General features: G+C 29.5%; 51 protein-coding genes and 1 CRISPR repeat array (1 of these 52 running past the window's edge). Of the genes, 37 read left to right on the top strand and 14 right to left on the bottom strand.

Going from position 1 to position 57,671, the window contains the following annotated elements; genetic code table 11:
* Window positions 1–68, bottom strand: partial view of a hypothetical protein gene (locus QZV12_RS08155; RefSeq protein WP_295620039.1) — the 5' portion only. Its footprint begins 271 nt before the window's first position; only the first 68 of its 339 coding nucleotides appear in the window; its start codon is at window positions 66–68; its stop codon lies beyond the left edge, outside the window.
* A gap of 354 nt (window positions 69–422) precedes the next feature.
* Between QZV12_RS08155 and QZV12_RS08150 the strand changes: the two genes are divergently transcribed.
* Window positions 423–1,712: a TIGR02710 family CRISPR-associated CARF protein gene (locus QZV12_RS08150; RefSeq protein WP_295620036.1), complete on the top strand. Its 1,290-nt coding sequence runs from the start codon at window positions 423–425 to the stop codon at window positions 1,710–1,712.
* Window positions 1,713–1,977: 265 nt separating this feature from the next.
* Here the strand turns inward: QZV12_RS08150 and QZV12_RS08145 are convergent, their stop codons facing one another.
* Window positions 1,978–2,556 (bottom strand): hypothetical protein, encoded by a 579-nt coding sequence (locus QZV12_RS08145; protein ID WP_295620033.1) that lies wholly within the window; start codon window positions 2,554–2,556, stop codon window positions 1,978–1,980.
* A 398-nt stretch (window positions 2,557–2,954) separates the two neighbouring features.
* On the opposite strand from QZV12_RS08145, the gene QZV12_RS08140 reads away from it, so the two are divergent.
* From QZV12_RS08140 to QZV12_RS08120, 5 genes are all read left to right on the top strand, one after another.
* Entirely contained in the window at window positions 2,955–3,584 is a 630-nt protein-coding gene (locus QZV12_RS08140; protein WP_295620030.1) for a hypothetical protein, read from the top strand.
* Window positions 3,585–4,132: 548 nt separating this feature from the next.
* Window positions 4,133–4,888 (top strand): hypothetical protein, encoded by a 756-nt coding sequence (locus QZV12_RS08135; protein ID WP_295620027.1) that lies wholly within the window; start codon window positions 4,133–4,135, stop codon window positions 4,886–4,888.
* A gap of 244 nt (window positions 4,889–5,132) precedes the next feature.
* Window positions 5,133–5,867 carry a hypothetical protein gene (locus QZV12_RS08130; protein ID WP_295620025.1) on the top strand — a complete coding sequence of 245 codons (735 nt, stop codon included), beginning with the start codon at window positions 5,133–5,135 and terminating at the stop codon, window positions 5,865–5,867.
* 456 nt (window positions 5,868–6,323) lie between these two features.
* Window positions 6,324–7,286: an AAA family ATPase gene (locus QZV12_RS08125; protein ID WP_295620022.1), complete on the top strand. Its 963-nt coding sequence runs from the start codon at window positions 6,324–6,326 to the stop codon at window positions 7,284–7,286.
* Entirely contained in the window at window positions 7,287–8,024 is a 738-nt protein-coding gene (locus QZV12_RS08120; protein ID WP_295620019.1) for a hypothetical protein, read from the top strand.
* A 423-nt stretch (window positions 8,025–8,447) separates the two neighbouring features.
* Here QZV12_RS08120 and QZV12_RS08115 read toward each other — a convergent pair whose 3' ends face one another.
* The 3 genes from QZV12_RS08115 to QZV12_RS08105 form a co-directional block, all read right to left on the bottom strand.
* Window positions 8,448–10,712, bottom strand: coding sequence for an Ig-like domain repeat protein (locus tag QZV12_RS08115; RefSeq protein WP_295620016.1), 2,265 nt, complete (start codon window positions 10,710–10,712; stop codon window positions 8,448–8,450).
* Window positions 10,713–10,825: 113 nt separating this feature from the next.
* On the bottom strand, window positions 10,826–11,173 hold the full coding sequence (locus QZV12_RS08110; RefSeq protein ID WP_295620098.1) for a GIY-YIG nuclease family protein: 348 nt from the start codon (window positions 11,171–11,173) through the stop codon (window positions 10,826–10,828).
* A 12-nt stretch (window positions 11,174–11,185) separates the two neighbouring features.
* Window positions 11,186–12,280 carry a DUF5362 family protein gene (locus QZV12_RS08105; RefSeq protein WP_295620013.1) on the bottom strand — a complete coding sequence of 365 codons (1,095 nt, stop codon included), beginning with the start codon at window positions 12,278–12,280 and terminating at the stop codon, window positions 11,186–11,188.
* A 501-nt stretch (window positions 12,281–12,781) separates the two neighbouring features.
* Here QZV12_RS08105 and QZV12_RS08100 point away from each other — a divergent pair.
* From QZV12_RS08100 to QZV12_RS08080, 5 genes are all read left to right on the top strand, one after another.
* Window positions 12,782–13,555 carry a GIY-YIG nuclease family protein gene (locus tag QZV12_RS08100; protein ID WP_295620095.1) on the top strand — a complete coding sequence of 258 codons (774 nt, stop codon included), beginning with the start codon at window positions 12,782–12,784 and terminating at the stop codon, window positions 13,553–13,555.
* The gene (locus QZV12_RS08095; RefSeq protein WP_295620010.1) at window positions 13,503–14,390 is read left to right on the top strand and encodes a DNA/RNA helicase domain-containing protein; all 888 of its coding nucleotides are present in this window, start codon (window positions 13,503–13,505) and stop codon (window positions 14,388–14,390) included. The genes QZV12_RS08100 and QZV12_RS08095 overlap by 53 nt, the downstream gene beginning before the upstream one ends.
* Window positions 14,391–14,638: 248 nt before the next feature.
* On the top strand, window positions 14,639–14,953 hold the full coding sequence (locus QZV12_RS08090; protein ID WP_295620008.1) for a nucleotide pyrophosphohydrolase: 315 nt from the start codon (window positions 14,639–14,641) through the stop codon (window positions 14,951–14,953).
* An 844-nt stretch (window positions 14,954–15,797) separates the two neighbouring features.
* Window positions 15,798–16,679: a CRISPR direct-repeat array (repeat unit 33 nt; unit sequence TATTGCAAAGGGTTATCCACTAAAATAAGGATT).
* A gap of 124 nt (window positions 16,680–16,803) precedes the next feature.
* The gene (locus tag QZV12_RS08085; protein ID WP_295620004.1) at window positions 16,804–17,109 is read left to right on the top strand and encodes a nucleotide pyrophosphohydrolase; all 306 of its coding nucleotides are present in this window, start codon (window positions 16,804–16,806) and stop codon (window positions 17,107–17,109) included.
* A 4-nt stretch (window positions 17,110–17,113) separates the two neighbouring features.
* On the top strand, window positions 17,114–19,030 hold the full coding sequence (locus QZV12_RS08080; RefSeq protein ID WP_295620001.1) for a DUF2075 domain-containing protein: 1,917 nt from the start codon (window positions 17,114–17,116) through the stop codon (window positions 19,028–19,030).
* A 39-nt stretch (window positions 19,031–19,069) separates the two neighbouring features.
* Here the strand turns inward: QZV12_RS08080 and QZV12_RS08075 are convergent, their stop codons facing one another.
* The gene (locus tag QZV12_RS08075) at window positions 19,070–19,333 is read right to left on the bottom strand and encodes a hypothetical protein (RefSeq protein WP_295619998.1); all 264 of its coding nucleotides are present in this window, start codon (window positions 19,331–19,333) and stop codon (window positions 19,070–19,072) included.
* Window positions 19,334–20,274: 941 nt separating this feature from the next.
* On the opposite strand from QZV12_RS08075, the gene QZV12_RS08070 reads away from it, so the two are divergent.
* The 10 genes from QZV12_RS08070 (at window position 20,275) to QZV12_RS08025 (ending at window position 28,313) form a co-directional block, all read left to right on the top strand.
* Window positions 20,275–21,255, top strand: coding sequence for a zinc ribbon domain-containing protein (locus QZV12_RS08070; RefSeq protein ID WP_295619996.1), 981 nt, complete (start codon window positions 20,275–20,277; stop codon window positions 21,253–21,255).
* A 12-nt stretch (window positions 21,256–21,267) separates the two neighbouring features.
* On the top strand, window positions 21,268–22,116 hold the full coding sequence (locus QZV12_RS08065) for an ion transporter (protein WP_295619993.1): 849 nt from the start codon (window positions 21,268–21,270) through the stop codon (window positions 22,114–22,116).
* Between the two features lie 8 nt (window positions 22,117–22,124).
* Window positions 22,125–22,514, top strand: a complete 390-nt coding sequence (locus QZV12_RS08060; RefSeq protein WP_295619990.1) for a hypothetical protein — start codon at window positions 22,125–22,127, stop codon at window positions 22,512–22,514.
* 355 nt (window positions 22,515–22,869) lie between these two features.
* A complete protein-coding gene (locus tag QZV12_RS08055; RefSeq protein WP_366925553.1) occupies window positions 22,870–24,054 on the top strand; it encodes a UvrD-helicase domain-containing protein in 1,185 nt (394 codons plus the stop codon).
* Between the two features lie 23 nt (window positions 24,055–24,077).
* Window positions 24,078–25,772: a 3'-5' exonuclease gene (locus tag QZV12_RS08050; RefSeq protein WP_295619986.1), complete on the top strand. Its 1,695-nt coding sequence runs from the start codon at window positions 24,078–24,080 to the stop codon at window positions 25,770–25,772.
* A 93-nt stretch (window positions 25,773–25,865) separates the two neighbouring features.
* Entirely contained in the window at window positions 25,866–26,216 is a 351-nt protein-coding gene (locus QZV12_RS08045; RefSeq protein WP_295619983.1) for a hypothetical protein, read from the top strand.
* A gap of 194 nt (window positions 26,217–26,410) precedes the next feature.
* Window positions 26,411–26,701, top strand: coding sequence for a hypothetical protein (locus tag QZV12_RS08040; protein WP_295619980.1), 291 nt, complete (start codon window positions 26,411–26,413; stop codon window positions 26,699–26,701).
* Window positions 26,702–26,908: 207 nt separating this feature from the next.
* Window positions 26,909–27,166, top strand: a complete 258-nt coding sequence (locus QZV12_RS08035; RefSeq protein ID WP_295619977.1) for a hypothetical protein — start codon at window positions 26,909–26,911, stop codon at window positions 27,164–27,166.
* 27 nt (window positions 27,167–27,193) lie between these two features.
* Window positions 27,194–27,328, top strand: a complete 135-nt coding sequence (locus QZV12_RS08030; protein ID WP_295619974.1) for a hypothetical protein — start codon at window positions 27,194–27,196, stop codon at window positions 27,326–27,328.
* A 334-nt stretch (window positions 27,329–27,662) separates the two neighbouring features.
* Window positions 27,663–28,313: a hypothetical protein gene (locus tag QZV12_RS08025; RefSeq protein ID WP_295619971.1), complete on the top strand. Its 651-nt coding sequence runs from the start codon at window positions 27,663–27,665 to the stop codon at window positions 28,311–28,313.
* 107 nt (window positions 28,314–28,420) lie between these two features.
* Here the strand turns inward: QZV12_RS08025 and QZV12_RS08020 are convergent, their stop codons facing one another.
* From QZV12_RS08020 to QZV12_RS08010, 3 genes are all read right to left on the bottom strand, one after another.
* On the bottom strand, window positions 28,421–29,704 hold the full coding sequence (locus QZV12_RS08020) for an O-acetylhomoserine aminocarboxypropyltransferase/cysteine synthase family protein (protein WP_295619969.1): 1,284 nt from the start codon (window positions 29,702–29,704) through the stop codon (window positions 28,421–28,423).
* A 365-nt stretch (window positions 29,705–30,069) separates the two neighbouring features.
* The gene (locus QZV12_RS08015; RefSeq protein ID WP_295619967.1) at window positions 30,070–30,300 is read right to left on the bottom strand and encodes a hypothetical protein; all 231 of its coding nucleotides are present in this window, start codon (window positions 30,298–30,300) and stop codon (window positions 30,070–30,072) included.
* 515 nt (window positions 30,301–30,815) lie between these two features.
* A complete protein-coding gene (locus QZV12_RS08010) occupies window positions 30,816–31,067 on the bottom strand; it encodes a hypothetical protein (protein WP_295619964.1) in 252 nt (83 codons plus the stop codon).
* Between the two features lie 374 nt (window positions 31,068–31,441).
* Here QZV12_RS08010 and QZV12_RS08005 point away from each other — a divergent pair, with 374 nt between their 5' ends.
* Window positions 31,442–32,080, top strand: coding sequence for a zinc ribbon domain-containing protein (locus QZV12_RS08005; protein ID WP_295619959.1), 639 nt, complete (start codon window positions 31,442–31,444; stop codon window positions 32,078–32,080).
* 263 nt (window positions 32,081–32,343) lie between these two features.
* Window positions 32,344–33,468 (top strand): toxic anion resistance protein, encoded by a 1,125-nt coding sequence (locus tag QZV12_RS08000; protein WP_295619956.1) that lies wholly within the window; start codon window positions 32,344–32,346, stop codon window positions 33,466–33,468.
* Window positions 33,469–33,966: 498 nt separating this feature from the next.
* Here the strand turns inward: QZV12_RS08000 and QZV12_RS07995 are convergent, their stop codons facing one another.
* Window positions 33,967–34,233, bottom strand: coding sequence for a hypothetical protein (locus QZV12_RS07995; protein WP_295619952.1), 267 nt, complete (start codon window positions 34,231–34,233; stop codon window positions 33,967–33,969).
* 251 nt (window positions 34,234–34,484) lie between these two features.
* Between QZV12_RS07995 and QZV12_RS07990 the strand changes: the two genes are divergently transcribed.
* The 5 genes from QZV12_RS07990 to QZV12_RS07970 all read left to right on the top strand — a co-directional run bounded on the left by QZV12_RS07990 (window position 34,485) and on the right by QZV12_RS07970 (window position 39,724).
* On the top strand, window positions 34,485–36,083 hold the full coding sequence (locus tag QZV12_RS07990) for an asparagine synthetase B (RefSeq protein ID WP_295619949.1): 1,599 nt from the start codon (window positions 34,485–34,487) through the stop codon (window positions 36,081–36,083).
* Between the two features lie 252 nt (window positions 36,084–36,335).
* Complete coding sequence (gene gatC / locus QZV12_RS07985) at window positions 36,336–36,551, top strand: Asp-tRNA(Asn) amidotransferase subunit GatC (RefSeq protein WP_295619946.1); 216 nt, start codon at window positions 36,336–36,338, stop codon at window positions 36,549–36,551.
* A gap of 195 nt (window positions 36,552–36,746) precedes the next feature.
* On the top strand, window positions 36,747–37,232 hold the full coding sequence (locus QZV12_RS07980) for an amino acid-binding protein (protein ID WP_295619944.1): 486 nt from the start codon (window positions 36,747–36,749) through the stop codon (window positions 37,230–37,232).
* A gap of 11 nt (window positions 37,233–37,243) precedes the next feature.
* Complete coding sequence (locus tag QZV12_RS07975) at window positions 37,244–38,260, top strand: homoserine dehydrogenase (RefSeq protein WP_295619941.1); 1,017 nt, start codon at window positions 37,244–37,246, stop codon at window positions 38,258–38,260.
* A gap of 255 nt (window positions 38,261–38,515) precedes the next feature.
* Window positions 38,516–39,724 carry a cofactor-independent phosphoglycerate mutase gene (locus QZV12_RS07970; RefSeq protein ID WP_295619938.1) on the top strand — a complete coding sequence of 403 codons (1,209 nt, stop codon included), beginning with the start codon at window positions 38,516–38,518 and terminating at the stop codon, window positions 39,722–39,724.
* A gap of 183 nt (window positions 39,725–39,907) precedes the next feature.
* Here the strand turns inward: QZV12_RS07970 and QZV12_RS07965 are convergent, their stop codons facing one another.
* From QZV12_RS07965 to QZV12_RS07955, 3 genes are all read right to left on the bottom strand, one after another.
* Window positions 39,908–40,639: a PD-(D/E)XK nuclease family protein gene (locus tag QZV12_RS07965; RefSeq protein ID WP_295619935.1), complete on the bottom strand. Its 732-nt coding sequence runs from the start codon at window positions 40,637–40,639 to the stop codon at window positions 39,908–39,910.
* A complete protein-coding gene (locus QZV12_RS07960; RefSeq protein ID WP_295619932.1) occupies window positions 40,630–42,639 on the bottom strand; it encodes a 3'-5' exonuclease in 2,010 nt (669 codons plus the stop codon). Before QZV12_RS07960 ends, QZV12_RS07965 begins: the two co-directional genes overlap by 10 nt.
* 157 nt (window positions 42,640–42,796) lie before the next feature.
* On the bottom strand, window positions 42,797–43,267 hold the full coding sequence (locus QZV12_RS07955) for a UvrD-helicase domain-containing protein (protein WP_295619930.1): 471 nt from the start codon (window positions 43,265–43,267) through the stop codon (window positions 42,797–42,799).
* A gap of 295 nt (window positions 43,268–43,562) precedes the next feature.
* On the opposite strand from QZV12_RS07955, the gene QZV12_RS07950 reads away from it, so the two are divergent.
* Window positions 43,563–44,756 carry a lipopolysaccharide assembly protein LapB gene (locus tag QZV12_RS07950; RefSeq protein WP_295619927.1) on the top strand — a complete coding sequence of 398 codons (1,194 nt, stop codon included), beginning with the start codon at window positions 43,563–43,565 and terminating at the stop codon, window positions 44,754–44,756.
* A 185-nt stretch (window positions 44,757–44,941) separates the two neighbouring features.
* Here the strand turns inward: QZV12_RS07950 and QZV12_RS07945 are convergent, their stop codons facing one another.
* Window positions 44,942–45,685, bottom strand: a complete 744-nt coding sequence (locus QZV12_RS07945) for a winged helix-turn-helix domain-containing protein (RefSeq protein WP_295619924.1) — start codon at window positions 45,683–45,685, stop codon at window positions 44,942–44,944.
* Between the two features lie 485 nt (window positions 45,686–46,170).
* Between QZV12_RS07945 and QZV12_RS07940 the strand changes: the two genes are divergently transcribed.
* The 8 genes from QZV12_RS07940 (at window position 46,171) to uvrA (ending at window position 57,414) form a co-directional block, all read left to right on the top strand.
* A complete protein-coding gene (locus tag QZV12_RS07940) occupies window positions 46,171–46,500 on the top strand; it encodes a helix-turn-helix domain-containing protein (RefSeq protein ID WP_295619921.1) in 330 nt (109 codons plus the stop codon).
* 163 nt (window positions 46,501–46,663) lie between these two features.
* Window positions 46,664–47,446 (top strand): ImmA/IrrE family metallo-endopeptidase, encoded by a 783-nt coding sequence (locus QZV12_RS07935; protein WP_295619918.1) that lies wholly within the window; start codon window positions 46,664–46,666, stop codon window positions 47,444–47,446.
* 200 nt (window positions 47,447–47,646) lie between these two features.
* The gene (locus QZV12_RS07930; protein WP_295619915.1) at window positions 47,647–48,117 is read left to right on the top strand and encodes a hypothetical protein; all 471 of its coding nucleotides are present in this window, start codon (window positions 47,647–47,649) and stop codon (window positions 48,115–48,117) included.
* Window positions 48,118–48,519: 402 nt separating this feature from the next.
* Window positions 48,520–49,815 (top strand): zinc ribbon domain-containing protein, encoded by a 1,296-nt coding sequence (locus tag QZV12_RS07925; protein WP_295619912.1) that lies wholly within the window; start codon window positions 48,520–48,522, stop codon window positions 49,813–49,815.
* A gap of 459 nt (window positions 49,816–50,274) precedes the next feature.
* Window positions 50,275–51,219 (top strand): replication factor C small subunit, encoded by a 945-nt coding sequence (locus QZV12_RS07920; protein WP_295619909.1) that lies wholly within the window; start codon window positions 50,275–50,277, stop codon window positions 51,217–51,219.
* Between the two features lie 83 nt (window positions 51,220–51,302).
* On the top strand, window positions 51,303–52,874 hold the full coding sequence (locus QZV12_RS07915; RefSeq protein ID WP_295619906.1) for a replication factor C large subunit: 1,572 nt from the start codon (window positions 51,303–51,305) through the stop codon (window positions 52,872–52,874).
* A 110-nt stretch (window positions 52,875–52,984) separates the two neighbouring features.
* Window positions 52,985–53,947, top strand: coding sequence for a zinc metalloprotease HtpX (locus QZV12_RS07910; protein ID WP_295619903.1), 963 nt, complete (start codon window positions 52,985–52,987; stop codon window positions 53,945–53,947).
* Between the two features lie 563 nt (window positions 53,948–54,510).
* A complete protein-coding gene (gene uvrA / locus QZV12_RS07905) occupies window positions 54,511–57,414 on the top strand; it encodes an excinuclease ABC subunit UvrA (protein WP_295619900.1) in 2,904 nt (967 codons plus the stop codon).
* Window positions 57,415–57,671: the final 257 nt, after the last annotated feature.

Genomic DNA, 57,671 nt, shown 5'->3' with positions numbered 1-57,671 from the left:
GTTTCATAGATTTCTGGTGCAGGATATTCTTTTACAAGTGAATTATCTTCATTTATGATTCTATACATTATTTTTTCTCCTATCTTATCAAATTTAATTCCACTCAATATCAAATTATTTTTCAAATAAACTCTAATACTCATTAATTTCTTTTAAAAAATAGCATATAAACTTATCTATTTTTTAATTAAATATCCTTTATTTAAATTAATTTTAAAGATAAATTAAGAGATTTTATTAGATATAGTAAACTATAATTAATTTGTTATTTTATTACAAAACAAATAAATCACATTAAATCAATCAAATTGATTTAAATCAACTAACCATAAGAAATTTAATAATATTTTCATTAGATAATTATAAATAATTCTATAAATAGACTATTTTTAACAATATTTTACTTATTTTGCAGTGGTATTATGAGAAGGAAAATCAAAACATTATTCATGACAGTTGGAACAGGAGTTAATCCAAATTCAGACATAGAAGGCTTTCAACATTTGGCCAAGGGAATCTATTCATCTATAAGCAAGATCTATCCGGATTATATAATATTTTTTGCATCTGAATTATCCAAAGGCACTATAGATTTTGTTAAGGAGCTATTTGAAGCGGATGATGATGAGTTCATTGAAGGACAAGATTATGAAATTGTCATTTTAGAGGATATTGACAATTTCAATTCCTGCTTTGAAGCCTTTGAAGCTAAAATATGGAAATTGGATATACTCTCTGAAGAAAAGAATGAAATTATCATGGATTACACTTCCGGAACCAAAACCATGTCTGCAGCTATGGCCTGCTGTGGAATGTTCTATTCAAAGGACCTTATAACTGTTAGTGGAGATAGAAAGAGAGGGGTTGTTTCTCCTGGAACCGAATCAATACAGTTTCAGAATCTCTACAAAGTCTATGACAGGTTTTCAATCATGAGGATGCGAAGCCATTTCAATGAAAACAGATTCTACACTGCAAGTCAGATATTGGATACGATTGTTGATGAAAATATTCCTAAGGAAGACCTTTTAAACCTTGTTAAGGCATATTATGCATGGGACAATATGGATTTTGAAATTGCATACGACTATATGACCAAGGTAAATCATGACAGCATTTTCTTCAATGACATTAGGGATGAATTGAAGATAAACCTTAAGGCACTTGGCACAATTGTAAGGTCTCCTCATGAGAAGCTGAAGTACTGCTATATCCTTGCAAGCATAATCAACAATTCAATAAGAAGGGCAGAGGAATACAAGTATGATGATGCAATCGCTCGTCTATATAGGGCATTTGAGCTTATTGCACAGATAAGCCTTGGCAATTATGGGCTTAAAAGTTCAGATATTGATGTTGGTGTTCTTGAGGAGAAAAACATCAGCAAGGATTTCATTGAAACCCTTGAAAAAACAAGGTCTGAAGGTAAAATAAGGATAGGATTGATTAAGGACTTTGAACTTCTATATGAATTGGATGATGATTTGGGAAAATACTTTGCAGAAAACAGAAACAGAATCAACAATCTCACCATTAAAAGAAACAATTCCATTTTAGCTCATGGCCTTGAATCATTGGATAAGGAAGATTTCGATCAGTTTGAAGAACTAGTTGAATGTCTTGCACTTAAACTAGACAAGGACATGAAAAGGTTTTTGAATGAAACAAGGTTTGCCAAGTATGATTTGAAGTTAAAGATGAATAGGTTTTAATGGAAAATAAGGTTTGCTTTGTATGTTTTGAAGTTTAAATTGAATAGGTTATAACGGTCTTTTACCTTTAAATTTCTAAAAATTATAATTGAAATGATTAAAAAAAGGGTGTTTTTAATTTAAATTCCTTAATTTATAATTGAAATGATTAAAAAAAGGGTGTTTTTAATTTAAATTCCTTAATTTATAATTGAAATGATTAAAAATTTAAATAGCCTATAAAATTTTAAGCTTACAAAAAAAGAAAAAGGAGATTGAATCGGTTTTATCCAATCACATCTCCAACAGTATATCGTGAATCATCTTTTTGACTTGCCTTTTTTAATTGGAAATCGATTATTTTCTGATAGATTTCATCCTCAAATTTAATGTCATTGAACTTTTCTATAAGCAAGTCAAACTTGCCGTTTCTGCGCAATAGATCCGCCTCCATCAAAAGATTGTCATTTTTCACATGCTCATATTGCTCATCATTAATGATTTGTTCAAGCAGATTAATTCCAATCAGTCTCATTTTACGTGCATTTTCCATATCAAAGTCATCGCAAGCCCATGCAGCATGTAGGATATGGAAAAAGTTTGATGCCAAATCATTTGGATTGGACTCTCTGTCAATCATATAAGCCCTATAGAACATAAACGCTTTTTCAGAGTTAAAGTCTATTCCATCACAGCTTTGATATGCTTCACTTTCAACCAATTCTCTTGAACATCCATTGGATGCAGATTCAAATACATTACCGCATTCACACATACATGTGGATTGATACATTGTGCTTCTTTGCATTTCAGGTGGTCTCAAATCCAAATCAGCATAGCCCATGGCATTTGTACTTCCAATCAAGGTGGCTGTTATTTCTTATCCACATACTGGACATTTTATTTCTCTTGGAATAATTGTTGTCATTAAATTCCTCCTTTTTATGTTTTTAATATATATTCGATTTAACAAGTTTATGCTCATGGAAATATATAACTGTTTTGTAATAATATATATTGGATTTTTGAAAATTTTTCATATTATAAAATTCTTATTTTTATTAAATAAGAAGGATTATTTTTTATTTTTTTTATTTTTAAGAACTATATTGACTTATTTTTTATTTTTAATGATTAAAAAGTCTTATTTTTTAATTTAAAGATGTAAGTGAGCACTTACATGCGAAAATCTTTATAAATGGCCTTTAACATATTAATTATTAAGTGTGTTAAGAACACAAGTTTTTTAAAAAGGTTGTATAAATGAAAAGAAATATATTTACAGTTTTTACTTTAATGATTATTGCCCTTGTAGGGCTAGGTATGGTTTCTGCAGCTGATTGTGGCGCTGCAGATAATGTAAGTCAAAATGATAATGTAAGTTTCACCACTGGTGATAATATAGTCATCGATAAAGTATCTGTTGTTGACGAAAACATTAGTGCTGATGTGTCTGTTGGTGATGAAAACATCAGTGATGTTCCTGTTAAAGATGAAAACATTAGTGCTGATGTACCTGCTGTTGATGAAAACAACAGTACTGATGTTATTGGTCATGATGATGTCATAGATAATGAAACTCCTGTTGATGATGTTGTTAAGGATGAAAACGATCATGGTCCTAAAATCAATAACCCTAAGGATTTGGATGTTGGTATCTTTTTGAAAATCAATATGATGTATATGTCAGGATACTCAACCATTGAAATTGGTAAAGAGTTTAACATGTCTGCCGATGAAGTACAAAGTGCTGTAGATGAACTTTGTGTCGTGCCTATTACCAATGAGAAAGCAGATTATGTTTACAAAGCATACGGAACCAAAACCATTGCACAAATGGCTGATGAATTAGGAACCGGTACAACAAAACTTATTTCTTATCTCATCATTTAAAAAATGGAACTTTCGGAGGAGTTTATCAAATCATAATCCATAACCGTAACTTGCATTTGTTATCTGAAAACAAGACCCAATTTATTATTGGGGATATATAATTAATTTTTTATCCATTTCTTTATTTTTTGCTTTTTTTTAATAGTTTTTTTTGTTATATAATAATTAATTATTTATCCAATTCTTTATTTTTTACTTTTTTATAAGTAGATTTTTTTTAATAGATTTTTTTATTATGTATGATTTTTAAAAAAATAACTATTTTTTTAGATATTTAATATAATATAATATAATATAATTTTTGAATCATTTTTCTTTTTTTCCTTAGATCCTTGGTATAATTTTATAATTTTTATTATAATATAAAATCTTTATTTTTTTAAATAAATTAAAATTTAATTTATTTCTTATTTTTAAGAATTATATGACTTTATTTTTTAATTTAAGATGCAAGTAGGCACTTACATGCGAAAATCTTTATATAATCTCTTTAACAAATAATTAATTGAGTTAAGAATAAAAATTTTTTTTTAAATAAAGATGATATAATGAATAGAAATATATTAATCACATTTACTATGATGATTATAGCCCTTATTGGGCTTGGCGTAGCTTCAGCTGCCGATAACGGCACTGTTAATGATGTTGAAATTAATGATATTGATGATGTGGTTGTTGTAGATGACACTGTTGATTCAATTGACGATGTAGATGATGTTGTTTCAGATGATGAAATTCCTATAATCGAGGAAGATGATCATATTTCCAACCAAACTGAAGTTGGTCCAGATGAAAATGATGTTATCACAAAACAAACAGTTCCTGTTGTAGAAAATAGTCAAAAAACAAGAAATTATGAGTTGATTAGCTTTTACTTCTTAGGCACTTTTGATAAGCACAATGAAATGGATATTATCCACCTTGTTCCTATAATTAATAGTCTCGGGGAAATGTATTCAGCAGGACAGTCCTGTAAAGAAATTGGAGAATTGACAAACATGACTGCTGATGAAGTTCAAACCCTTATAGACAAATATTATTTCGATCCTCTTGGAGGAGATCATTTCAGCTATTCCGTTTACAAATTATACGGTACTTTAACCCTTGAGGAAATGGCTAATCAGTTAGGTGTAGATAAGAAACAAGTTTTTCAAAAGGTAATTTTTATCAAATCAGGATTTTTGGGAAAAACTTATAAAGACTTATTCCTCTGTCGTGATATGCATTCATTAAACGAAAATCATCCAGAATTGGTTATCGGTGATTTACACGTCGATTGTATTGATTGGACTTTATTTGCCTAAAAAAACTTTTACTTTTTCTTTTTTTTAATTCTTTTTTTTAAACTATATTTTTTTTATTATAAATTGTCTATTTTTATTAATTATAATGTTTATTATTTGTTTTTTATTTTTAAGAAATCTAAATATTTATTTTTTAATTTAAAGATGTAAGTGAGTACTTACATGCAAAAATCTTTATATGATGTCTTTTACAAAAATTATATCAAGTGTTTTATACACTAAAAACTTTTATAAAGGGGATTTAATGACTAGGAATATTTTAATTGCTTTTGCTATTATGATTATAGCCCTTGTTGGGCTAAGTGTAGCTTCAGCTGCTGATAACGGCACTGTAGATGATGTTGAAATCAATGATATTGATAATGTGGTTGTTGTAGATGACACTGCTGATTCAATTGCTGATGTAAATGATGTTGATGAAATTGCTGCAGATGACCCAAAGCCTGTCATGAGGTATGATGATGTAAATTCTATCCAAACAGAACCTGTTGATGGGGATAATGAGCTTGTTGATAACCAAACAGAACCTATTGTAGAATACAGTGAATATATAATAAGCAATTATGACTTGATTAACCTTTACTACGACACTAGTTATAACAAACACAATGAACTGAATGTTGGATATATTGATTCTGTCCTTGATGAAATCAATTGCATGTATGAATACGGTTTCAGATGTAAAGAAATTGCTGAAAAAGTAAATATGACTGTTGATCAAACTCAGAATGTTGTAGACAGATATCTCTTTACACCTATTGGCGATGATGAATTCACATACAACGTTTACAGATTATATGGTAGTGCAACCATTGAAGAAATTGCTAAAGAGTTAGGTGCATATAATGAACAGGTTTTAGATAAAGTTATGCAAATCAATTCAGGACGTTATGGATCTGATTATAAAAGATTATTCCTTGGCCGTGATATGAATTCAAGGAACGAACAACTTTCTGATTACATTATTGGTGATATATAGGTTAAAATCCAATAATTATTTTTTTTTTTTTTTTTTTTTTTTTTTTATTAAGATGTGATTTCTATTGGCTTTTTTTCAAGGATTTTTTTTAAATTTTATTTTAATTATTTTGCTTAATTTTCTTACTTAAAATTTAATTTTAGTTAATTTAATCTGCTTATTTGGAATTTTATTTTTTATTCATTTGACTGTTTTTATTATTTTAATTTAATTTTAGCTGTTTTTATTATTTAAATTTAATTTTAGTTATTTTTTCAGCTTATTTGGAATTTTATTTTAATCTATCTGGCTGTTTTTCTTATTTAAAATTTAATTTTAGTTTTTCATCTGCTTTTTTCAATTTAAAAATATTTTGAAAATTCTTATTCATATGTACAATTTCAACAAAAAAATTTCAATAGATTTAAATTTTTTAAAAACATACTACTATTAAAAGTTCATACAAGGGGAATATTTATGTCAATCTTCAATTTTAAAATCAAGAATGTAGGCTCAATAAGAAAAGCGGATATGGATATGGGTAGAATCAATGTTATAGGCGGAAAGAATAGTACAGGAAAATCCACAGCAACAAATCTGCTGTACTGTTTCATAAGGGCAATCTCAGCTCATAATGATTCTACGTTAAATGGTCTGATGGAATCTGAATTTGACATAACAGGTCCTCAAGAGGATAGGGACTGTGCATGTGTCCACGTAGAAATGTTGGATTTTTCATATAAAATTGACTTCAAGAATTATGAGTTCATCAAAAACGGGGATGTTGAATTCACTAAAGTGTTTTACTTTGATTCATTCTCATTGTTTGACAATAGGTCAGGAGGCACATACTTCCTGGAGCATGTAAAGGCATTGGAAGATGCCCTAATAATAGATAATGATAAGAAGCCTAAAAATGATTTGGAAGTGGAAAGGATCCTCAATGAAATCCTTGGAGGATATATGCAGGAAGAGAATGGAGAACTCTTCTTCCTAAGAAAGAACGGATTGAAGACCCGAATGAAAAACACATCTTCAGGAATCAAGCAGCTTGCCCTATTCCAAACACTTCTTAGAAACGGTGAATTGACGAAACACAGCTTTCTCATTATGGATGAGCCTGAAGTCAATCTCCACCCTGAATGGCAGGTTGAGTTTGCAAAGATTCTTGTTCTTTTGTCTAAGGAATTGGAGCTTGCAATTTTCGTTGCTTCCCATAGCCCATTCTTCATTGAAGCAATTGAATTATATTCTCAATACTATGGCCTTATTGATGAATGCTTTTTCTTCCTGACACAGCCATCTGAAGATTTAAAGTATGATATAATCAATATTGATTCCAATAATCTTGAGGAAATATACAGAAACCTTGGTCAGCCTTATGACATTTTGGATGAAATCAAGATGGAATTGATGTTTAAGAAGTTAGATGGTGATTAGATGAACGATATTGAAAAGTTTGATGAGTTTCTATCATCATACAATAAGTACTATCAGCCGGTTTCAGAGATATCAATGCCATGTCCGACTCATGATAAGAATTGTCCTTCAAGGAAACAGCAGGAATGTGTAAGCAAAAACAAGGAACCTCTTGTAAGTAGTGATTTCATGATGTATTCCTTTGACGATATTTGTAGGACTACTGATATTATAAATGTTTGTAACCTGCCATCTACATGTGATGCCTTATATTTGGATAAAAAGAGAAAAGTTTTATATTTCATTGAGTTCAAAGGTGTTATAATCGATTGGAACAACAAGAGAAAAGAGCTTAATAATGTATTGCGTTATATTAGCAATGACAGTCCATGTAAGGAAAAGTATTATAATAGATTGAAGAGGATTTACAATAATACTGGGGATGAGCTTGCATTTAAGCTAAGATTGAAGCCATTTGAAACACTTGATTTGGCTTTGCCTAATGTCTATAAGGATTATTGCATTAAGAACAATATTTCTAAAGAGGATATGATCGATATTAGGGAGTTCCTATCTAATATGAAGAAGGTTTATATTGTTGTAGCCATTTCAGATAAGCGGAATCCTACTGCAGATAGGGTAGGCTCATATAGGTTTATCTTAAGAAAGCCTTTTGACAGATTAAGAGATTTAGGACTCTTTGAAATAGTTGAAATAATGGATCATAATGAGTTTAAGTTCTTTTTGGATAGGATTTAAGATATTATTTCTTAATTTGCCTATCTTTCTTTTTTTTAAATAATGAAAATAATATTTAAAATTATATTTTATCAAATTATGAAAAAGTAATTAATATTAATAATTAAAATACAAGCTATTTTTTTTAAAATAATTGCAATAAAACTTTAAATGAAAATTATTGAAATTAAAATGGGACTTTTTGTTAAAATAAGATGATGTACTTTTTATAGCTTATTTTGATTTTATTAGACTTCTTAATAAGTAAAAATTAGTATTATGATTTTATTAGACTTTTTTATATGTAAAAATTAGTATTTTGATTTTATTAGATTTCTTTATAAGTAAAAATTAGTATTATGATTTTAAGTCTAAACTTTTTTACAAACTCAAAAAAATAAAAAAATAAAAAAAATAAAATAAAGACTTATAAAAGTCTAAATTTTATTTTATAACAACTTTAGCTATCTTTTTAACTGCAGAATATGTACTGTCTCCAGCATATTTTACAGTGAAACTGTATATCTTTTTAGCAGACAAGCTTACTTTAACGCTAGCTAATCCCTTAGCATTGGTAGTTGCCTTATAGGTTTTGCCGTTTACTGTAAAGGTAACAATCTTATTCGGAATCAATTTTCCATAGGAATCCTTTAATGTAGCAGTAAGGGTTTTAATCTTGGCAGCTACCTTATAGGATTTGTTTGGAACAGTTAAAGTAGGAGTCTGAACATTTACAGTAATCTTAGCTACAGCAAAGCTTGCATTGTATTTTTCATCACCTAAGTAACAGATTGCAAATGTGTAAACCCCTTTATAACCGAGATTGATTTGGAGTCTTGCAGTTCCGTTTTCATCAGTGACTATGCCGTCTTCCTCATCATAGATTACACCATTGAACCCTATTTGCATAGGAGTGTTTGCCATAGGCTTTCCATTTGCATCCTTAAGGGTGAAATAGAAGTATTCTCCATTTCTTCCATCTATCTTTGTATCAATGGTTTTTGTAACCATATCCTCATACTCTATAACTGTAGCTGTTCTCTTTGTTTCAATGCTTGCAGTTCCATTTGTAAGAGGAACTTCATATTCAACGCCATCAACAAGAACCTTAATAAGCTCATTGATGTTTACATCATTGAAATTGAACTTGATTTCATCGCCGCTGACATTTAAGTTGCTGATTGTCATTTTAGCCACTCCATCAATAATCTCAGCAGTGTAGTTTACTCCATTGACAGTTGTTGTGATATTTCCTGTTGCATTCTTGTTGAATACAAATTCCATAATGGGTTCAACCTTGGTGTTTTCAGTCACTTCAAATTCCTTGTTTAATTTAGCGGAATTGAATTGGCTGTCACCCATATAGGTTATTTTTACATTATAGCTTCCAATTGGCAATACAAAGCATCCAACTGCTTCTCCATTGTTTACTGGAAGATAAATTATTTCTCCATCAATGTCAAATGCAATCAATCCGTTTGCAGTTTCATTTACTTTAGCAGTAATGGTTACATCATTTCCATCTACATCAATCTCTGCTTCAATTGTTGTGTTTTTCAATTCAGGAATATCTTCGGTTATGATGAAATTACAGCTGGTGTTTGCAGTATTGAATCTTTCATCTCCAAGGTATGTGACTTTGACTAAATAGACTCCAGCATCAAAAGTGTTGGTGAAACTTGCCTTAGAGTCGATTATTGGAGCATAGTATTTTTTGCCAGCGATTTCAAACTCAACAAATCCAGTTGCTTTAGAACCTAGTTCTGCAGTGACTGTTACGATATTTCCATCTACAGATGCACTTGCAGATACAGTAGTGTTTTCAGTAGGGACTATTTCAACGATTTTCTCTTTAGTGGTGTAATTGAAATACTTGTCACCTGAATAGATAGCAGTTATATTGTAGGTTCCATTAGGTAAATATGCATAATATCCAACAAAATCCGGATCATCAGATATTCCAATGTTAACCACAGTATTATTGATGTGCAATTGGATAAATCCAGTTGCTTCAGGGTTGATGTTGAAATTGACTTTCAAAATGTTGTCTGAAACTTCTGTAAGAAGCTCAAATTCAGGGTCTTTCAAGACTATATCTGGAATGCTTACATCTATCTTTGCTTCAGCTGGGTTGAATTTATCGTCACCTAAGTATTTAACGATTGCAGTATAGTTTCCATATGCCAATCTTGTTTTGTATGTAGCTAAACCGTTGTTTACCTTCACATAATCTATATCATCATCAATCTCTATTGATACAAAGCCATTTGTTCTGCTGTTAAGATGCAGGATCAATTCAAGTTCATCATCAGTGATGTTGCTTATGATATCAATGGTTGTGTTTTCAAGTTCAGCTTTGTTGATTGTGAAATTGACAGCAGTTGAATTGCCGTTAAACCATTCATCACCTAAATATTCAACCTCCATTTCATAATTGCCTTCTGGGAAATAGCCGTTGAATACAGCCTTTCCAAAGTATAGTTCAATATTGTAGGTGGTTCCATTGATGGTAAATGCAATGTATCCTTCAGCATCTTCATCCACTTCTGCAGTGACTTCAACATAGTTTCCATTTACAATTGCTTCAGCGCTTATTGAAGTGTTTTTCAATTCACGGTCCTTAATGTCAAAGCTAAAGTTTGTGCTGTTTGCATTGAATCTGTCATCACCTAAATATGCTACAAGTGCATTGTAACTGCCTTCTTCCAATTGATTGAAGTATTCAACCTGACCGTTTTCAATATGTTAGTATGTTGGAGTTCCATCTAGATCTATTAATAAAAAAAGTTATAAAAAAAGTTTTAGTAGTCAAAATAATTTGACTACTGCATTTCAGCTAATTTAAGGCTGTCATAGTATTCTTCAGCTTCAGGTTTTTCAACGAAAATATGAACACTTGCCTTATTCTCTTCAACAATCTTCTTGACATCATCAATAGTTATGTTAAAGAATTCTTTTCTACGATTTATTTTATTAACACGCTTTTTATCAAATCTTTCATGCAGGTTTGATTCTAGAGTATATGCATCCTTGCTGAATATGAATACATGTGAATCATATTTGAAAGGTACTGATGCATTGCTTAGTTCTCTGATTCTTTCTTCAGGATCATCACGCCGTGTAACACCAATCTTGAAAACTTCTTCTCCAAAACTACCAATGTTTGAAATGATATATACATATCATGCTCCAGGTGTTTCTCTCCATTCATCAATTTTTTCAATTTCCTCATTGTTCTTTTCAAGTGCAGCCTTGAATTTTGCTATTTCTGCTTCAAGTTTTGCTTTCTCTTTATCATTAGCAGCTTGCATTTTTTCTTTTGCTTTCTCAAGTTCATCATTGATTCTATCATTCTCTTTATTAAATTTGTTCTTTTCTTTTTCAAGTTTTTTCTGTAGTTTTTTCTCTTCTCTTTCTCTTTCCCTAGCCTCTGCAAGAATTTCTTTTTCTTCTTGTTTTTTAACTTCGTATTCATAAGCAAGGTACATTTCATCTAATTTCAAGTTTAAATATCCTTGAGTGATATGTACTTTTTCTCTAGAGTATAGATTATTCAATGTGTTGAATGATTTTTGGATTCTCTTTTCACTGCTTTCCAAATTAGAATGTTTCACCTTGTTGATTATTACTTCAGTTTCGTTGTTGAAACTTCGTAGAATCTGTTTAATGTTTGCATTTATGAATGCTTTTCCTTTTGATTTGCTTCCATCAATTGTCCAGTCTGTCGCTCCGACAGCTGCAGTTTTATCCTTAATCATTTGTTTTTGTTGTTTTCTGACTGCATCCAATCTTTCTTTATATGAGATGGAATCAACAAAATTATATTTAGGTTCATATAATCCGTATACTTGCATTTCAGATTCATCTTTAGCAAGGTCTAACTCTTCTTGAAGTGACTTAAGTTCTTGATCTAACTTATTGATTTCATCTCTTTTGTCTTTGAGTTTCAAATCAAGTTCACTGTTTTTAGACTTTTCAAGTCTTTTGTAAGTTTCATCAATGCCATCAAGTTCTTTTTGTTTGGCTGCTAATTTTTGATTAATCTCTTTTTCCTTGTCTTTTTCCATTTGCTTGAGCTTTGCATCAATATTTTCTATTTCATCTTTCTTTGCTTGAAGCTCTTCAGATACACTCTCTTCTTGTTGCTTGACTTTCTTGTTTAATAGGTATACTCCTATTGCTGCAATTGGTACTCCTATCCATGCACCAACCATTGTTAGACAAATCAGTAAACCTAAAATGATTAAAATTAAACCAAGATTTTCTTTCAATTCCATATGTTTTTTCTCCTTTATTTGGTATGTTTTTTTATTAATTTTTAATTTAAAATTAATTTTTTTTGTAAATTATATTTTCATTTTCAATTTTATTTAATGCTTTCTATTCATTCCATTTTATTTTATTATTATTATTCAATTTTCAAAAAATTTTAATAGTTTTTTATATATAGTTTAATATAGTAAACCAAAATGTTAAAGGGAATTGAAATAAATGTAGATAGAGCGGATTCCTACAAGTGGAAAAGAGCATAATCCTATTTCTTTTTTTACTAAAATTGTCTACAGATTGGAAATAAGACAATGAAAAAATGTGATTGATGTTGAAATATCAATTGTATAATATATCAGATTATGCATAGGGATAACATTTGCAAATAGTGAGGCAATATCAATGGCAAGATATAGTGTAGTACGTTTGAATATAAATGGAAAAGATTTAATAGGTGTTGAAAATCTTCGTGATGTGGAAAGAAATGCCCTTTCGACACAGAATGCAATATATATCTACCGAGGGACAAAGACACAGAAGATATATATATTGGTCAGACAGCTCATTTTACGGAACGTCACAAGCAGCATTATAATGGAAATGAAGAAAAGTTCAACACAGGAGGCTTTAATAAGGTCTTAGTAGTATTTTCACAATACTTTAACCGTTCAGCATTAGATGATGTAGAAAGTCAGTTGATCACTTACTTTAAAGCAGATAATCCAAAATCAAGAAGAGTCACAATCGAATTTGATACAGCTGAAGTTACGAACATGACTGGAGGTAACAGTGTCAACGATTATGCAGACAAAGAAAAAGTTGCTTCTGAAGTAATATTGCCGTTCTGGGAAGAGGTTTTGTATAATGAAGGTTGGGTTAAAACTCCAACTCTTGATGAACTTAGAGCCCAAGCACTTGTAAAATATAGTCCAATTAAAATTTTGACTCCTGAACAGGGCCTACTCATTAATGAAATAATAAATAATCCTACCACAAACTTTGTCATCAATGGGGATGCTGGAACTGGTAAAACTGTCCTTTTGACTCATCTTGTCGCAAATATGCTCATAGAACGACCTCAAACACGGATAGCTGTTGTGGTTCAGCCAAACTGGGAAAAGACTGCTGAGGAGATATTCCGGATATATGGGATGAACAGCAGTTCCCTTAATGTCCTTACATCATCAAAGCTCATTAACAATGATGAAAAGTATGATGTCATAATTGTAGATGAGTCACATAAGTTATCACGTAAATATGGTAAGCAACACCCCTTCATTTAATGCCGTATATAAGATACCTGGAAACGAAAATTGCGAATCACACCTTGAGATAATCAAAAAACTTGGAACACAAGTCATCCTTATGTATGATGTGCTTCAAGCAATACGGCCCGCAAATGTTACAAGGGAGATGTTTAAAGACTTAACAAAGAATTATGAGAAGAGATTCTTGAAAACACAATTCAGAATACAAGCGCCGAAGGGAAAGTCATATACTTCCGATGATTATGTTAATGGTATCAAATACCTTTTGTATAAGGATACAGGACTTTTAAGTTCTGCACTAACCAATTATGATCCTTTATTTAATCGTGATGTTTTCAGAGATAATGATTTGGATGCATATTTTGGGTATGTTAATGGTAAGCCAATGCGCCAGTTATTTGACTGGATAGAAGACGATAGGAATTTTAATCCAGAGCATATCAATAGAGTCTTATCAGGAATGTTCTGTTGCGATACAGTTGATATATGGGCTATCGCTCACGGCAGAGATCCATCAATTACACATTTCCACGAAGATGGATTTGACAGGAGATGGAACTCTACTCAAGAGAACTGGATAAACATAAAAGATGATGATGCAGAAGATCAAATAGGTTCCATATTTGCGGTACAGGGAATAGACCTTAATAAGGTTGGTGTCATGATTGGTCCAGATATCAAGGTAAACGATGAGGGTAAGCTTGAAGCAGTACCCGATACTCACAACAACACTAATAATAAATTCTCGATTGAAGAGATGGAAATACCTGACAACCAGTATGAGTTTACACTCTACATCTTAAATCAGTATTATGTTCTTCTTAAAGAGATATCGATGGTATTCGTGTAGGTTTTTGGGAAAATGAAGGTTTTAGAAAGTATATGAAGATGTTCTGGAAATTGTGTAATATGATATCTCGGACAATGAATATGGTGATTTTTTGGAATTGAAATAAATTGAAAGTATTTTAAGAAACATTTAGAAAAGATATGGAAATTATCAATAAAATTAAGAATAAATATTAATAACAAAGGATAATATCTTATCAAGGATTTTAAAAGTTCTGAAAAAATTTAATATTTTTAAGGAGAATTAAAATGGAAGAATTAATGCAGGAATTAATCAAATTTCAAACAGAGAGGGATTGGGAACAATTTCATACTCCAGAAAACTTAGCAAAATCGATTTCTATTGAAGCTGCGGAATTATTAGAACACTTCCAATGGAATAATGAATACAACAAAGAGGAAGTTGTAGATGAATTGGCTGATGTTTTAAATTACTGTTTTTTAATGGCTGATGCATTAGATGTTAATGTTAAAGAAATAGTTTTAAATAAGATGGAAAAAACAGCTAAAAAGTATCCTATTGAAAAAGCAAAAGGAATTTCCACAAAATATGATAAATTATAATTGGATTTTATGTTAGTATCAAAAACGTGAAATTTTGGATTATGTTTAAATGTAACCATACCTGAAGAAATATATGTGTTTATACGATAAAATTGAGGAATCACTTCAAACTTAGATTGATTTCTAGACTTATCAATGGAATTAATTCATTATGTATGCCTAAAATGGGATTTTAAGGTATGTGAGTAGTTCTTGAATTTTCCATTCCACTTCAAAAAAATAGATTTTATCTCAATTGTTTTAAGGAAGACAAAAAAAATATTGTTATCACATAACTTTAAAATAGTTTTTAGCAGATAATATAAGATGAAAAGTTAGCACAGTATGGCAATTGCAAAGATTTGGGATAAGCTGAATAACAAGGTTGAATTTAATAGAAATCAATGTCTTATTTTGGCATTATTATGTATAAAAGAAGACTTATGGCTAAGTTTTTAACTAATAAATCTTAATATGTTGGTTTTTCAAGATATTGGTAATAATTATTTAGAATATTGTGATTTAATTATATTTTATTTAATTTTATTTTTTTTTAGAATTTTGCAAACCTCCTATTTTTTTAAAATTTTTTATATTTTTTATAAAATTTTTCATTTTTTAAAATTGTTATAAAATTATTATTTTGTATTTAAACATTATTTTTTGTTATTTTTTATTTATTTTATATAAAATTAATTAAAATAACTATTATAATGTTTTTAATTTTTTATTTTATCAGTAAAGTATTTATTTTAATTCTGCAAATATATTTAAATATATGCCTAATTTTTATGTTTGCAAATTAGGTCTTAAAATTCCTGCAATATTATCCAGTATTTTTGTTTTTAGAGAAAAATTTGGGTGCTATTGCAAAGGGTTATCCACTAAAATAAGGATTGCGACGTTTACAGGATTTTTTATCATTACTCTTGTCATTATTGCAAAGGGTTATCCACTAAAATAAGGATTGTGACTGTTTATGTTTATTATCATTTTTTTTGCCTCCTTTTATTGCAAAGGGTTATCCACTAAAATAAGGATTGCGACAATTCTTTTTCAATCATCTTGAAATTCTCTTTCAGATTGCAAAGGGTTATCCACTAAAATAAGGATTGCGACTTTTCAACATATTTTGGTTTGATTGAGAGTATAATATTGCAAAGGGTTATCCACTAAAATAAGGATTGCGACTACGGTTCTTAAATTTCAAAACCATATTATATCATATTGCAAAGGGTTATCCACTAAAATAAGGATTGCGACATTGAAATTATGACATCCATCATTTGGTTATCCACTAAAATAAGGATTGCGACGTGTATATTTCTTTTGTTATTGGTTCAGTTTCTTATTGCAAAGGGTTATCCACTAAAATAAGGATTGCGACATTATTCCCTTTTTGCTCTATGTAATATGTTCTTTATTGCAAAGGGTTATCCACTAAAATAAGGATTGCGACTCAGGTGGAAGTAAACGTTGATGATGATTGTTATATTGCAAAGGGTTATGGTTATCCACTAAAATAAGGATTGCGACGTGTATATTTCTTTTGTTATTGGTTCAGTTTCTTATTGCAAAGGGTTATCCACTAAAATAAGGATTGCGACTCTCTAACAGTTGTATAACTGCCTTTTACTTCTTCTATTGCAAAGGGTTATCCACTAAAATAAGGATTACGATACAATCTACTTGCATTTGCCTGTTTCGTTTCCGAATATTGCAATTAAAATCCACTAAAATAAGGATAATACTAATATTCTATTTCCGATTTTTATCGAGAATAGACAAAAACAACAATAATTTAGAAACATCTAAAAAATCTAATTTTAATATATTTACATAGTAAGAATGGATATTACTAGGAAGAATTAATGCAAGAAATAATCAAATTTCAAACTGAAAGCTATTGGAAACAATTCCACAATCCAGAAAACTTAGCCAAATCCATTTCTATAGAAGCAGCAAAAATTCTCGAATATTTTCAAGGGAACAAAGAATACAACAAAGAGGAAGTTGTAGATGAATTAGCAGATGTAATCGATTACTGTTTTTTAATGGCTGATGAATTAGATGTTAATGTTAAAGAAATAGTTTTAAATAAGATGGAAAAAACTGCTAAAAAATATCCATTGAAAAAGCTAAGGGAATTTCCACAAAATATGATAAATTATAGGTGAATTTATGTTAGTATATGAAGCTACAAAAGGTGAATTTTTAGACTCTGTTTTAATGGGATCAATTAAAGATGAAATATATGCAGCATATCAGGAAAAGATAGGAAAATCACCTCAATCTCAGATTGATTCCTGGACAAATTCTATGGAATTCATGTATAAAGTTTTATCAGATAATGAAATACCTGATGATGCTGGAGTAGCTATTGAATTTACCATACCAACTACTTCAAAAAGAATAGATTTCACCTTAACAGGCCTGAATGAAAACAATGAAGATTCTATTGTAATTATTGAACTAAAACAAGGGTCAAGAGCATATAAAGTCGAAGGAAAAGATGGTCTTGTATCAACCTATTTGGGAGGAGGCTTAAGAGAAACACCACACCCATCTTATCAAGCATGGTCTTATGCAGCATTATTGAAAAATTTCAATGAAACAGTAGAAGATGATTCAATTGGTTTGTATCCTTGCGCTTACTTGCATAACTATGATTTTGATCCATTTAATGACCCTCTTAAAGATAACATTTATGGGGAATATACTGCTAAGGTACCATTATATGGTAAAAGAGATGCACTGAAACTTAGGGAATTCATAAAAAAATATGTCAAATCTGGTGATTCAACCAATATTCTTTATAGGGTTGATAGCGGTAGAATTAGACCCTCTAAGAAATTGCAAGATACTTTATCTGCTATGCTTGAAGGTAATGATTATTTCGTAATGATTGATGAACAGAAAGTAGCTTATGAAATGGCTCTTGAGATAGTTAGAAAATCTTACTTGGATGATAAGAAAAGGGTTTTAATTGTTGAAGGAGGGCCTGGAACCGGAAAATCAGTTGTTGCAATTAATCTTTTAGTGAACATATTGTCTAAAGAACAGAATATGATTGCATTATATGTAACAAAGAATAGTGCTCCTCGTGAAGTGTTTTATGAAAGACTTAGAGGTCATTTCAAGCAAAGCTTTATAAAAAACTTATTTAAAGGTTCAGGATCATTCACTGAATCTGAAACAAATCAATTTGATGCATTGATTGTAGATGAAGCACATCGTTTAAATGAAAAATCAGGTTTATTTGGAAATTTAGGAGAAAATCAAGTAAAAGAGATTATAAATGCTGCAAAAGCATCCATATTTTTTATTGACAAGCATCAAAGAGTTACTTTAAAAGATTTTGGTAGCATTGATGAAATAGAAAAATGTGCCAATGATGTAGGTGCTGAAATTGAGCACATTAAATTGGAATCTCAATTCAGATGCAATGGTTCAGATGGATATCTGTCTTGGTTAAATGAGGTATTGGAAATTGAAGAAACTGCCAATTATGATGGATTTGACTTTAATTATGATTTTAGAGTTGTGGATAGTCCTAAAGAATTAAGAGATTTGATTTTTGAAAAGAATGAAATCAATAATAGTGCTAGGTTGCTTGCAGGATACTGTTGGAATTGGATTAAGGAAGGAAAAAACAATACTGATGTTCATGATATTGAAATAGGTGACTTTTCAATGAGTTGGAATCTTGGAAACAGCAGTACTTGGGCAATAGATGAAGATTCTGTAAATGAGATAGGTTGCATTCATACTTCTCAAGGACTTGAATTTGATTACGTGGGAGTAATTTTAGGATTTGACATTAGATATGAAAATGGACAAATCGTGACAGATTTCAATGAAAGGGCAAAGACAGACCAGTCTCTTAAAGGAATTAAAACAAGATATAAGCAAAATCCTGAAGAAGCTTTAGAATTAGCTGATGAAATTATAAAAAATACATATAGGACTTTAATGACTCGTGGAATGAAAGGTTGTTATATCTATTGCGAAGATCCAAATTTAGAGAACTATTTTAAAGAGAGGGTAAGTAAATTACAACATAATGTTTCAGTGGATAATATTACTATTAGTTTGTAATCAAATTTTTTCAATTATAATGTGCTTTTCGAACTTTTGTTATATATCAATATAAGTAGTAGTATCTAGAATTAGGAGAACTATAAAATTTTTTTTTTTTTTTTTTTTATTTGTTTTCAATACTTTTTTATCATCAATTTTTTTCATAGTATACTCATATTTTTCTTTCATTTCATCTACAGAAATGTTTTTAAGTTCAGATATCTCATAATTGTCTTTGTTTAGAGTATTTGCTATTTTATTTTTCAATGGTTTTTCCTTTTCAAAATTGAGTTCTGAATCTATATTGAGAATATATGTCAATTCTACTCTGTTAAAGTCGGATAATCCTTTTTTAATAACTTTTAACTGTTTTTTTGTTTTTAGGGCAAATGATTATGTCTTATATTTCAGATTTTATAGGTGAAATGTTTGCTTTAATAACTTGTTTTGGTTTTTCATTATCTTGAATTGATTTGATTCTTATTTTAAAATCTTTTTTGCTGATTAGAGACATATAACTTTCAACAATAGACACTTCCTTTTTATAATTATTGAATATTTTAATTTATTAATTTTTTTAAAAAAATTTGATTTCAATTCTTTTTATTTAATGAATTTACTGTAATTTAGAGTATTAATTCATTAAAAATTAGTTTAAGAGTTTTTTTTTAAAATAATATTTAAAATCACTTATGATATATTTGTTATAGTCTTTTTTAAAAATTTTTAAAGACTTTTGATTTTTATGATTTTGTGCAAACCTCTATATTTTTTCATTTTATGTTATTTTTTTACAGATTTTTTTAAATTTTTAAAATGTGATAATTGTGCTTTTAAATTAATGAGATAAGTTATTTAATTTTATTTCTAAGTAATTGTCATTATTCTTTTCTTAATGATTAAAATAAAGATTTTTATATTTCTATTGTTTTAGAAAAGTATTTATTTAAATTGTGCAGATATATATAAATACATAGCATATTTTTATATTTGCACAAGCATACCTCAAAAGAAGCAATACACTTTAAAATGTAGTCATTTAAAGGAAATATTTTATACTGTAACAAAAGGTAGTCTATTAAAATAAGGATTGTGGCAAATATACTACATATCTCATGTTGCCGTCATTTCCCAGTTGCAAAAGGTAGTCTATTAAAATAAGGATAATTAAGTAAACTTTTTTAAAAAAGAAAAACATATCATTCAATCAAAATTTAAAAAATAAAATAAGAAAATTTAATTATATTATCTTCGGTGATACATTGACTAAATACTGTACTGAGTGTGGATGCGAAAATTTAGATGACGCCAATTTCTGTTCTGATTGTGGTCTTCCATTTGATGAATATGACCATTCCCCTCTAGATGCAAATGCTCCTTTGGAAATCCCTAAAAAATATAACACATTCAATATAAGCGGAAAATCATCTTACTTAAACTGTAGGCAAAACTCATTAATCCATCTTAAAAAAAGCGCATTGCTCTCAGAAAAGGCAGTATATTTCTGCACTAACTGTGGACTCACTCTTGAAAAGAGCGGTAATTCATTTAAGATTGTCGATATACTGGATAGAAACAATCATATGTGGAAACTCTATAGGGGACGCCAATTCAAAATAGATGATTTGGAACATATAGTTAATGGAGGATTATCCCTTAAAGATCAAGAAAAGCAAAATGATGAAATAGAATCCTTGCGAGAACAATTATTCCAACTGGAAATGAAGCGAGACATTGAAATCATTACACAAAGCTTGTCTAAAGGAGAAATCAATTTAAGCACTGTTAACTCTCCAACAGATTTAAGGGATAATGAAGTGGCATATGTATCTCTTCCAAACATTAAATTATGCGAAGCTGAAATGCCTAAAAATGCAATTTATGAAACTTCATTTAAGCTTTCAAAAGGTGTTACATTAAAGTCAGGTGTAGGAAAGACTGCAAGTGCATCTCCAAAGAATTTAATGGAAATTGATTCAGGAACATTTATAATTACAAATAGGCGAGTGATTTTTGTAGGTGGAAATAGTACCACAAGCATTGACTTAATCAAAATATTATCAATTAATGTATTTAAGGATGGAATATCAATTATAAGTGAAAATAATAAGGATGTGATTTATTTCAGTGGAACAGATCGTCACACACTTTCTTTTGCAATAGATGGAAGAGAGCGCACCTTAACTTTGGAAGGAAATATTATACGGTTTATTATTTTAGGTCAAATAGCTAAAATTAAATGAGGAAGTAATTTAATGAATTTATCTAAAAGACAAAAGGAATTAATCACTTTTACATTGGACATATTAATCATTATAGATATTTTTTTGCTGATTTTTGCATTTTTCAATATTAACTTGGAAAACAATATCAGAATAATCATTTTTGACTTTATCGTTTGTATATTGATGCTTATAGAATTTGGTGTAAATTGTTCTAAAGCTGCCAATAAAAAAGAGTATACAAGGCATCATATAATTGATTTGATAGCATCAATTCCTTTTGATATAATATTTGCAGTTATATTCATGGGCTTAGGATTTACAAAACATTTCGAATTGTTTGGCAGCTTAACAGTATTGAGATTCCTAAGAATATTCCGTTTTGTTAGAGTGGCTGTCTTAATCAGAAAATATTCTACAAGTGCCGGCAGATTTCTTAAAAATTCCTATTTGGATAAGATCTTATCTGCAGTTGCAATCGTTATTATAATATTTACCATATTATTATATCTCTTTTCAGCTGAAATGCATCATGATCCATTAAGAAGCCAATGGTTTGTAATTGTTACATTAACAACAGTAGGATATGGAGATATCACAATCACAAATTTCAGTTCACGATTGCTTGCACTATTGCTGATTATTACAGGAGTCTTTGTTTTCAGTACAATTACAGGAGCAATATCTTCTATCTTTACTGATAAACTTTTAAAAGAGGAGAATGTAGAGTTAAGGGAAAACCTGCATATATTAAATCAAAAGATGAATTTCAATGAAATTCAGCTTGAAAAAATGAATAAGCAAGTTGAAGAATCCAATAGAACTACAAATGAATTGAAAGAGGAAATACAGGAATTAAAGAAAATAATTAAAGAGAAATAGGTGGTAGCATGCAAGTTGCAATAGCTAAAAACTTAGATACTAAAGAAATACTGGAATTAGACGACATAACATTCCAATTTGTATTATGGCTAAATGAAAACAATTACATAGAATTAGATAGTTTATACGCAAAATCAACTCTAAAGACAACAGTAAAAGAGTTCAACGAACTAAACAATAAAATGACATTCCAAGGGGAAGACGAGTTATTAGTGCCCCAAATAAACTACTTTGTAGAGCTGAACACTTGGGTCTGCTTTGGAAAGGATGAAAATGAAGAGATAAACCTATCCTTTGAAATATGTGATGTGGTATATGACAGCAAAACCATGAAGGAATCATATAATCCTATAGAATTGACTTACCTAATCCCATTCTTAAATTCCTTTGAAAAATAATGATAATAATATCCGATCAGAAAAAGACACCTCCCAATTGAGTAATTGAATCTGAATTTATGATTCCTTTAACTATTCATTCACAACGAGCATATCCAACGAAACAATATATATTCCTAAAGAAAATAAGATTAAGAGAATGTTAAAACAGGAAAATAAACATAAATTCCTATTTCAAAAAAGGTAAAAATATAAAATGAAGTTCTTATATTAGATTCTGCGGATAATCAATCATACAAATTTTTTAAATTTTGGAAAGCAAATTTATTTCATAGATTAATAAAAAAATTATTTTTCCTTAATTGATTTTTTTCAATGAAACGTTTTAATAATTTAAAAATTAAATTATAATTATATATGTAAAGGTGATACTATTTCTGATAATTATATTCAAAATGAACTAAAATCAAATAAATCTTTCTTCGATTCCTTAAATTTAAATGATAAACAAAGAGAGGCTGTAGTGACTGATGAAGACTGTCTCCAAATTATTGCAGGGGCTGGAACAGGCAAAACAAGAACTCTCATTGCAAAAGTGAAATACTTAATAGAAATAAAAGGTGTAGACCCCTCTAAAATTTTATGTTTATCATTTTCCAATAAGTCTGTAAAGGACCTTAGCCGCAGATTAAAAAATCAAAAAATACCAATTTCCAAAAGTGAAGAATATGGTAAAGTAAGAGTTTCCACCTTTCACAGTTATGGAAAAAGTTTTTTTAAAGAGGATTTCAATTGGGGAAAATTATATTATATCTTCCAAAACTTTATAAGGGAAGGTATTTTAGAAGATATTTATTTATATGAACAATTCAGACGTTATTTTTATATGGCATTTAGACATATGCATAAGTTACCTAAATATAATCCTAATGTTATTGCTGAAAAACGTAAATTTAGTGATAATCATGATGGTAGAATTGAATCATTAACTAAAGGAATTGTTGTAAACAGTGTCCAGGATTTTGAAATTGCTAATTTTTTTACTTTACATAAAATTGAATTTAATTATATGAAGGAATATGGTGAAATATATAATGATGATAAAAAACTTAAATTTGATTTTTATTTACCGGAATATGATATTAGGTATAATAATAAAAACAATCTTGACTGGCTGAAAAGTAAAGAAAAAAGAGAGAGGTATATTGATCAAATTGACTATAAATTATCATTATTTAATTATGAATTAGATGAAATTATCGATGATTGCACTCCTATACTTGAAGATGATACGGGTGCAAGATTAATTCTTGTGAACTCTTATTTGATGGATGAGAGAGAATATTTAGAAGATTTAAAGGATAAATTAATTAAATGTGGTGTAAGTTTAAATAAAATGTCTGATGATGATTTGACAGATATTTTATATAAAACTCAATTTTTTGAAGATTTAAAGAAAGTAACCTTCTTCTTTAACAATTTTGTTGAATCTGCAAAAGAAAAAAAATTAACTTCAGATGATTTAAGGTCTTTTGAAGGAAAAATAATTCAGAAAACTTCTTTTTGCCTATCGTATGCGATTATTTTGACTATTATGTGAATTATCTTGAAGAAAATAATTTGATGGATTATGCAGATATGGTTATTAAAGCTACTCCATTAATAAAAAATATTGATTATGATTATGTCCTTGTAGATGAATACCAGGATATTTCTGGAGCTCGTTTTGAGTTATTAAAGAAAATTCTGGATGAATCTGCTGCTAAACTTATAGTAGTGGGTGATGATTGGCAGTCCATTTATGGATTTACAGGATGTGAAGTTAAATATTTCTCTAATTTTAGTGACTATTTTGATGATTTTACAGAGATATATTTAGATGAGACATATAGGGCTTCTAATCAATTAATAAATGCGGCAGGTAAGTTTATTGATGCTGATTATTTAATTTCTAAGAATTTACAATCAGAAAAAAGTTTAAGTAAACCAATTGAATTAAGATTATATAGTGGTAAAGATAAAAGAGAAAAAGAACTTAATGAAGATTTGCTAGTTTATGAAATTATTAAAGAACTATCTAGAGAAAATTATGCCGAAGTGATGATCTTATCTCGGTATAATGATCATTTAGAGTCTATAAAAGAAAAATTAGATGATTTATATATTGATGTTCGATTTGATATTGATGTATCATATAATACTTTCCATACTGCAAAAGGTTTAGAGGCTGAAAATGTAATCCTTTTAGATGTTAACCATGTAAATAGTGGAAAAGGAATTCCAAGTAAAGTTACTACAGATGGATTTATGCGTTTTGTAATTTTTAATAATGATTCTGAAAAACAAAGTGAAGAAGAAAGAAGGTTGTTTTATGTAGCATTAACAAGAACTAGAAATAAAGTGTTTTTATGTGCTGAAGATGGTAGGGAATCTCCATTTATTTATGAACTTGATAAAAATGCAGTTAAGGTTAAAGAATTTCAACCTCCAATTGGTTTTAATCCATTTTATAATAATAATAAGACAATAATTAAAGATAATTGGGAATATGCAAAATTAATTGGTGAAAGTGATTTAAGATGTCCAAAATGTAAAACAGGACATATAAATCTTTATTCAATTAATGAATTAAAATATGTGGCTTGTTCAAGATTTGAACAATGTGGTTCATTTATTGATGAAAAAATAGTTGATGATGAAATAATAAATAATATTGAAAAATGTCCTAATTGTAAAAATGGTTTTATTTTTACTAATCATGAAGGAGATAGAATATGCTCTAACAAGAGATGTAAATCTAATAAGAATAAATCTAAAAAGAAGAAAGTTAAAATCAAATCAGGTTTATTCGATGATGAAATTGATGAAGATTCAAAGTCAAAATCAATAGAGTTAACTGATGAGGAAATAGCTAAAAGAGCGGAAAGGGTAAAAATTAAGAAAGAAAAGAGAGAAAAGGAACATCTTAAAAAACAAAATATATTAAATTCCAAACAAAAGCAAAACCAAAATATTGCAAATGAAGAAGAGATGAGAATTAACTATGAAAGAGAAAAACTTGAAAAAGAGTTTAAAGAGAAAGAACGTTTATTAGAGTTAGAAAAGAAAAAATTAGAAAAAGAATTCAGAGAAAAAGAAAGATTATTAGAGTTAAAAAGGGAAAAACTTCGTAAAGAAAAAGATGTTAAATTGACTAATGAATCTAGTAAAAAACAACATTTGGAAGAAGAAAAGTTAGAATTAGATAGAAAAGCTAAAGAAAATGAAGAAAAAACAAAAAATGATTATATATCACAACTTAGAGCTAGAAATAAATAATTAGGTTCATTAAATAATAAAAAAGATAATGATAAACATCAAAAATCTGATTCAATAAAGAAATCAGTTAAAAGTGCAAAGAAAAAGGATATTGTGACAAAAAATAAAAATAAAGTAGAAGGATCAATTTATGATGAAGAAGTTATTAAAATAATGTGTGAAAATCTTAATTTAGATTTTAAAGATGTGAAAACTGCAAAAGCTTATTTAATAGGCATTTATTCACCAAATAGGATTAAACGTGAAGAAGATAAAGCAAAATCAAAAATTTGTTTATCAGAATTTATAAAAATTCATGGGGATTCTGAATTTAAGGAGTTATGTAAAATATTAAAAATGCCTAAAATTAATTCAAATAATAAATTAATTGGTCTTATTACAAAAAAATATTCATTTTCTAGAATTAAAAAGGAAATTGAAGATTTTGAAAAAAATAAAATTTAATCTAAGTGAAATTGCAAGTGAATATGTTATGTCATTTATGACAACAAAACCATGAAAGAATCATATAATCTTATAGAATTGACTTACCTAATCCCCTTCTTAAATTCCTTTGAAAAACAATAATCTTTATAAATGATTAACACATTATAATATTGAAGCAAAAAATTGTTGAATTTTTGTATTTAGGGTGTAATATGTCAATTGATGATAAGTTTGAAAGATTAGAAAGGGAACGTAGACTTAAGGAAAGAGTAACAAATGTAGAATCTTCAAAGATGAAACAAAGGGATAGGGAAACCTTCCTAAGAATAAATAAGTTGTATATTGAAGATGCAGAGCAAAAGCTTAACACTTGCACTGATGAGCAATTTGAATTTATCTATGATAAATTCAATCCATGCAATGATTGTACAACAAGTGCGGAAAAGACAAGATATCTTGCTGAAAATTATCCAAAAAGAATTTGCGAAAACATAGGAAATTAAAAACAGGAATTTTATAGATAATCAAATCAAAAAGAGACTCCTCCAAATCGTGTAGTTGGTTGGGGAGTAGATCTCTATGGCAATGACAAATTTGGAAGAAGCATATTTGACTCTCCAAATAGATTTAAAACAAACACTACTGCAAATGAAAATAAAGTATCACATCCTGTTAAAACAGCGAATAATATAAGTAAACATGTTAAAACAGTGAAAAATATAACTAAACCAGTTAAAACTGAAAAAAGACAAAGACCAAACAAGGTTAAGGAAGTTCCTAAAATTGACCCTGTGGAATGGACTGAAAAGCTAAATGCTTTGGAAGATGATGTCTTCAATTTCATAATATTTCAATTGGGAGTTCCTAAACGGCTTGAAAAAGAAGATCAAATTGATTTCATAATCAATAACAATAGACCTGATAGAATTGATAATGCAATAATCAATGCGGAAAAGTTTAAACCTTGAAAAGACATATCTTTACATGGTGATACCATGGATGAAAAGGAACACAGAAGACAGAATAAAAGATGTGTCCGTGATGAGGATTTTGAAGAAGAGCCAGAATATTATTCATTCAGTGACAACTATGACTACGGCGATGTAGATTATGAACAAGATAATGAATAATTTTATTATTTTTATTTAACTTGATGTAGATTTACATCTTTCTATTTTTTATTTTTTTACACAAAATCAATTAATATAATTTGATGATTAATTAAATCAATACAATTTAATCAACCATTAAAATTATCAATGCTATTTTTAATTAAAATTCATTCAAAAACAATGCAATTTATGTATCTATTTTTCTAAATTTTAAATCAATAATTTTTTCATAAATAGTAAACAACACCAGAAGACTACATGCCCTACTATAATGTGATTAAATGATAAACCATAATTTATATATAAACGAATTTGTTTAATATAATATAAACAAAGACAAAAAAGTGATAAGATGTCACCAGATAAGGATTTGAAATTGGAAACAAAATGCTATGATGCAATGGAATATGGCTATCTCTATGGATTGAACAAGAAAATACCTGACGAAGAGTGGGAAAAGGTTAAGCCATACATGAGGAAATGGAAAAGAATGGACTTTGTAGAGGGAAACATCAAGGTTACAGGACGTCCTGAAGGATACAGATGCCTTGAGGAAGATGTTCCTAAGGTTGAGGAAATACTTGGAATAACAAATACACTTGCTAAAAGAAGAGCAAACATTGAAGCTAAAATGTCTGATCCAATCAAGAAGGTTCAGTTCAAGGACCAGGTTTACAATTGGCTTACCATGCTCTTTAAGAATGGAACTCAACCTAAACAAGACTTAAGCCGTCTTGCTATCCATTCCACAAAAATCTATGACCCTGCAGATGGCTTTAAGAATGGTGCTGAAGATGGCTATGGAGAATTATTTATTTATACTCCACATGGAATGTGGTACATAATCAACAACTGCAGTCCAGGAGCAAACAAGGCACTTAATAATCTTGAAAGCAAGTTTGGCGGTGCTATAGGTTATAGATTGATGTATGAGGATACAGTAGATACATTGATTAGAGTATATACTGAAGAAAATGAGTATACAGGTCCTCAATTATATTAAAATTTAAAAGAAAAAAAGAATTATTTTTTAAAGAGGTTTTATCCTCTATTTACTATTTTTACTTATTCAATTTTTTAAAGAGGTTTTATCCTCTATTTGCTATTTTTTTATTCAACAGCTTTCCTTAAAGCCTGATCTATATCTGCAATAATGTCTTCAACATTTTCTATTCCTACAGACATTCTAATGAAGTCAGGAGTTACACCACTATACACCTGCTCTTCAGGAGACATTGTGGAATGGGTAGTGGAAGCAGGATGAACAACAAGTGTTTTTGCATCACAGATATTTGCAAGGTGTGATAAAAGCTCTACATTTTCAATGAATTTCTTTCCTTCTTCTATTCCACCTTTTATTCCAAATCCAAGAACACATCCGTATTTGCCATTCAAATACTTTTTAGCGATTTCATGGTTTGGATTATCTTCCAATCCTGGATAATTTACCCATGAAACAAGCTCATGCTGGTCTAGGAACTTAGCAACTTCAAGGGCATTTTCAGTGTGTTGCTTGACTCTAAGAGACATTGTTTCAAGTCCTTGGAGAAGAAGGAATGAATTAAATGGGCTAATGCATGTTCCTAAATCCCTCATCATCTGTACACGTGCTTTGGTAATGTAAGCTGCATTTCCAAATGCCTCTAGATAAACAAGTCCCTGATAGCTGTCATCAGGTTCTGTAAACTCTGGAAACTTGCCGTTTGTCCAGTCAAAATTACCTGAATCTACAATGGTTCCTCCAAGGGAAGTTCCATGTCCTCCGATAATTTTGGTTGCAGAGTGTACAACGATGTCTGCTCCATGTTCAATAGGCTTTACCATTCCAATAGCTGAAGTGTTGTCAACAATAAGTGGAATGCCGTGTCTGTGTGCAATATCTGCCAATACTTCAAAGTCAGGAACATCTAATTTAGGGTTTCCGATTGATTCGCAGTAAAGTGCCTTTGTCTTATCTGTGATTGCATCCTCAAAAGCCTGTGTATCCTGTGAATCAACAAAATTGACTGTTATTCCAAATTTATTCAATGTGTTTTTAAATAGGTTATATGTTCCTCCATAAAGGTTGTTTCCAGAGACTATTTCATCTCCGCATTGAGCTAGATTTAAAATTGCAAGTGTGATCGCTGCCATACCACTGGCCTGTGAAAGGGCACCTACTCCTCCTTCAATAGCTGCAACCCTTTTTTCAAATACTTCATTTGTAGGGTTATTCAATCTTGTATAAATGTTTCCTGGCTCTTTAAGGGCAAATATATTAGCTGCATATTCTGCACTTTCAAATACATATGAACTGGTTTGATAAATAGGTACTGCTCTTGCACCAGTGAAAGGATCTGCCTCTTCCTGGCCTGCATGCACTTCTAAAGTTCTGTCTCCGTATTTTCTTGTCATGATTTTTTCTCCATAATTTAATATAACTATGTTATTAAACAATATTATTATATTGCTTTTGCTTAATAACTTTAAGGATTTAAGGAATATTACAAAATTAGAAAAATAGGAAAACATGGAATTTAAAGAAATAGATTAGATTAAAAAAAAGAATAATAAATTGTAAAAAGAAATTAGATTAAATTAAAAAAAGGATAATGATTGTAAAAAGAAATAGATTGGATTATAAAAAGAATAATAAATTCTAAAAAATTAAAAAAAGATAATTTATAATTATTTTAAATATAGAATCATAAAATAACTTATCTTTTTTTATCACTGAATATATTTTGATATTAAGTGCATTACTTAAAATGCTTCCATAATCATTTTCTAAGTGATAATGGATGGTCTTTACCGAAATTTATAACTATACCCATATCAGGTCCATTAAAATTTGATATCATGTTATGAATGATTTCTCTGTCTTTATCACTTAATGAAGGATGGTCGACAGATTGATCAGATGATATTTGTGTTTCATTATCAGCTGCGCTAACAGATGCAACTGAACATAACATCATAATACAGATAAGCAATAAAAATAATTTACGCATTTTTCCCCACCTTTTTTTTCTTAATATTACTATATTATTATTTATAAAGAATAGTATATAAAATTTCTTGAATGTAAGTGCTTACTTACATGATTAAAGAACAAATAATGATTTTTTTTTAAATTTATAAAAATTTTAATAATTTATTTAATTTTTTAATCAATTTTCAATTGTATTTTTAAAAAATAATCTTTTAATAGAGTTTATATTCAATTTTTTCTTGGTTTCTAATAAATTTTTATAAAAAATTAAATTATGTGTATGTGTGTATATAGAAATCAATATGCCATTATTTAAGATTATTTATTTCAAATAATAAAGAAACAATTGATTATTTTAATAGATTTTAAAAAAATATCATTTTAATTAATCATTATTTTAATTAAATCAAATTTATTTCAGCAAGAAAAAATCTTAAAAATAGTTGAATAAAAATAGATAAAAAATTTAAAAAAAAAGAAATTAGTTTAATTTAATTATTTTAAGACAATTTCAATATGATTGTTTTAAGATAATTAATTTAGATAATCCGGTTCGAAATTCATATGTCTGCACCAAGATTCATATTCTCTGATGACAACTTCTTCACGGATCAAGTGTTTGCCATGGATTTGTGCTTCATATGTTCTATACATAGGAGCCCACTCAGAATATGGAGTTGGGACCTTAAGCTCACGTGGGTCGTGTATCTCACGTGCTGCAACAGCAGATGCAAGTGAACATGCTAATATTAAGCATATGAATAACACTGGTATCTCTTTTCTCATATCTAGCCTCCCTCAAATTTTTTAGTGTAAAGTCACTAATTATTAATTTATTAAGTAAGATATTTAAAGATTCTCGAATGTAAGCACTTGCTTGCATAATTGAAAGCAATAAAGAGGCTTATATATAAAAATAAGAATTTTGAATTTTATTCAAATCATTTTAAATTAAATCATCTATTTTTACTAAAATCATCAAATATTCAAAGATTTTAAATTCCCTTATTTTTTTATTGTTTTTATTGAATTGATTAAAAGAGATTAGATAAGCAATATAACCCTATGGGATTAAATTGAAAACTTTTATATATATTCAGATTTTAATTATTAATTAGAACTTGAAATTTTTTGATTTTTAAATTATGTGAGTGAGGATTATGGCGAAGGATAATTTTTGCATTTACTGTGGATTTAAACTCTTTCCAGAGGACCATTTTTGTCCAAATTGTGGAAAAAGATTGGATGAAGGGCCTAATGCACAAGCTAAAAGTTCAAAATATGAGCCAAACAAGGTAGTTGACGGCATTGACTTGTCACAGGTAAATAAGGCTAAAAAGGCACAGAGTGATTTCTATTCAAGTTCAACCAAGTCTAAAACCACATATGCAACAACCACTCCAGACTATACATATTATAAAAATCAAATCAAAAAGCTAAAGGAAAGCTTTGAAACCAAGGAGAAAAAGGTTTTGGAACTTCTTGAAAAGAAATTCCCATCAGGGCAAATGTCATACTATATGTTTAAGGGTGAAGTGGACAGCTGTAGAGTAAGCTTCTTTAAGGAAGCGGAAGCTGCTGAGAGTATGATTGAATTGTCTGATGAATATTCCGATAAGATAGCAAATGAATTAAAGAACAAAATCAAGACTTTACAGTCCATTGTTGGAAAGTTAGGTGATTTGCAAAGCGAACTCATTATCAGCATAAGCAATGAGGTTGATGATGGTGATGAGGAGATTAAGAACCTTATTGAAGAAATGAATGAATTGATCAATTCCGTCAAGGATTATGAATGATTGGTTTTATTGTTTTATGATTTATTCCTTTTATTTTTCTTATTTCATAAAAATCATTTAAATAGTATTACTGAATGGTTTCTAAAATTCAATTTTGTATTAAATTATTACTCTGAATGGTTTCTAAAATTCAATTTTATATTTAATTATTATAGTTTTTTCCTATAAATGCAAAACTTTATAAATAAGATTTGTCATAAGATTATATGACACATGTATTTATATAAATTTAATTTTTATAAAATAAAAATTGGGTGATATTTATGGCTGAATTTTCACTTGATGTACAAGAAATTCAAGAAGACGTAGAAAAAAGTCTTAAAGAACAAGAAGAAAGTTTACCTAATGATGAAATTAAAAAGCAAGCAGACGATAATGCTGAAGCAATCTTTGAAGCTAATTTTGATGATGTGGCAGCAAGAGAAAACATCTTGAAGCCTTTAGATGACTTTGGTCTAAATGCAATCAATAGATCTGCAAACAAAAACAATCTATTGAATGCAAGATTTAAGGACCTTGCTAAAGGTGGAGATGAAGCTGTCAATGTTGGAAACAAATTGGAGGAATTGGATAAGGAAATAAGAAATCTGGATCCTGCATCAATTGAATTTGGAAAATCCGGATTTTTAGGAAAGCTCCTTAAGCCAATCAGAAATTACTTTGACAAATATGAGCAAGCTGATGAAGCGATAAACAATATTCTCGTTTCCCTTGATGCAAGTAGCAAGGTATTGCAAAATGACAATACAACCCTTCTTGCAGAAGAGTCCTACTTAAGGGAATTGACTAAAAAGCTTATGGCTGACATTGAACTTGGTAAGCAAATGGATGCTTCCATTGAACAGCAAATCAGACAAGCTGAAATCAATGGGGTTGACCAATACAAAATTGACTTTGTACGTGAAGAGGTATTGTTCCCTCTAAGACAAAGAATCATGGATATGCAACAGATGATTGTTGTTAACCAACAAGGAATTATTTCTTTGAATGTTGTAAGAAGAAACAACAAGGAATTGATTAGAGGTGTAAGCCGTGCTAAGAATGTAACTGTAACTGCACTTAGAAATGGTATTATGGTTGCAAGCGCATTATACAATCAGCAAGTTGTTATCAAAAAGATCCAAGCACTTAACACTACTACCGAACAGGTAATTGAATCCACTTCAAGAATGTTAAGGGAGCAAGGAAATCAAATCCAAAAGCAAAGTGCTGAAACCATGATTTCTCCTGAAGTCCTTAAGCAATCCTTTGAAGAAGCTCTCGCAGCAATTGAGGATGTAAGCAATTATAAAAACCAAGCACTTCCTAAGATGCAAGAGCAAATCACTGCTTTCAGTCAAATGGCTGAAGAAGGACAAAGAGTTGTTGATAAAATAGAAACTAAATAAAATTATTTAGTTTTCTTCTTTTCTTTTTTTTTAAATTTAATTTTTTTATCATTTTTTAAAACTGCTTTTTCATAATTTTTTTTATTATTTAAATGATAAAATCTTAATTTTTATTAATTTTAAGGATATTTCTTTTTCATAATTTTTTTTATTATTATAATGATAAAATCTTAATTTTTATTAATTTTAAGGATATTTCTTTTTCATAATTTTTTTATTATTTTAATGATAAAATCTTAATTTTTATTAATTTTAAGGATATTTCTCTATTTTTCTAATTTTTTTAATAAATCCTTAAAAAAAGTTATTTTCTCTTTTTAAACTATTAATATATTATTCTCATTGAAAAAAAAATTTTATAATAATTTAATAAAAATAGTAAAAAAATAAAAAATAAAAAAAGAAATAAAATCAATTTTGTTAAAAAATAGTAAAAAATAAAAAAATATTAAATTAATATAAGGAGGAAAGAAGTTAAATCTTAATTTAAGAAATTACTTAAATTCCCCTATTTACATCGATAGTGGTTCTTAAAGTGTCATAAAGACCAAAGATCCAAATAATTATATAAGCTAAATAACAGCAGAAACCGGTATTGTTTGTTTCAGCATCTAAAGGCATGCCGAAGTACATCCAGAGTCCGCAAAAGATTATACCAAGAACTAAATATGGTATAAATCTTTTCATTACACCATCGTATGCTAAACCTAAACCTGGAACTAATAATGATAATATCATCACCAGGTATGTATTTTTCTTTGCCATATTTTTACACCTATAAATCGATTTTTTTAAACAATTATTTATGTTTACACAAATATTTATGTATACCTAAATATTTAAATCTTTTTATTTTTAAAAGTTTTATTTTAAAGAAATATTATATTCTAATTGGAATTTGATAAAAACATGATATAATTATAGTTAAAATTGCAAATAATTAATTATAAAAGTGATTAAAATAATAATATTTATTGTAATAAAATTTTAATTTAAAAAAATTAATTGGTGAGCTTATGTGTGGAATAGTAGGTATGGCAGGTAATTTTAATAGAGAATTGCTGGATTCTACCTTAAAATCAATCAAGCATCGAGGAGAAGATCACTCTGGATTATACTTTGATGAGGAAAATAAGATAGGATTAGGCCATAGCTTATTGTCTATTTTCAATCTATTCAATGAAAGCAATGACAACATTGAAGAGAATAAGCAACCAATCATATTAGATAATCTTGTAATGGTTTTCAATGGAGAAATCTATAATTTCAACAAGCTTGAACTATTCCTAAAGGAAAATAATAATGCTTATAAAGAGTCAAAAAGCGATAGCCAATTATTGGCTAATCTAATTTCATATTATTACAATTTAAACAGCGAAAATAATGAAAAAGCATTATTGAAATCACTTAAATCAGTTCTTCCACAATTGGATGGTGACTATTCCTTTGCTGTTTATGATAAGGAAACTGGAGATTTGGCTATTTCAAGAGACCAGATTGGTGTCAAGCCATTATTCTATGGAAACAATAAATCTAATGACTTAAAAGCTTTCGCATCAGAGAAAAAAGCTCTTTGGAATGCTGGAATCGATGATGAAGATATACATGACTTAAGTCCAGGATCCATATTATACAATTGGGAAATTGTTGATTTAGAGGATAATCTAATCAATAGAATCATAAATACAGATTTTAAGGAATTGAAATCCCAATATAATGACTACAAGGATTATCTTGAAACCAAGGACTCCTATGAAATCTATAAAGAGTTATTAATGGATGACCTATACTCTGCTGTTGAAAAAAGAGTGGAAAAATTAAGTGATATCGGGTTAATATTCTCAGGTGGAGTTGATAGCACAATTTTAGCGGTTTTGCTAAAATCAATAGCTGAAAAGAGAAAAAAGGATAATGGAATATCCTTAAACATTAGATTATACTCAGTTGGAGTGGAAAACTCACAGGATATAAAGTTCAGCAAGGAAATAGCTAATGACTTAGGTCTTCCTCTAAAGACAATCATAATTGATGAGGATACAGTAAAGGAATCAATCAAGCCAGTTTTAACTGCAATTGAAGATGATAATGTTATGAAATTAGGAGTTGGAATGACTATATATCTTGCAGCAAAGGCTATGAAAGCATATGGAATTAAGGTAGCGTTATCAGGTCAGGGAGCAGATGAGCTTTTCGGAGGATATAATCGCTATTTAAAGCACTTTGAAGAAAACAGTTTGTTTGATGCCTATTTTGCACTTGATGAAGAGATATATCATGACATTGCAAATATGTATCATGTTAATCTTGAACGTGATGATGCTGTTTCAATGGCAAATGGAGTAGAGCTTAGAGTTCCATTTTTAGATAAGGACATAATCAGCTTGGCATTGGATATTCCTGGAAAATATAAGATAAAGAATAATGAAGATCTTTTAAGAAAGCATATTCTAAGGGATGTTGCCAAATCAATTGGAGTTCCTGATTATATTGCAGACAGACCTAAAAAGGCAGCCCAATATGGTTCTGGAATCAATAAGATACTTAAAAAGAAAGTCTTAAGGTCTTTTGATATGGAAGAGTTTATTGATTCTTTAAAGAATCAAAATAATAATTAGGATAATTTAATTAGGTATTTGCTTTTTTTTAATTAATTTTTTTTCATTCTATTTTTTAAAAACATTCATTTTTTCATTATTTCAATTAAAATATTCCATTTAAATAATTGTTAATTTATAAAAGTATATTAATATAAATAAACATATATTATCATAATATAAACTTATGTTTATTTAAAATTAAATTTTAAAATGCTGTAAAAGCATTAAAATCAAATTAATCGAATTAAACAAATTTCAAGGAGAATTATTATGGTAATTGAAAAAGATGCAGAAAAGATCTTAGAAGAATTTTCAAAAACCTTAGATACTGTTCCTGAATTGGAAGGAACCTATTATATTACTGATAACCTTAACTTAAACCGTGAAGACGAATCTGTACAAAACGATTCAGCTAAAATAGTCAGAAACGCAAGAACCGACAAAGATGGTAATGTAGTTGTGAAAAAGGCTGAATGGACTGGATAATCAGATTAAAACTTATTAAAATCGAAAAATTGTTTTTTTTAATCTTATTTGAAATCAATTAATCGATTTTTTTAAACTTTTTTAAAATCATATTGATAGATTTTTTAAATTTATTTAAAATCATTACAAAAAAGTATTTAAATTTATTTAAAATCATTTAAGCAGATAATTTTATTGTAAACAAGGGGAAATATTATGAGAATGAATTTAATTCTTGAAGTATTGGATATTCCTGGACAATTGGTTTCTATCTTAAATCCTATAAGCGAACTTGGAGCAAATGTAGTTACTATTGTCCATAAAAGAGAAATCAAAGCAGAAGAATCTAAGGCTGCTATTGAAATAGCATTGGAAGGAGAAAGGGAAAACCTACAAGCTGTCATTGATAAGTTCAAGGAAATGGGAGTTAATCTCATTGAAGTGGATGATAAAGTTAGGAAAGAAAAGCTAAGCGCTATCCTCTACGGACATATCATTGATAAGGATTTAAGAGATACCTTTGATAGAATCAATGCTGTTGATGGTCTTGTTGTCAGTGATTTACAAATAAAATTAAATGGTGAACTGGAATCCACTGCATTGATTACAATTGAACTTGATATAGGAAAAAGGGAAATTGCATACAATAAAATTATGGAAATAGCTAAGGAGAAGGACTACTTAGTTATTGATGAGGTATAGGAGGATTTTAAATGGAGGAATGTAAACTTGTATTAATGGGTTTTGGAGCAGTAGGCAAAGGTGTGGCTAAGGCTATCCAAATGAAAAAGGATATGGTCAATGAGAAATATGGAATTAGTTTAAAAATTGTAGCAGCTGCTGATTCATCTACATCTGCTATCTGTCAAGATGGATTGGATGAAGAATTACTCCTTAAAACCAAAGAAGAAACTTGCAAATTAGCTAACTACCCAGAATGTGGCAGTGAATTATCAGGCATTGAAATATTGGATGCTGTTGATTATGACATCTTGATTGAAGCAACTCCAACTAACATTAAGGATGCAGAACCTGCTAAATCATTAACATTAAAGGCATTTGCAGATGGAAAGGATGTAGTTACATCTAACAAAGGACATTTAGCATTATTCTACAAGGAATTGATTGAAGCTAAAGAGGCTGCAGGTGTAGACTTTAAGTTTGAAGCATCTGTTGGTGGAGCTATGCCAATCATAAACCTATGTCAGGAAACCCTTGCAAGCTGTGGAATCAGCTCAATTAAAGGTATCCTAAATGGAACCACTAACTATATATTGTCAAGAATGACAACTGAAGGAATGAGCTATGAAAACACCTTAGCTGAAGCACAGCAATTAGGAATAGCTGAAACAGACCCAACACAAGATGTTGAAGGTATTGATGCAGCATGTAAAGTTGTCATTTTAGCTAATTCCGTTTTAGGAATCGATGCAACCTACAGCGATGTTGAAGTCAGAGGAATCTCTGATGTATCATTAGATGCTATTGAACTTGCTAAGGAAGAAGGATACTTTGTAAAATTAATTGGAGGAGTATCTGAAAAGCAATTGAAAGTATCTCCACGACTTGTTAAGAAAAACAGTCCATATGCAATCGATGGTACTTTAAACCTTGCAAATGTTACCACTGACTTGGCAGATGACATTACTGTAATGGGCAAAGGTGCAGGATCTTTAGAAACTGCTTCTGCAATGCTTACAGATTTAATTAATATTATAAAGAACAAATAATAAAATTTTAATTTAATCTTATTTTTTTACTTTTTTTATTCTTTTTAATCGATATTTTACTTTTTAGTCAATTTTAGATTAATATTACAGATTAATTTTAGATTATAAAAGATTAAAATAGATTAATATTACAGATTTAATTTCTGATTAAAAGATTAAATAAATTAATATTACAGATTAATTTATAGATTAAACGATAAAGATTTACAGATTATACTTATTTAATAACTTTAAAAGATTTAAAGGAGTTTTATAATGAAATACGTTATTGTAATTGAAGATGGAGCAAGCGATTATCCCATAGAGGAAATCGATGGAAAAACTCCACTTAAAATAGCAAATAAACCAGTATTAGATAGAATAGCAAGAGAAGGAAAAACTGGTTTAATTCAAAATGTACCTGAAAGCTTACCTCCTGGCTCTGATGTAGCTAATATGAGCATATTCGGTTATGACCCTCTTAAGTATTATACAGGTCGTGGCCCACTTGAAGCTGCAAGTATGGGAGTGGAAACAAAAGAAGGAGATGTAGTATTCCGTTGCAATACAATTACTGAAAGGGATGGATTAATGGCAAGTTCTAATGCAGGCCATATTTCATCAGAGGAATCTGCAGAACTTATGGAATACTTAAATGAGTACTTTAATGACAAATATCCTGACTTTAAAGGAAAATTCTATCCTGGCGTAAGCTACAGACACTTATTTGTATACAATGATAATGAAAATGCAGAAAAACTTGCAAAGCTTGATATGGTTCCTCCACATGACTTTGTAGGTGAGACCATTGAAGACAAGCTTGAATTTGATTCCTTTGCAGATGAAGTCAAGGCAATAATGTTGGAATCCAAGGAAGCATTAGCTGACCATCCAGTAAACCAAAAGAGAATTGAAGATGGAAAAGAGCCATGCAATATGGTTTGGTTCTGGGGACAAGGAACAATGCCAGACATGCCTAAGATGGATGAAGTCTACGGCCTTAAAGGTGCTGTAATCACTGGTGTAGACTTGATTAAAGGTTTAGGAGTCTGTTCAGGATGCACAAACTTAGATGTTCCAGGAGCAACTGCATTCTTTGATACTGACTATAAGGCAAAAGGAGAATATGCAGTAAATGCACTTGAAGACAATGACATCGTATTTGTTCACGTAGAAGCACCAGATGAAGCAGGACATGCTAAAGACTTAAAGGAAAAGGTTAAAGGAATTGAAAATATTGATAAATGGATTTTAGAACCTTTAATGGAAGCTCTTCCTAAATATGGAGACTTTAAAATAGCTGTATTACCTGATCATCCTACTCCAATAGATGTTGGCACACATACAAGAGATATGGTTCCTATTGCTATCTATTCATCTAAAGATGAAGCAGATGCTGTTTCTGTTTATGATGAAGACAGTGTAAAAAATGGTGCATTAGGTGAATTGACTGGCTGTGATTTGCTTAATTTATTATTAGAATAAGTAGATTATAGAATGGCTGGATGTGATTTGCTTAATTTATTATTAAAATAAGTAGATTAATTTTTATATTTAAATTTTTCAAAAATAGTGATTTAATTTTATCACTTAAATTATATTAGAATAATTTTTTCAATTATTCTAATTATTTTAATTTAAGCTTTTTTTAAAAAAACAATTTTAATTTTATATCTGATTTTTAGGAATGCACATAAACTTATACATACATTTGCTACATGTTTTAGGTATTTCTCCACCTTTATATGCTCTTTCCTTAAAGTCATTATTTAAGATTCTCTCAGCAACTTTTTCTATTTCTTCTGCTCTTTTGGTTAATTTATCTTCTTCCAATTCAATGTTGAATGTACTACGTTTATTTATGGAATATATTTGAAGATTTCCAAAGTCAGAATCCTTATACTTAGGATCATCTTTTAAAGCAAGAGCATATGTATATAACTGGTTTTTATATGTTTCAGAAAACTCTTCATCAATTTCCCCAGTTTTATAGTCTAAAATATGAATCTTATCGTCTTGCTTATAAATTAAATCAATGCTTCCATTAAGTATATGGTTTGATTTAATTAATCTGAAATCATATTCAGACTCTAAAACTTCAATTTTGCTTCCTATTTCATCCCAATAGTACAAGAGATTGTCAGTGATGGATTCAATAGCATCTTTATCAAAGTCATATTCCTTGACATATTTTTCAACAATGCAATGTATCAATTCTCTGTTTATCTCCACATCCTTTCCAGAAATGATTAGATTGTTAATGTCCTCTAATGTATTGTGGTTTATGGTACCATATTCCATTCCCTTATTTGCAGAGCACTTAAGATTAAAGTTATAGCTTAAGTAATAGCTGAAAGGACATTTTTCATAATGGCTTGTTTTACTGTGACTTAAATACAAAAGGGTTTTCTTTCCATCATCCTTTTCTTTGATTTGATTGGAGGCTTGAAATCCAATTGATCCATTTCCTCAGCATCAATTTTGATGACGCAATCGCTATTATCAATTAGATTGTTTAAGCGTTTCTTATGTTCAATTGTAAGTCTTTTGTTTTCCTCTAATGAATTGATTTCATTAATGACATCTTCAGTTGGCTCTAATGAGTTTAATTCTTCCAATTCCTCATCAAAGATGGAGATGATGTCTTTCTTTCTCATATTCACATCAACATCCTTTGAAAGAATCAATAGGTCTTCAGCTCTGGTCATGGCAACATACAATACTCTTTCTTCCTCTTTATTATGGTTTAAAAGCTCTTCATCTTCAGTTTCATTCTTATATTCCAAACAGTCATTAGGAATATTGAATATCTCTGGAGACTTTTTGGCTAGATAATTGTAATCCTTAGGGAACTTATTGTCATTGAGTCCTGCAATGATTACAACAGGAAACTCTAATCCTTTTGCCTTATGGACAGTCATCAGATTTACTCTAGTTTTGCTTGTGCTGTCTTTTCCAATGTGTCTCATATTTGAAACCAAGTAGAAATAAAGGCCAAAGATGTTCTTTCTGGAAACTGTTTCCTCATAATCATAAATAATATTGGAAAGCAATGCAAGGTTATCTATCACATCAGCATTGGATTCATCGCTTACAAATTCATAATTCAAATAGCCTGCGATTTCAAGCAATTTATAGTAAATCTCTAAAATAGTGTACCTATCTTCATAGTCTTGATTAAATATATTATCCTTAATTTCGTTCAATTGCCTAAAGAATTTTAAATCCTTTTCATTTGTTATTTCAAGTTCATCCAGTTCTTCGTTTGTAAGAAGTGGAATATCAACTTCTTTAAATGTATTTATCAATACTTCTTCGTCAAATTTGAGAACACCTGAAATAGCCCTAACATTAGGTGATTTCTCATCATGTACTTCTTCATATGCTGCTTTTCCATTTTTAACTACTTCTTTTTCAAATTCTTTATGATACTCCTTTAATTTATCTTTAGTATCATCAGATATTTTAAAAATAGCTTTGGAATCATCATTAAATCCAGTTAATCTAAGCCATGGAAGCTTATTGTCTGCAATTACAGGAATATAATCAGATTCCCTATCTATGATGAAGTTCATCATTGTTAGGATAAACTTAATTTCATCCCTTTTTTCCAGTTCCTTCATTTCAGATACCTGATATGGAATATTGGTTTCATCAAATGCTTTTCTTACCTTTTTAGAGTCTTGAGTAACTGATTTAAATAAGATTGCAATATCCTTATATTCCCTTATTATTCCCTCTTTCTTTAATTTTAAAACAATCTCAGTGATATTTGCAGCTTCATCATCTCTGTCAGCATTTTCCAAATAATATATTTCCCTTGATTTGATCTTTTTCTCATTAGGCTTTAATTCAATTCTATCCCTTTGATGTTTGATGTAATTGTCTGAAAACCTAATTATCTCTTTTGTAGACCTGTAGTTCACATCCAAGAATATTTTTTCAACATCAGTAAAGTCAAGGGATTCAAGTGAAGCGAAATAGTCTTCATAAGCTCCTCTGAATCTGTATATGCTTTGGTCTATATCTCCAACAACTGTAAAAGTAGATGTAATCTCATTAGGATGACTCTTGTTTTCCTTAATAATCTCTTTTAGAAGAATTTCAAATATCCTGTATTGGATTGGATCTGTGTCTTGGAACTCATCCACTAAAACATTTTTATATTGGGTGTTAGGGTTTTTTTTTTCCAAAAATGCCAATACATCAGTTTGCAAAATGCCATAATCTAAAAACTTGTATTCCTTTAAGATTCTTAAATACTCTGGATATGCCTTAATTGTTTGTAAAAGAATGGAGTTGTCCCAATAGCTTTGATATTTCTTCAATTCCCTATTTCTTTCATTTTCAGCTAATTCCTCGGGACTAAGCTTATCCAATTCTTCAGGATCATCTATCACTTCAAGTTTCTTGAAATCCTTTATTTTCCTTTCAGGAAATCTTCCGTTCTTTTCAAGTTCATAATTAACAAAGTCTTTATATTCCTGACTGACTGGGAAATTAGACTTTACATATTCCTCTAATTTTGATGGAATAAGCTTAAAGGTTGAAAATTCATTAAAATAGCCTACTATCTCCTCTAACTTTGCTTAATTTTAATTTAAGTTCCTTATCAAAGCCTAATTCCTGTTTATGGTCATAAATAAACATTGCTTTTTTAATATAATAATCATCATCCAAGACTTTCAGCTTTTCATCTGATTCCTTTAGCAATTGTGAGCAAAATGAGTGAATGGTTGATATTTGCATTTTGTCTATTTGCTCATCAGTTAGATACTCCTTTAATCTGATCCTTAATTCCTTTGCTGCCTTACGGGTAAATGTTATTATTAAAAATGAGGATGGATCCAAATCTTTTTTATTGATTAGGAAATCTACTCTTTCTACAATAACTCTTGTTTTACCTGATCCAGGTCCTGCTTCAATTAATAATGGCTTTTCTCCAAAATATTCAACAGCATTTTGCTGATTTTTATTTAATTCCAGTTTATCTTCTGTAATTTCAATTTCATTAGGTTCAATTTCCATATTATCCCCTTTAATTTTTTTTAAAATATAAATGATTATGATTAGAAAAATAGTTAATTTACATTAAATAAGATTTTGTCATATTTAAAGATTTTCATAAACAATAATATTTATATAAAACAAATATAATAATATTTGTACTTAAAAAATTAATCAAAATTTAAGAAATTAAATAATATTTGTACTTAAAGAATTAATCAAAATTTAAGAAATTAAATAATATTTGTACTTAAAGAATTAATCAAAATTTAAGAAATTAAATAATATTTGTAATATCATATAAAGGGGCAAAAACATGTCTAGCGCAGAATTGAATTTGGAAAAAGCAAGGGAATACAATAAAATTAAAAAATACTCTCAATCTTTAGAGATGTATGAGGCTGCAATTGAGGAAGGAGGAGAATTGACAAAAGGAGATAAGGAAAAATACGCTTGGGACCTATACTTTGTAAAGATCAAGGACCATCCATTTAGCAGGGAATTGGAGGAAAGCGCTACAAAAATAGTTAATAATGTTAGCCAAATAGACAATTCCAAGGGAAACAAGCCATGCCCATACACTTTAACATCACTATATTTGATGAAATTATGCTCTGAAAACGAAAACTATTTTGACCTATTGCGTTGGGCATCTAAAATAAAGCCAGAATTATTAAGCAATAAGCAGTTTAAGCCTAATGACGAAGTTACCATGAATTTAAACAAGGAAAACTATTATCTTCAAACAACAAAAGCCTTGATGGAAGTGAAAAATTACGATCAAACCATTAAGGTCTGTCAAGATGCATTGGTAAACATTCCTAAGTTCAATAACAACAATGACATTTGGTTTAAATTGAGAATAGCCAAATCATATAAGGAATTGGGGGATTATGATGATTCCATTGAGTTCTTAAAGGACATCACCAAAACCAAGCATGACTGGTACATTTACAGAGACTTAGCTGAAAACTATTTCTTCAAGGAAGAATACAATGAATCTCTAAAATGGGCTGCTAAGGCAATATTGGCTCCTGATGGAAAATTGGAAAGCAAGGTCAAATTATTCTCATTAGTTGGAGACATTTTGGAAATGAAAGGATTTGAAGATGAATCTGTAATCAATAAGTACATGTTTTATGTTATTAGAAATGCTAAAGAATGGAGCATTGATGATGATTTGAAGGATTTATTATCCAATTATGGTCTTGATTTGGAAAACAAGGACTATAAGTCAGTATTCAATGAATATAAGAATATGTGGGTAAGCTTAAAGTTCTTTGGTCAGGAAAGGCCATATGGAGTAATTGACAAAGTACTTGAAGATGGAAATGCTGGATTCATTAAGGCTAATGGAAAATCCTACTATTTCAATACCCGTGAATTTATGGATGATAAGGATTATGTCTATGAAGGAACTGAAGTTTCATTCTATTTAGAGGATGCCTATAATAAATCCAAGGAGGAAATGGTCAAGAATGCAGTAAATATCGACTGTGAAATGCTTTAATATTAAACATAAAAAAATAGGTAAGATTTAAAAAATTAATAAATTTATTGCATTAAGCAAAATAATTAACGTAAAAAAAAATTAATTAATGTATTGCATTAAGTAATAATAAAAAATTTAAAAAAAGCATTTGATTGACCAAATAATGATCAATCTTAAAAATAAAAATTAATTATTAAAATTGATTATAAGGAATAATCAATCTTTAATAATTCTTCTTTTTTCTTTTCAAACTCTTCTTTAGTTATATAACCTTTTTCTAAGAGCTCTGCATAAGTCATTAATTCTTCTGCAGGTGAAAATTCAATATTGATTACAAGTTTTTTATGCTTATGATGGTGGCATTTGCCTTTTTTATGGCATCTTGAATCTTTGTCTTTTCTATGAGCCTTAATGCCATAATATTCATCAGAATCCTTATATTCCTTTGCTTGGAAAATGTTTTCTTCTTTTCTTGTTTGAGTATCCTTCATCCTTTCTTCCTCTATTTCTCTTTTAACATCTTCCATTTGCTTTGCAAAGCTTTCCCTTAAAGCGTCTGTAGGGTTTAATTCATTTACATCAAGGTCTTTAGTGTCATCATGAATAAATACTTGCTTATATTCCTTAAAGCCAGGATATTCCATCAAGTCATCTTCAGTTATCTTATCTGGATTGTCTTCCAATACCTTTAATCCTTCTTCTGTAATGTTAAAGTACATGAAACGATTGGATTCAATCAATTCAGCCTTTTTAAGGTAAGTGTTTGCAGTGCTGATTCTTGAATCAATCAAAGGTTCATTGTTAGGCAATTTAATCTCCTTATCCTCAACTGTGATTTCTATATAGTCAATAACTTCATCTATAACCTCTTTAACCTTATATTCGTCTTTGTCCTTAATTATTTCAAGCAATGGTAAAACCAAATCATAAGCTTCTGGAACAGCCATAATTTCTCCTCTTTATTTTATTTCAATAATATGTTTATTAAGTTTATTATTTAAACTTATATTAATTATCTAAATTTCTATTTTATCATTAAACTTATATTTCAATATTGATTTCCTTATTTAATGAAAAAAGGGCTATTGGAAAAATATAATGCTTTGTAATAAAGATTATATTGATTTCCTTATTTAATGAAAAAAGGGCTATTGGAAAAATATGATGTTTTGTAATAAAGATTAATTATAATCTAATTTTAATAATTTATTTAAGAAAATATAAATTTATAGAATTATATTAATAAAATTTATTTTTTCTTAAAAAAAGTAATTTATATTAATTATTTCTTATTTTTAAAGAAAATTATAATAAAAAAATTTTTTAAAAAAAATAAAAAATACAATAATTTTTCAATATTGTAATATAAAAAAAGTAAATTTTATATATTCATTATTACAAAACTAATAGTAGGAATATTATAGTGATTTCCATGAAAGAAATAGGTAAAAGACTACAGGAATTAAGAGAATCTAAAGGATTGTCTCAATCTGATTTAGCAAATTATTTAGGGATTTCACAGCTCTTATTGTCTCAGATTGAATCAGGCAACCGTAATCTAAACTTGTCCCTATTGGATAAGCTGACTTCATTATATGGTTGCAGCGACTCTTATATTCTTTGTAAAAGTGATGAATATAATTCAATAAACTTTTCATTTAGATCCAAAAATGCAGCAAGAGAGGATTTGGACTGCATCTCTTCAGTTCATAAGATAATTCTCAATATGCGCTTTTTAAATAAGCTAAATGAAGATGAATAATTTGATTAAATCATAAGATGATTTCCTAATTTAATGTTTATATTGTCTTAATATGGTTTGATAATTTGTTCTTAGCATGATTTGATACTATTATTGAAAATATTATTACCTAAAAACTATGAATTAAATAAAATATTCCAATTCTAATCTGATGGTGTATTTGATGAGAGATAAAATTAAATTGAATTCATTTGCAGTGGAATTAAGAAGGGATTGGGACTTGAATCCTTACAGTCCAATTGATCTGTTTTCAATTGTATTGTCTAAATTGCCTGATTTAACCATTCTTTTTTATCCAATGTCCGACAATACCAGTGGCATGTGCATAAAGAATATTGATGGTATGGATTTGGTAGAAATGAAGGATGTTTCTCAAGATAAAGATTCCCCTTCAAAGGATATGTTTATCTGCATTAATTCAAACATGTCCAAAGGCAGGCAAAGATTTACTTTAGCTCATGAACTATACCATCTGCTCTTTGAAGAGGATAAAAGAGACATTATCATCTGTGAAACCTCAAATGATGACGATTCAGAAATAGAGGCTAATATTTTTGCATCATACCTAATCATGACCTATGAGGGATTGGAAAGATATGCAAAAACCAATAATCTCAGCAAATGGTCATTGGAAGATATCATAAGGGCAGAGCAATATTTCCAAATTAGCCACCATGCAATGTTATTTAGGCTTAAAGAGCATGAATTCATAAGTGCAGAAGAATGTAAAGAGTTAAGGAATGTTCAAATTGGATATAATGCTAAAATAAATGGATTCAGTGATGTTCTATACACTCCATCAAGATCTTCTGAAAAATATTTCTCATTAGGCAAATACATCAGATTAGTTGAAAAGGCATTTAGTGATAATAAGATAAGTCCTGGAAAACGTGACGAATTATTGTTAGATGCATTTAGAAGTGATTTGACTTATAAATTCTTCTAAAATGACTTTAAATAAAAGGGGTGTTCTAAAAGATTTGAATAATTTAAGGAAAGATGATTTGAATTTTTTAGAAATTAAATATGCAAAGGGTTTGTTTTTATTAACAAATGAATTAAAATATTATATTTACAAATTGTGAAGGTTTAGTAGAGGGAAGAGTTTTTAAAACTCGAATTAAAACATATGTGAAGTGGGTGAATATGAAAATTATTTATGATATAGACTGTTTGTTGTATTTTTTAAGGATTAACAGAACCGATTTGTTGGAAAAGGAATTTGATAAGATTGTAATTTCCAATAATGTCTTTAATTCCTTAAACAATCCAAGCATTCCTGATTTTATTAAAGATAATTTAAATGATTTAGTTGATAAAGAGTTTGTTAAAGTTGAAGAGATTTCCTTAAACACCGAAACATTTGATATATACTACCAAATTGTAAATGATCATCAAAATCAAATTTTAGGTGATGGAGAAGCTGCATCAATTGCAATAGCAATTAAAAACAAAGGTACAATTGCTTATAACAATCCTTCAGCGATTTCTGAATACTTGGACAAATATGATTTGAAATGCATTAGCTTAGAGGATATTATAAAGAGCTTATATAAATCTGAAAAGATATCTAAAAAGGAATTTGAAAGTTTATTGGACAAATCTAAGAATTTATAAACTTTTTATTTAACTTTTTTTTAAAATTTTTATTAAATTATTATCTTTAATTATTTCTTTTTTCCTTTTTTCAACATTTAATCAATGATAATAACTTATTAAATGATTTTAACTTTTTTTAACATTTATTCAACATCATTAGATTAAAAATTTTTAACTTTTTTTCTATTTTAAACCAATATTATTACTTTTTTAACTATTTTTTAACTATTATTATGAAAAAATCAACATCCGAAATAAGAAATAATATAAATATTTAAATATAAGTTAACTAATATAATATTGATGAATATATTTTATAATTAAATAAAACATAATAATTCAAAAATTATAGTGGGATGATATTTATATTGTATTTTATATTCATACAATCAGTTTTAACCTATTTATGGGGGTGAAAATTTGATTTGTCCAAAATGTCATACTGTTAATAGTGATGAAGAAAAGTTTTGTAGAAATTGTGGTTTTCAATTGAATTCTTCCAGAATTTGTCCAGAATGTGGACAAACCAATGATTCAAATTCAAAATATTATAAGGAATGTGGAACTGTTTTAACTCCAGTGAATACATTCAGAAAACAAATCATTGAAGAGAATACTAAGCAATCTTTCTTTAGCATGTATAAGGTACCAATAATCTGTGGCCTATTGATCATATTGGCAATTGGAGGAGTTGCTGGAATGGCTTTCTTCAGCGGCAATTCAGGAGGAGATGATGGTTTAAATACATTGATTCCATCTGACAACAATACTGGCAATATTTTCACTGAGGATAGCGAGCCAACTCAAGCGAAGATGGAAGAGAATGCTACAAACAAAACCAATCAAACATTGAATAATACAAATACAAGCAAAACACTTACTGAAAAAGTGGATAACAAAACCAAAAACATTACTCAAAAAACTCAAAACAAAACAAAATCCATTACAGAAAAGGTGGATACTAAAACAAAAAATTCAACTGATAACATAAAGCCAAAAGACAATTCATCAAAAACCATTGATAATAAGAACAAAACAAAACCTAATAATAAGGGCAGTGACTCAATCAGTCCAGATAAAAGTTCTAAAGACAATAGCGATAAAAAGAAAAGTGACAACAATTCAAGCATCATACCAATCATTATAGATGGTGATGATATGGAAAATGACACTGATGATTCAAATATGTCTGATGATATTATTAATGACTCTGATGATTTAAACGATTCTGATGTAGCAAATGATACAGAAGACTTAATTGGTAATGATACTAATGATAGCGAAGATGAACCATTTGAAATAGCAATGACAGATGTGCCTAATCTTGCTCAAAAGGTATATGAAAACAGCTATTCATTTTCAACTATAAACTATAACGGCCATGAATATACAGAAGCTCAATGCATCTACATATTCTCCGAATACATATTGAATGTTGAAAATGGAAAATCCTCTTCAATTGAAGTTAAGGAATATGATGATGCATCAAACCCTTCAGGAGAAGATTCCAGCCAATCCATTGAAAAGTCTGATTACCTAAGCATTGCAAACAGAGTCCACAGTTGGATGGGCTCACAAGACAGCTTTCCTAATTATGTAGGAATCTCACAAACTGGAGAAGCAGATCTATCTCCAAACAAGATGCTTAAGTTATTTACTCAAGCAACATTAGACTATGGCGTAACAGGTGATTTGCCTAAATCAGTAGAAATTTAGTTAAAATGTTTTTTAATAATAAAATAGGGAATATTTCTTAAAAAAATAGAATATTCTCTTTCTTTTTTATATTTTTTTTACAAAATTAAGTTAGAAAAATTATATACCTTTAAATTCTTATATTAATCCTATTTTAAACTTGGAAAACCAATGAATTTTAATGTTATCAATAATGATTTTTTTGCACAAATTTTCTAAAATTGAAATAATATATTATAAAAATAATAAGTTTTAAAAAATATGAAAATCATATTATAATTGTATAAAAAATTTAAGTTTAAGTATTTTCAAAACATTAAGAAATAAATCTTAAAAATAGATTTTAACAGTTTAAATTAAATATAATAAACCATTTCTTAAAAAAGAATTACAGGTTTAAATAATATAAAATAAACTAATTTCTTAAAAAAATTCAGTAAAATAAATAAATAAACTAAATTAATGATAATAAGTGATAATATGTTAGGACCATGGGTAGAAAAATATAGACCGCAAACTTTAGATGATGTTGTTGGACAAGAGCATATTGTAAGCAGATTAAAGCAATATGTAGAAGAAGGAAGCATGCCAAACTTAATGTTTACAGGTCCTGCTGGTGTGGGTAAGACAACATCTGCCCTTGCTCTTGTAAAAGGGATTCTTGGGGAATATTGGAGACAAAACTTCTTGGAATTAAATGCATCTGACGCAAGGGGAATAGAAACTGTAAGAACAAACATTAAGAATTTCTGTCGTTTGAAACCTGTTGGAGCTCCATTCAGAATAATATTCCTGGATGAAGTGGACAATATGACTAAAGATGCACAGCACGCTTTAAGACGTGAAATGGAAATGTATACCAAAACTGCATCATTCATACTTTCCTGTAACTATTCATCAAAAATCATTGATCCTATCCAATCAAGATGTGCAATATTCAGATTCACACCTATCAAGGCTGAAGAGATTGAAAACAGATTAAAATACATTGCAGAAGAAGAACACTGCCAATATGAAGATGAAGCAATAACCACAATAGTTAAATTTGCTGAAGGGGATATGCGTAAGTCTGTAAACATGCTCCAATCTGCAGCATCTACTGGATCAATTACAGAAGACCATGTGTTTGAAGTCGTATCCAAGGCAAAGCCACAGGAAATTAAAAATATGGTTAATGCTGCATTAATGGGAGACTTTATGAAATCCCGGGATATCCTAAGGGAAGTGATGATACTTCAAGGTACAAGCGGAGAGGATATGGTCAATCAGATTTACCAAGAGGTATCAAGTAGAGTGATGGCAGGAAACATGGATGGTGAAATCTATATGAATCTAATCGGTGCAATAGCTGAAACCGATTTTAGAATTAGAGAAGGAGCTAATCCAAGAATCCAATTGGAAGCATTGCTCGCTAAATTTTTATAAGGCTTATTTAATGAATGATTGATTTAAATTATTTATAAATAATCGCAGTTTTTTATGAATTTTATTTTTATTTAGGTAAAATTATGTTATGGACTGATAAATACCGGCCAAAAAGATTTGAGGATGTAGCCGGTAATGCAAAACAAAAGAAGATTATTCAAACATGGGTTGAAAAGTGGAAAAACAATGAACCTCAACCTCCCTTGCTCTTAATAGGTTCTGCTGGAACAGGAAAAACCACAATAGCTCATATCATTGCAGATGAATTCTCTGAATATATAGAATTGAATGCAAGTGACAAGCGTTCACATGATTTATTAATGTCAACAATAGGGGAATCAGCAAACACTTATTCTCTCTTTGGAAACAATCGTAAATTAATCATAATGGACGAAGTGGATGGTATTCATGGAACTAATGATAGGGGAGGAACTAAAGCTTTAAACAAAATCATTAAGGAAAGCAAACAGCCTATAGTAATGATGGCTAATGATTTTTACAGCAATAAGCTAACCACCATCAAAAAGAATGCCCAAGTCATTAAGATGGATAAGATTAAATCTCCAACCATCAATAAATACTTAAGGGATGTTGTCTTAAAGAATGAGGGCATTGAAGTGGACCCAGAGGTTTTAAAGAAATTGGCAAAAAGATCAAGCGGTGACTTGCGTTCCTCAATCAATACCTTGCAGGCTCTTGTTGAAAATGGTGGAGAACTTACTGAAGAGGCATTGGATTCAACAAGCCAAAAGGATAATACAAGTACTATATTCGACACTGTTACAAGGGTTTTAAAAAGCAAGAATCCAGAGCATGTAAAACGTTCCATGTTTGAAAATAATGAAGATCCTACACTTGTAATGGAATATATTGCTGAGAATATTCCAAGGGAATATGAAAGCAATAAGGAAATCAAGAAAGCTTATGAAATGATTTCAAATGCTGACTTATACTTTGGAAGAACTCGTTCCAGCCAATATTACGGATACTGGAAATATGCATCTGACTTTATGGGAGTTGGAGTATCCATCTCAAAAAAGGAAACATATAGAAAGTACAGCAAGGTAATGGGACCTATGGCATTTAGCCTAATGGGCAGAACCCGTGGAAAAAGGGCCTTAAGAGAGGCCATTGCTACCAAAATGGAAGAAAAGATGCATGTATCACTTCTTGTGGCTTATACCATTTTCCCATACTTTGAAATCATGTTTGAAAATGATGAAGTGGCATGGGAGATTTCAGACTTTTTAGAATTGGAAGATGATGAAATCAAATTCTTCAGAAAGAAAAAGATTCCTAAAAAGGTCATTACAAAAATGGAAAATATTAAAGCAGAAATGCGAGAAGAAGAAAAAGAAGAATGGAGAAATTCCATTAAAGAAGGAATCTTTAGAGAAATCCCACCTCAAGATTTGGAAAAGGTTGGAGATGAGCCAATAGTTGAAGAAGCTGTAGTTGAGCCAGATGCTCATAATTCCACTATAGTAGATATTTTTGATGATTTTGATGATGATGAGCTGGATGAAATTGCAATCGAATACTCTGGCGCTAAATCTAAAACCAAATTAAGAAAAGAAGATTCTAAAGCAAGTAAGAAGAAAAAAGATGATGAAGAAAAACTAGATAAAGGTCAAACAACTTTATTTAGCTTTTAATGATTAAAATACATGATAAATATAAAATGCCTTAATCAATTTTTTAAAATAAAAAACTTGATAAGGGCACTGATTTATAGCTTTAATAATTAAAAAAAAGGGGTTTTTATATGAAAGGAACTTGGAAACTCAAATTAAGATTATGGCTTTCTATGGCAGTTATGTTTGGTTTAGTGTATGTATTGATTATGCTAGCCGGTAATTGCTTAGGCTTTGGAGGCTTTTATGGATTCTATGCAATTGCAGGAATATTTGTCATATTCCTCCAATACCTGTTCGGTCCAAAGATTGTGGAAAGTTCAATGGGTGTTCACCAATTAAGTGAGGCTGAAGCACCTGAACTACATCAAATGATGGCAGAGCTTGCTGCTGCAGCTAATATTCCTAAGCCAAAAGTGGGAATTTCAAACACTATGGTTCCTAATGCTTTTGCATACGGTAGATCAAAACGTAGCGGACATGTCTGCGTTACCAAAGGAATCTTAGGATTGCTTGATCAGGAAGAGCTTAGAGCAGTTTTAGGCCATGAAATGTCTCATATTAAACATAATGATATGGCAATTACAACAATTGTAAGCGCTATTCCTTTAATCTGTTACTACTTGTCTTTCTCCCTTATGTTTTCAGGTGGAGGAGATAACGACAATGGTGGTGCCATTTTAGGATTTATAGCATTGATTGCTTATTTCTTAGGCCAATTGATTGTCTTGTCCATATCCAGAATAAGAGAATATTACGCTGATGCAGGAAGTGTAGATTTAGGCTGTCAACCTGAAAAATTAGCTTCTGCATTATATAAATTGGTTTATGGTGCAGCAAGAGTTCCTCAACAGGAAATCAAGGATATTGAAGGAACAAAAGCATTTTTCTTAACAGACATTTCCAATGCCAGAAAGGAAATTAACAATTTGGCTCAATTGGATTTGGATCATGATGGAACAATCAGTAGAGAAGAGCTTAATATCCTAAGGGATTCTAATGTTAATGTTTCAACATCCAATAAAATGATGGAACTTTTATCTACACACCCAGATATGCTTAAAAGAATAAAAAAATTAGCTGACAATAACTGATCTTTTTTTATTTTTCTTTTTTTAACCATTTTTTTAAATTTTTAATTTTTAAATGAATTCATAATTTTTAATATATTTTATTAAAATCCATATCTTTCTTAGAAACTTATAAATTTAAATGAATTCATAATTTTTTTTAATATAAATTCTTAAAATCCATATCTTCTTAGAAACTAATAATTTTAAATGAATTCACAATTTTTATTATTTAATTTATTTAAATTCATTTTTTCTTAATTTATGAGTTTGTAAAAAACTTTAGGCTTATAATCAAATATAATTTTTACTTATAAAGAAATCTAAAATATTAAAATCAGCCTATAAAAATGTACAGTCTCTTAATATAAAAATACATAATTTTTAATTTTATGAATATATTTATATAATAGTATGTACTAATATTAGTTTGTATGAATAAAAACTAAATTATTAGTTTTCATAAGCTCTAACTGCTAAGATTTATATATTATATAACAAATTCATAAAATAAGAAGATATTATATCTAATTATTTATTGAAATGAGATACAAATAAACTGACATATTGCTAATTATGGTGAAATAATGAGTGTTGAAAGGAAAAACATTGTGCTGAAGGGAGGAAGAGAACATAACCTCCAAAATATTGATTTATCCATTCCACGTGATAACTTTGTAGTTGTTACCGGCTTAAGTGGTTCAGGTAAATCAACCCTTGCTTTCGATACCATCTATGCTGAAGGGCAGCGTAGATATGTCGAATCATTATCTGCATATGCAAGGCAATTTTTAGGTCAGATGAAAAAGCCTGAAGTTGATTATATTGAAGGATTATCACCAGCAATTTCAATTGACCAAAAAACCACTAAAGTAAATCCAAGGTCTACAGTAGGCACAATTACTGAAATTTATGATTATTTGCGTTTATTGTTTGCTAGAATAGGTATTCCACACTGTCCTAAATGTGGAAGGGAAATCTCCCATCAAACCATTGGGCAAATCACAGAATCAATTATTGAAGAAGGTGAAGGAACTAAAATACATGTAATGGCACCGGTTGTTAAAGACCGTAAAGGTGAACATAAGGATATTTTTGAAGATTTCCGTAAAAAAGGATTTGTGAGAGTCCGAGTAGATGGTGAGATAAGAAGATTAGATGAGGAAATCGAACTTGGAAAGAACTTTAGGCATAATATTGAATTGGTAGTTGACCGTCTTGTCATTCGTGAAGGAATTGACTTCCAAAGAAGGCTCTCAGATTCAGTAGAAACCGCCTGTAATTTTGCAGAAGGTTTAGTAACAGTAATGTTTAATAAAAGGGATGATGAAGGAAATGAAACAGAGTATGAAAAAACATATTCTGAAGACTTTGCATGTACTAACTGTGGTATCAGTTTCCAGGAATTGACTCCTCGTATGTTTTCATTCAATGCACCGCAAGGAGCATGTCCTGAATGTAACGGTATTGGAACTAAAATGGAAATGGATCCTGATTTAATCGTTCCTAACAAGAACCTCTCTCTCAACGATGGTGCTATCGTTCCATGGTCTAAGTCAACAAAAAGGGAAAATTACTATTATCAAATGCTTAAGGCAGTTGCAGAACACTTTAATTTTAGTATGGATACTCCTTTTAAGGATTTGACTCCAGAGCAGCAAAATGTAATCCTCTATGGTTCAAATGAAAAGGTTGCATTTGCATTTAAAAGAAGAAACAGGTCTTATAGAGTTAACCGTAAGTTTGAAGGAGTTATCACAAGACTTGAAAGATTATATATTGAAACAAAATCCAATTATAACAGAAGCTATATCTCTAAGTTTATGAGTGACCGCAAATGTCCTGTCTGTGGTGGAAAAAGGCTTCGTCCAGAAGTATTGGCTGTCACTGTTGGAGACAAGTCAATTATGGATGTCTGTGACATGTCCATCAAGGACAGCTATCAGTTCTTCCAAGACCTTGAGCTTACTGAAAGACAGATATTCATCGGTAAGGAAATCCTAAAGGAAATCAAGGCAAGGCTAAAGTTCTTGGTGGATGTTGGACTAGACTACATCACTATGTCAAGGTCTTCCGGAACATTATCCGGAGGAGAAGCCCAAAGAATCAGATTGGCAACCCAAATCGGTTCAGGATTGGTAGGTGTTTTATACATCTTAGACGAGCCAAGTATAGGTCTTCACCAAAGAGACAATAAAAAGCTAATTGGCACTTTAAAGCATTTAAGGGACATAGGAAATACCTTAATAGTTGTAGAGCATGATGAAGAGACTATTTTATCTGCTGATTATGTTATTGATATAGGTCCTGGTGCAGGTGAACATGGTGGAAAAATCATTGCTGAAGGAACTCCAGAAGAGATTATGGAGTCTCCAGACTCAATTACAGGAAAATACTTGTCAAGAAGGGAAACTATCCCAATCAATACTGAAAGACGTCCTGGAAACGGCAAATTCCTTACAGTCAAAGGTGCAAAGGAGAACAATTTAAAGGATATTGATGTGGATATTCCTTTAGGAATGTTTACTTGCGTAACTGGAGTAAGCGGTTCTGGAAAAAGCAGTTTGATCAATCAAGTATTGTATAAGGGATTGTCTACCATAATCAACAAGAGATATATGCATCCTGGAAAGCATGACTATATTGAAGGAATCGAAAACGTTGATAAGATCATTAGAATTGACCAAACTCCAATAGGAAGAACACCACGTTCAAATCCAGCTACATATGTTGGTGTCTTCACTCCAATTAGGGAGCTCTTTGCAGAAACTCCAGAATCTAAAGCCAGAGGATACAAGCCAGGTAGATTCAGTTTCAATGTAAAGGGAGGAAGATGCGAAGCCTGCAGTGGTGATGGAATTATACAGATTGAAATGCATTTCCTTTCTGATGTTTATGTTCCTTGTGAAGTATGTAAGGGAAAAAGATACAATGATGAAACATTAGACATCCGTTACAAAGGAAAGAACATCTATGAAGTATTGGAAATGACTGTAGAGGAAGCATTGGAATTCTTTGAAAATGTTCCAAAAGTTGCTAAAAAGCTTCAAACATTATATGATGTTGGTTTAGGCTACATTAAGCTTGGACAACCTGCTACAACCCTTTCCGGTGGAGAAGCTCAAAGGGTCAAATTAGCTAAGGAGCTTTCCAAATCAAGCACAGGCCAAACATTGTATATATTGGATGAGCCTACTACAGGTCTTCACTTTGATGACATTAAGAAATTATTAAGCGTTTTAAATATATTGACTGATGCAGGTAACTCTGTAGTTGTTATTGAACATAATTTAGATGTTATTAAAACAGCAGATTACATTATTGACTTAGGTCCTGAAGGTGGAGATGGTGGTGGAAGAGTTATCGCTAGCGGTACACCTGAAGAAGTTTCAGAATCTGGAACTTACACTGGTGATTTCTTAAAAGAAGTATTAAGTGAGAATATAACTGCTCATGCAAAAGAATTAGTTGAAGAAAATGCAAGTAAATAATAGATTTCTATTATTTACCATTATTTTTTTTAAATTTTTTATTTAACTTATTTTTATTGGAAAATTATTTAATTTTTTAAGTATTCTATTTAAACTTATTTTTATTAAAAAACCATTATTCTAAATTCTATTTATAAAAAAAGACTATTTTTAAAATTTTTAATTAAAAGGACTATTTTTTTATTTTATTAATATACTAAAAAAAAAAAAAAAAAAGGACTATTTTTTTAATTTTATTTTATTAAAATATCAATATC

This window comes from uncultured Methanobrevibacter sp. (genome assembly GCF_902769175.1).
Classification (GTDB): Archaea; Methanobacteriota; Methanobacteria; order Methanobacteriales; family Methanobacteriaceae; genus Methanobrevibacter.
This window is presented reverse-complemented; position numbering and strand designations above follow the sequence as displayed.

What these genes read in the sequence shown, in the direction of transcription:
- QZV12_RS08150 (WP_295620036.1), top strand. Translation starts at nt 423, where the DNA reads ATGAGAAGGAAAATCAAAACATTATTCATGACAGTTGGAACAGGAGTT.
- QZV12_RS08140 (WP_295620030.1), top strand. Translation starts at nt 2,955, where the DNA reads ATGAAAAGAAATATATTTACAGTTTTTACTTTAATGATTATTGCCCTT.
- QZV12_RS08135 (WP_295620027.1), top strand. Translation starts at nt 4,133, where the DNA reads ATGAATAGAAATATATTAATCACATTTACTATGATGATTATAGCCCTT.
- QZV12_RS08130 (WP_295620025.1), top strand. Translation starts at nt 5,133, where the DNA reads ATGACTAGGAATATTTTAATTGCTTTTGCTATTATGATTATAGCCCTT.
- QZV12_RS08125 (WP_295620022.1), top strand. Translation starts at nt 6,324, where the DNA reads ATGTCAATCTTCAATTTTAAAATCAAGAATGTAGGCTCAATAAGAAAA.
- QZV12_RS08120 (WP_295620019.1), top strand. Translation starts at nt 7,287, where the DNA reads ATGAACGATATTGAAAAGTTTGATGAGTTTCTATCATCATACAATAAG.
- QZV12_RS08105 (WP_295620013.1), bottom strand. Translation starts at nt 12,280, where the DNA reads ATGGAATTGAAAGAAAATCTTGGTTTAATTTTAATCATTTTAGGTTTA.
- QZV12_RS08095 (WP_295620010.1), top strand. Translation starts at nt 13,503, where the DNA reads ATGAGTCACATAAGTTATCACGTAAATATGGTAAGCAACACCCCTTCA.
- QZV12_RS08090 (WP_295620008.1), top strand. Translation starts at nt 14,639, where the DNA reads ATGGAAGAATTAATGCAGGAATTAATCAAATTTCAAACAGAGAGGGAT.
- QZV12_RS08085 (WP_295620004.1), top strand. Translation starts at nt 16,804, where the DNA reads ATGCAAGAAATAATCAAATTTCAAACTGAAAGCTATTGGAAACAATTC.
- QZV12_RS08080 (WP_295620001.1), top strand. Translation starts at nt 17,114, where the DNA reads ATGTTAGTATATGAAGCTACAAAAGGTGAATTTTTAGACTCTGTTTTA.
- QZV12_RS08065 (WP_295619993.1), top strand. Translation starts at nt 21,268, where the DNA reads ATGAATTTATCTAAAAGACAAAAGGAATTAATCACTTTTACATTGGAC.
- QZV12_RS08060 (WP_295619990.1), top strand. Translation starts at nt 22,125, where the DNA reads ATGCAAGTTGCAATAGCTAAAAACTTAGATACTAAAGAAATACTGGAA.
- QZV12_RS08050 (WP_295619986.1), top strand. Translation starts at nt 24,078, where the DNA reads ATGGATTATGCAGATATGGTTATTAAAGCTACTCCATTAATAAAAAAT.
- QZV12_RS08040 (WP_295619980.1), top strand. Translation starts at nt 26,411, where the DNA reads ATGTCAATTGATGATAAGTTTGAAAGATTAGAAAGGGAACGTAGACTT.
- QZV12_RS08030 (WP_295619974.1), top strand. Translation starts at nt 27,194, where the DNA reads ATGGATGAAAAGGAACACAGAAGACAGAATAAAAGATGTGTCCGTGAT.
- QZV12_RS08025 (WP_295619971.1), top strand. Translation starts at nt 27,663, where the DNA reads ATGTCACCAGATAAGGATTTGAAATTGGAAACAAAATGCTATGATGCA.
- QZV12_RS08020 (WP_295619969.1), bottom strand. Translation starts at nt 29,704, where the DNA reads ATGACAAGAAAATACGGAGACAGAACTTTAGAAGTGCATGCAGGCCAG.
- QZV12_RS08015 (WP_295619967.1), bottom strand. Translation starts at nt 30,300, where the DNA reads ATGCGTAAATTATTTTTATTGCTTATCTGTATTATGATGTTATGTTCA.
- QZV12_RS08010 (WP_295619964.1), bottom strand. Translation starts at nt 31,067, where the DNA reads ATGAGAAAAGAGATACCAGTGTTATTCATATGCTTAATATTAGCATGT.
- QZV12_RS08005 (WP_295619959.1), top strand. Translation starts at nt 31,442, where the DNA reads ATGGCGAAGGATAATTTTTGCATTTACTGTGGATTTAAACTCTTTCCA.
- QZV12_RS08000 (WP_295619956.1), top strand. Translation starts at nt 32,344, where the DNA reads ATGGCTGAATTTTCACTTGATGTACAAGAAATTCAAGAAGACGTAGAA.
- QZV12_RS07995 (WP_295619952.1), bottom strand. Translation starts at nt 34,233, where the DNA reads ATGGCAAAGAAAAATACATACCTGGTGATGATATTATCATTATTAGTT.
- QZV12_RS07990 (WP_295619949.1), top strand. Translation starts at nt 34,485, where the DNA reads ATGTGTGGAATAGTAGGTATGGCAGGTAATTTTAATAGAGAATTGCTG.
- gatC (WP_295619946.1), top strand. Translation starts at nt 36,336, where the DNA reads ATGGTAATTGAAAAAGATGCAGAAAAGATCTTAGAAGAATTTTCAAAA.
- QZV12_RS07980 (WP_295619944.1), top strand. Translation starts at nt 36,747, where the DNA reads ATGAGAATGAATTTAATTCTTGAAGTATTGGATATTCCTGGACAATTG.
- QZV12_RS07975 (WP_295619941.1), top strand. Translation starts at nt 37,244, where the DNA reads ATGGAGGAATGTAAACTTGTATTAATGGGTTTTGGAGCAGTAGGCAAA.
- QZV12_RS07970 (WP_295619938.1), top strand. Translation starts at nt 38,516, where the DNA reads ATGAAATACGTTATTGTAATTGAAGATGGAGCAAGCGATTATCCCATA.
- QZV12_RS07955 (WP_295619930.1), bottom strand. Translation starts at nt 43,267, where the DNA reads ATGGAAATTGAACCTAATGAAATTGAAATTACAGAAGATAAACTGGAA.
- QZV12_RS07950 (WP_295619927.1), top strand. Translation starts at nt 43,563, where the DNA reads ATGTCTAGCGCAGAATTGAATTTGGAAAAAGCAAGGGAATACAATAAA.
- QZV12_RS07945 (WP_295619924.1), bottom strand. Translation starts at nt 45,685, where the DNA reads ATGGCTGTTCCAGAAGCTTATGATTTGGTTTTACCATTGCTTGAAATA.
- QZV12_RS07940 (WP_295619921.1), top strand. Translation starts at nt 46,171, where the DNA reads ATGAAAGAAATAGGTAAAAGACTACAGGAATTAAGAGAATCTAAAGGA.
- QZV12_RS07935 (WP_295619918.1), top strand. Translation starts at nt 46,664, where the DNA reads ATGAGAGATAAAATTAAATTGAATTCATTTGCAGTGGAATTAAGAAGG.
- QZV12_RS07930 (WP_295619915.1), top strand. Translation starts at nt 47,647, where the DNA reads ATGAAAATTATTTATGATATAGACTGTTTGTTGTATTTTTTAAGGATT.
- QZV12_RS07920 (WP_295619909.1), top strand. Translation starts at nt 50,275, where the DNA reads ATGTTAGGACCATGGGTAGAAAAATATAGACCGCAAACTTTAGATGAT.
- QZV12_RS07915 (WP_295619906.1), top strand. Translation starts at nt 51,303, where the DNA reads ATGTTATGGACTGATAAATACCGGCCAAAAAGATTTGAGGATGTAGCC.
- QZV12_RS07910 (WP_295619903.1), top strand. Translation starts at nt 52,985, where the DNA reads ATGAAAGGAACTTGGAAACTCAAATTAAGATTATGGCTTTCTATGGCA.
- uvrA (WP_295619900.1), top strand. Translation starts at nt 54,511, where the DNA reads ATGAGTGTTGAAAGGAAAAACATTGTGCTGAAGGGAGGAAGAGAACAT.